Below are 56,579 nucleotides of genomic sequence, written 5' to 3'. Positions count from 1 at the left end.
ACGTGATCGAGGCGGCCATCGACTGCGGCATCCAGAAGGTCGTGGCGCTGTCGACCGACAAGGCGTCCAGCCCCATCAACCTGTACGGCGCGACGAAGCTGTGCGCGGACCGGCTGTTCATCTCCGGCAACCACTACGCGGCGGGTCACCCGACCCGGTTCTCGGTGGTCAGGTACGGCAACGTGATGGGCTCACGCGGGTCGGTCATCCCGTTCTTCAAGTCGCTGGCCGACCGCGGTGAGGCGCTGCCGATCACCGACCTGCGCATGACCCGCTTCTGGATCACGCTGCCGCAGGCCGTGGAGTTCGTGGTCAACTCGTTCGACTCGATGCACGGCGGCGAGCTGTACGTGCCGAGGATCCCCAGCATGCGGCTGGTGGACCTGGCCCGCGTGATCGCGCCGAACAGCCCCATGAAGGAGGTCGGCATCCGGCCTGGCGAGAAGCTCCACGAGGAGATGATCGCCCCGGACGACTCGCGCAGGACGCTCCTGCTCGACGACCGGTACGTCGTGATGCCGCACATCGCGGGCTGGGGTTACGAGCCGCCCGCCGAGGGCCAGGCGGTGCCGGAGGGCTTCGCGTACCGGTCGGACACCAACGACCTGTGGCTCTCGGACGATGACCTGCGGGCGTTGGTGGCGCAGTATGGGTGAGGAGCGGAGCGACGGAGCGGGCGTCGTCTGGACTGACGAGCAGCGCAGGGAGCCCGGCCACGGGCGAGCGAGCAGCGTAGGAGGGAAGACGGCGTCTGAGCGGAGGAGCGCAGCGACCAGTGATGCGGACGTGCTCCCGTATGGACGGCAGTCGATCGTCGAGGAGGACATCGCCGCGGTCGCGGAGGTCCTGCGCGGTGACTGGCTGACCACCGGACCGGCCGTGCGCCGGTTCGAGGCGGACCTGTCCGCGCTGGTCGGCGGCGTGCCGACGGTGTCGGTGACCTCGGGGACCGCGGCTCTGCACGTCGCGTACGCGGCGGCGGGCATCGGCCAGGGCGACGAGGTCGTGTGCGCGCCGATGACGTTCGTCGCGACCGCCGCGACCGCGATCCAGCAGGGCGCGACGGTCGTGTTCGCGGACGTGTCGCCGGAGACCGGGAACCTCCTGCCGGAGGCCGCCGCGGCGGCGATGACCGCGAAGACACGCGTGGTGTCCTCGGTCGACTACGCCGGGCACCCGGTGCAGGTCGACGAGCTGCTCAAGGTCGCGCACGACGGCGGCGCGCTGCTCCTGGAGGACGCGGCGCACTCGATCGGCGGCACGTGGCAACGCCGCCCGGTCGGCGCTCTGGCGGACCTGACGACGTTCTCCTTCTTCCCCACCAAGAACCTGACGACCGCCGAGGGCGGCGCGGTCGCGACGCCGAACCCGGACCTCGCGCGGCGGGCGGCGCAGTTCCGCAACCACGGGCTGGTGCGCGACAAGGCGCGGATGCGGTACCCGGACGAGGGCGGCTGGCACCAGGAGGTGCACGAGTTCGGCCTGAACTACCGGCTGCCGGACGTGTTGTGCGCCTTGGGTTCCAGCCAGCTGCGGCGGCTCGCGTGGTTCAAGGAGCGGCGCGCGGAGATCCACGCCCGCTACACCGCCGGGCTGTCCGATGTGGACGGCGTTCGGACGCCGGTGACGCTGCCGGGCGCGGACCCGATGTGGCACCTGTACCCGTTGCGGGTGCTGGACGGGCGCCGCCGCGACCTGTTCGACCACCTGCGTGCGGGTGGGATCGGGGTGCAGGTGAACTACATCCCGGTGTACTGGCACCCGGTGTTCGCCGACCTCGGCTACCAGCGCGGGATGTGCCCGAACGCGGAGCGGTTCTACGCGGAGGAGCTGTCGCTGCCGCTGTTCCCGGACCTGTCGGACGACTACGTGGACCGGGTGATCGAGCTGGTGAGGAAGTTCTTCTCTCCTGAGCGGAGCTTGCGGAGCGAACAGTGATGCCGAGCGGAGCTTGCGGAGCGAACAGTGATGCCGAGCAAGGGTTGCGAGCGAACATGACCCTGGACCTCGCCCCGTGGGGCTCTCCCACGGTGCTGGAGCGGCTCGGTGGGCACCGCAACGAGGTGTTCCGTCTCGAAGGCGGCCTCGTGGCACGCCGATCCCGCCGATCCGTCGCGTCCCTCGACTGGGAGCTGGACCTGCTGGACCACCTGTCGCGCCACGGTTTCCTCGTGCCCGAGGTGGTGCGTGCGGACGGGCGGGCGCAGGTGGACGGTGTGGTCGTGCAGCGCTGGCTCCCCGGCCGTGAGCCGACCGACTGGGCGCCGGTGGTGGCCGAGCTGCGGCGCCTCCACGAGCTGACCGCGGGCTGGCCGCCGCGCCCGGACTTCCCCGGCACCCGCGACCTGTTGACCACCGACCGCGGCGGCGACGTCGACCTGACCGCGATGCCACCCGAGGCCGTCGAGACCTGCCGAGCCGCGTGGCGGGCCCTCGACGGCCCGTCGACGGTCGTCCACGGCGATCCGTGCGCCGCGAACATCCGCGTCGACGGCGACCGCGTCGGCTTCCTCGACTGGGACGAGGCCCGCGTCGACCACCCGTGGCTCGACCTCGCGGACATCCCGGGCCTGGACCTCCCACCGGCCGCCCACGCCGCCGTCAACGCGTGGGAAGCCGCCAACGGCTGGCTGGTCGAGCCGCACTACGCCCGCGAACGGCTCGCACAGCTGGCCTGTGGACAACCCTGTGGACAACATCCCGGCCTGTGGACAACGTGTGTGTCAGCAAGCGCTTGCGGGATTCAAACCTGTGGATAACCTGGCTCAATCGGACGGCGTGACCGGGGACCACACGCCGAACCACTGCTCGGCGCCGAACTCCTCGAACCGCTCCACCTCGGTGAACCCCAGCTTCGCCGCGAGGCGCACCGCGCGGTCGTTGGCGGTCTGGGTGCAGAGCACCACCGGTTCGCCCGGACGCTCGCAGGCGAACCACCCGAGTGCCGCGGCGCACGCCTCGGCGGCGTACCCGCGTCCCCACACCTCCGGCAGGAACAGGTAGCCGAGCTCGGTCTCCCCGGCGTCCGGGTGGACGTGGCCCGGACGCTCCGCGGCGCGCCGGTCGAGCGTGATGATGCCGATCATCGCGCCGTCGAGGTCGGCGACGAAAACGCCGGGACGCCGGCCGGGCACCTCGGGCACCGCGCGTTCGAGCTCGGCACGCGGTCGAGGACCACCGAGGTAGGTGCGCACCTCCGGCGAGGCGAACAGCTCGATGAACGCCGCACGGTCCCGGGCCTCCGACTCGCGGAGCACGAGCCGTTCGGTCCGCAACGGGGCAGGTGGCCAGAGCACGGGAAGAGAACGCCTAGACCAGGTCCCAGGTGAGCGGGGTCCCCTTCGGCGCGGCCTGGCGGAACCGGCGGCCCAGCACGGTCCCCAGGTCGGCGGGGGCGAGCCCACCTGACGGCCGGATCGACCGGACGTTCGCGGCCGTCACCTCGTCACCCTCGGCGACGTCCTCGACCACCCACAGCGACCGCCGCAGCCTGCTGACCTCGCGCTCGCTGTCCTTCGGGCCGATGCGGGTCGTGCCGAGTGCCTGCCAGGCCCGCTCGGTCTCCGTGACCAGCGCGGCCAGCTCCAGGGGCTCCAGCGAGAACTCGCTGTCCACGCCGCCGTCGGCGCGCTTGAGCGTCACGTGCTTCTCGATCACGCACGCCCCGAGCGCCACCGCGGCGACCGGCACGCCGATGCCCATGGTGTGGTCGGACAGGCCCGGGACCACGTCGAACGTGTCGCGGATGAGCGGGATGCCCCGCAGGTTGCTGTCGGCCGGATCGGCCGGGTAGGACGCGGTGCAGCCCAGGACGACCAGCTGGTCGTTGCCCGCGCGGCGGGCGGTCTCGACGGCGGCGTGGATCTCGGCGACGTTCGCCATGCCGGTGGAGATGACCAGCGGTTTCCCGGTCCGGGCGGCCAGCTCGACGAGCGGCAGGTCCACGATCTCGGCGGAGGCGATCTTGTAGGCGGGCGCGTCGAGCGACTCGAGCAGGTCGATGGCGGTCGGGTCGAACGGGCTGGAGAAGACGGTGAGGCCCTGCTGGGCGGCGCGCTCGAAGATCGGCGCGTGCCACTCCCACGGCGTGTGGGCCTTCTCGTACAGCGAGTAGAGGTTCTCCCCGCCCCACAGCGAGTGGTCGTCGGAGATGCGGAAGGCGGGCGCGTCGACGTCGATGGTGATCGTGTCGGCGCGGTAGGTCTGCAGCTTCAGCGCCTGCGCACCGGACCTGGCGACCTCGTCGACGATCGCCAGCGCACGGTCCAGGTCACCGTTGTGGTTCCCGGACATCTCGGCGATGACGAACGGCCGGTGGTCCGCGCCGATCGTGTGCTTGCCGATCCTGACTTCACGCATGGGCCCAACGTACCGGGCCTAGGACGCGCGCCAGTTGGCCTCTCCCAAGGTGTCCGCGAGCAGGTCACCGAAGATCAGCAAGCACGCGAGACATCGTTCGCCGTCGTCGGTGCAGGAGATCTTGTTGTTCGGTACGCAGTGCTCACACAGTGCTTCCCCGAAATCGCGGCCGGCTTCCTCGTTGCCGAACGCGTGCACCCGGTTGTCGTACGCAGATAACCACCACTGGACGTCCACCATGACCCCGACCTCCGCGCCTGTGCCCACTCATCAGGGTCCACGAATGGAGTAACAGGCAACAGAGTTGACCGATGGAGACAACCAGTCAACAATTCCCACTTGAACGTTAAACTGTGAATGGCAACGGAACGTGATGTCCGGGCCCTGACGGCTACTCCGCGCGATCTTCGAGCTTGCGGAGGCGGTCCTCGTACTGGGCCACCGCGGTGAGGCGCACCCGGATCTGGCTGTGCTCCCGGCGGATCTCGTCGATCAGCGTGCGGGACTCGTCGATCTGCGGCTGGTCGCCGACCGGCACCGCGGCGATCTTCTCGCGCAGCGACTCGAGCTGGGACTCCTGCGACGCGACCTGCGGGATGATGCGCTCGAGCTCGTTGTGCGTCCAGCGCTGGATCTTGTCGACCTCGTTGAAGCGGCGCTCGAGGTCGTTGATCCGTCTGCGCATGTCCTCCACGACCTCGGTGTGGTCGTGCGCGAGCCGGTCTACGGTCCGGTAGTACTCCTCGAGGCGCTCGGCCGGGATGCGCTCGTTGATCCGGAAGTCGATCAGCCGCTTGATCCGGTCCGACACGACCGGACGGGCCCCGAACAGCGTGCGGAGACCCTCAAAACCGTTGTTGCGCAATGTGTTTCCCTCAGCGAAGCAGCCTGGTGCGGCCGGTCTTGGTCCACGAGTCGAGCAGCCGCCCCTCGGCGGCGATCTGGTGCTCGGGCCCGACGATGCAGGAGTCACCGGCGGCGTGCATCCAGTGCGTCTGGTTCGGGTCGTCGATGAACGAGTACCCGGTCAGCAGGAGTTCAGCCTCCGGATAGCAGGTCCGTGCGATCCAGGCGGCCATCGTGCCGGTCGTCGACCACGTGCCCTCGGTGCGGCTCGGCAGGCCGAGCGCGTCCGACAGCGGCAGCGTCACCTCGGCGTTGTTGACCGGCACGAGCCCCAGGTCCGCCGGCCACCAGCCGGGCAGGTTGTCCGGTTCCCAGTGCAGACGGCCCGGCTCGACCATGAGGTACAGCCGCCTGCGGTAGTTCTCGAACACGTACTTGGTGGCGCGCAGCGCACGGTTGAACACCACCACGTGTGTGCGACTGCCCACAGTCGGGGCGGCACCAGGGTCGTCCGTGACGAACCCGTTGACCCGGAACACCAGGTCGCATGCGTCGATGGCCTTGGCCCGCTCCTCGTCCGCGGGCAGCGGCATGTTGCCGACGACCGCGACGGTCCGTGGTTCCGGGTGTTCGGCATAGACGTCAATGAGCGTGCGCATGACGCTCTGCACAGGGGCGACGTCGACCATGAGCGCAGAAGTTACCAGGACGCGAACGATCTTCTTTCGCGCGCGGGGTCTCGGTGTGACAACACTGTGCGAAGCGCGGCCCCTGCGGCACGCGCAGTGCCCGCCGGTAGTCTCGACAGCCGTGTCAGTAATGAGCGCTGCCGAGCAGGAGCAGGCACCCCCACCTCCCCCCTCGACCCGTAGCTGGTCGCGTGCGCGGGAGGACATCGTCGAGGGCTTCAAACAGCGTGAGCTGTGGGGGCATCTCGGGTGGCAGGACATCAAACAGCGCTACCGCAGGTCGGTCATCGGACCACTGTGGATCACGCTGTCGATGGCCATCACCGCGATCGGGCTCGGTCTGCTCTACTCCCAGCTGTTCCAGGCGACGATCCCGACCTTCCTGCCGTACATCACGGTCGGCTTCATCGTGTGGAACTTCATCAACGGGTGCATCACCGAGGGCACGGACACCTTCATCCGCAACGAAGGTCTCATCAAGCACCTTCCCGCGCCGCTGACCGTGTACGCACTGCGCACGGTGTGGCGGCTCACGCTGATGTTCGCCCACAACCTCCTCGTGTACGTGGTCATCCTCGTCATCTTCTGGGGCTCGCTGACCACGTCGGACTACACGATCACCGACGGCGGCAACCCGCAGCCGGGCATCGGTTTCGGCATCCTGCTCGCCATTCCCGCGTTCGTGCTGCTCGCGGTCAACGGCGGGTGGGTCGCGATCCTCTTCGGCATCATCTCCACGCGCTACCGCGACATCCCCCAGGTCATCAACAGCCTGATCTCGTTGCTGTTCTTCATGACGCCGATCGTGTGGACCACCGACATCCTCACGCAGCGCCTGCCCGGCTCGGGTGACAGCGACTGGAAGGTGCTGATCGCCGAGCTGAACCCGCTCTACCACTACGTGCAGCTGCTGCGCGCGCCGCTGATCGGCAACGAGCAGAGTTGGCACCACTGGGCGGTCGTCGGCGGGTTTACCGTTGTGGGGTGGGGCCTGGCCTTCGTGGCCATGCGCAACTACCGTTCGCGCGTTTCCTACTGGGTCTGAGTGAGGCGATAACGGCATGGTCAGCATCAACGTCTGGGACGCCTCGGTCGACTTCCCGATCTTCGACGCGAAGACCCGCTCCCTGAAGAAGGCCGTCCTCGGCAAGGTCGGCGGCAAGATCGGCACCGAGCAGAAGGTGCCGATCATCGAGGCACTGCACGACATCACGCTGTCGCTGAAGGAAGGCGACCGCGTGGGGCTCGTCGGCCACAACGGCGCGGGCAAGTCGACGCTGCTGCGGCTGCTGGCGGGCATCTACGAGCCGACCAGGGGCTCGTCGCGGATCGTCGGCAAGGTCGCGCCGGTGTTCGACCTCGGCGTCGGCATGGATCCGGAGATCTCCGGCCTCGAGAACATCATGATCCGCGGCCTGTTCCTCGGCATGACCCGCAAGCAGATGGAGAAGCGGGTCGACGACATCACCGAGTTCACCGAGCTCGGCGACTACCTGCAGATGCCGCTGCGGACGTACTCCACGGGCATGCGCGTCCGCCTCGCGCTGGGCGTGGTCACGTCGATCGACCCGGAGATCCTGCTGCTGGACGAGGGCATCGGCGCGGTCGACGCGGCGTTCCTCGCGAAGGCACGCACCCGCCTGGTGGATCTCGTGAAGCGCTCCGGCATGTTGGTGTTCGCCTCGCACCAGGACGACCTATTGTTCGAGCTGTGTAACACGGCCATCTGGATGGACGAGGGTCACATGAAACAGCACGGCTCCCTGCGCGAGGTCATCACCGCGTACAAGGGCAAGGACCCGTTCGCGAACATGAGCTCGGAGACGCTCCAGCGCCTGGGCATCGAGCCGGCACTGACGACAAAGAGCGGCGAGGCCTGATGGGTGCCGATGAGCAGTTGCCCGCGAACGCGGTGGTGGCCGTGGTGGTCACCCGCCACCGCCGGGAGCTGCTCGCCGACTCCCTGAAGATGATCGGCGCGCAGACCAGGCCCCCGGACCACCTCGTGGTGGTCGACAACGGCCCGGACGACCCGGTCCGGGACATCGTCGAGAGCTGCCCGGTGCCGTCGACCTACCTGGCGTCGCACCGGAACCTCGGCGGCGCGGGCGGGTTCGCGCTGGGCATGCTGCACGCCCTGTCCATGGGTGCCGAGTGGGTCTGGTGCGCCGACGACGACGGCCGCCCGGCCGACGAGAACGTGCTGGAAGTGCTGCTCGCGGAGGCCGAGAAGCGGAACCTGGCGGAGATCAGCCCGGTGGTGTCGAACATCGAGACCCCGGACCGCCTCGCCTTCCCCCTGCGCCGCGGCCTGACGTGGAAGCGGAGCGCCGCGGAGCTGGGCACGGACTTCCTGCCCGGCATCGCGTCGCTGTTCAACGGCGCCCTGTTCCGCGCGTCCGCCCTGGACGTCATCGGCGTCCCGGACTACCGCCTGTTCTTCCGCGGCGACGAGGTGGAGATCCACCGCCGCCTGACGAGGTCGGGACTGCGGTTCGGCACGAGCCTGAAGGTGGCGTACCTGCACCCGGACGGTTCCGACGAGTTCAAGCCCATGCTCGGCGGCAGGCTGCACGCACAGGACCCGGAGAACGAGGTCAAGCGGTACTACACGTACCGCAACCGCGGCTACCTGCTGTCACAGCCGGGCCTGCGCAAGATCGGCATGCTGGAGCTCGTGCGGTTCGGCCTGTACTTCATCGGCACCAAGCGCGACCCGAAGGCGTTCTTCCAGTGGCTCAAACTGGTTCGCCAGGGGCGCAAGGAACGCTTCTTCCGCTTCTAGCGGATTTGCTGTCGGTGAACCCAGGTTGCCCGCTGACCGGCGGTGATGCTCATGTTGACGCATGGCTGACTCGAAACGCGCACTGGTACTGCACCTCTCGGGCGGTGGCGAACCACTGGTGTTCGCCCTGTCCGAGGAGGGCGCCAACGAACTGAACCCGAGGCTGCCCGACCTGCTGGGCGCCGGTCAGGTGGGCCGCCCGAAACTGGCGGACGGCTCGACGGTGGTGGTGAACTTCGCCCACGTGGTGACGGCCCACCTGGACGAACTGCCGCCACTCACGCGGGTCTACGGCAGCGACCTCCCGAAGAAGCACGGTTTCGCGACCTGAGCCCGGCAGCAGGGGTCGGGCTGCGCACTTTGCCGTGAAAGGCGCGTTCGCGGCGTGACCAGTGCCGTGAAAGGCGCGTTTGGGGCGTTGAGTGCCGTGAAGGCGCCTTTCACGGCACCACCAGCACCGAGGACCCCGAAGCGTCAGCGGACCCGGAACACCACGGTCCGCAACATCACGAAGTTGATCACCGTGGCAACCCCCTGGGCCACCACCCAGGCGACCGTGATCCGCCACGAGAACGACGGCAACAGGTGCAACATCAACGCGTTGACACCGACGTTCACGAAGAACGTCACCGTGTAGAGCAGGGCGAACCCGCCGACCTGCCCGACCCCGCCCCGTCCGGCGGCGAAGGTGAACCGCCGGTTCAGGAAGAACGCGGTGGTGGTCCCGGCAACGAAGCTGACCGCCTTGGCGAGGTGGACCCACAGGTCCAGGGCGAGCAACCCCTGGTAGACCCCGAAGTCGACCAGCGCGCAGAACCCGCCGATCAGCACGAACCGCGCGAGCTGGCTCACCAGTCGCGGCGGGGCGTCCACGGCAGTCACGGAGCCAGTGTAGGAGCCCCCGGGCACCCGGTTACCCTCGGTGCGGTGAAGCCACAAAAGCTCACAGGCTGGGGCCGCACCGCCCCCACGACCGCGCAGGTGGTCCACACCGCCGACGTCCGGGCCATCGCCGAGGCCGTGAAACACGCCGGTCCGCGCGGCGTCATCGCCCGCGGGCTGGGCCGCAGCTACGGCGACCCGGCGCAGAACGCGGGCGGCACGGTCATCGACATGACCGCGTTGAACCGCATCCACCGGGTCGATGCCGAAGCCGGCACGGTGGACGTCGACGCCGGGGTCTCGCTCGACACCCTGATGCGTGCGCTGCTGCCGTTCGGGCTGTGGCTCCCGGTGCTGCCTGGCACCCGGCAGGTCACGGTCGGCGGCGCGATCGGGAGTGACATCCACGGCAAGGCGCACCACGTCGAGGGCAGCTTCGGCGACCACATCAGCGAACTCGACCTGCTCACCGCCGACGGGGAGGTCGCCACCCTCACCCCGGCCGACGACCTCTTCTGGGCCACCGTCGGCGGCATGGGGCTGACCGGTGTCGTCCTCAGGGCGACCCTGCACCTCAACCACGTCGAGACCGCGTACTTCCTCGTCGACACCGAGCAGCTCGGCAGCCTCGACGAGCTGATGGCGCGCCAGAGCGTGGACGACGAGAAGTACGTCGAGTCCGTCTCGTGGTTCGACGCCGTCACCACCGGGCCGCACCTCGGCCGCGGCCTGCTCACCCGCGCCAACCACGCCACGCTCGACGACCTCCCGGCGAAACGCCGCAGGCACCCGCTCAGGTTCGAGGCGCCGCAGCTGCTGGTCGTCCCCGACCTGTTCCCGCCCGGGCTGCTCAACAAGGTGACCGGCCGGGTGTTCAGCGAGCTCTGGTACCGCAAGTCGCCGACGAAGATGGGCGCGGTCCAGAACATCACGCAGTTCCTGCACCCGCTGGACATGTTCGGCGAGTGGAACCGCGGGTACGGGCCGCACGGCTTCCTGCAGTACCAGTACGTGGTCCCGTTCGGCGCCGAGGACGTCATCCGGCACACGGTCCGGCGCATGACCGAGACCGGCAAGGTCTCCGCGCTGAACGTGCTCAAGCGCTTCGGCGACGGCAACCGCGCGCCGCTGTCCTTCCCCATGAAGGGCTGGACGTTGTGCGTCGACCTGCCGGTCGGCGCGGGCGTGCACGAGCTGTGCGAGGAGCTGGACGAGCTGGTGCTCGCCGCGGGCGGACGGCACTACCTGGCGAAGGAGTCCCGCGCGACGCCCGAGGTCATCGCGCGCGGGTACCCGCGCCTCGACGAGTGGCGCAAGGTCCGCGCTTCCGTTGACCCAGAAGGAAAGTTCGCTTCGGACATGTCGAGAAGGTTGGAGTTGTCGTGATCGACGCGGTCGGGAACCCCCAGTCGCTGCTGCTGTTGGGCGGCACGTCGGAGATCGGCCTGGCGGTCGCCGCGAAGTACGCGAAGCGCCGCCCGCTGCGGGTCGTGCTCGCCGCGCGGCCCTCCGAGCGCCTCGACAAGGCCGCCGACGACCTGCGCGCCGCGGGCGCCACGGTGTCCACCGTGGAGTTCGACGCGCTGGACTTCGACTCGCACGCCGCCGTGCTGGACAAGGCGTTCGGCGACGGCGACATCGACATCACGGTGCTCGCGTTCGGCCTGCTCGGCGACGCGGAGCAGGCGTGGCAGGACCACGGCCGCGCGGTCGAGCTGGCGCAGGTCAACTACACGGCTCCGGTGTCGGTCGGTGTGCTGCTCGCGGAGCGCCTCCGCAGGCAGGGGCACGGCCGCGTGGTCGCGCTGTCCTCGGTCGCCGGGGAGCGGGTCCGCCGCTCGAACTTCGTGTACGGGTCGACGAAGGCCGGCATGGACGGCTTCTACCTCGGTCTCGGCGAGGCGCTGCGGGGTGACGGCATCTCGGTCACCGTGGTCCGGCCCGGGTTCGTGAAGACGAAGATGACCGAGGGCATGAAGCCCGCGCCGCTGTCCGCGACGGCCGACCAGGTCGCGGACGTGGTCGTCAGTGCCGTGGCCAAGCGCAAGGAACTGGTGTGGGCACCCGCGCCGCTGCGCGTGCTGTTCTCGATCCTGCGGCACGTCCCGCGGCCGATCTTCCGCCGCCTGCCGATCTGACGCGCACGGGGCCGTCCACCGGCAGTTCGCCGCGCTCCGGTGGACGGCCCGTTCCGCAACTTGCTGTTCGCAAGCAACCACTCAGCGTACTCGCGAAGTCGCGTCTGCGAAACCTCTCCATTGACCGGCCCGCACGCTCTACGTTCTGGGACACCGACCGGACGGCCTTCGAGATCTACCTGTCACCGGGCGACGACATTCACGCGCGGGGCAACCCGCACATCGCGGTGGAATCCGCGGGCGGCCGCGGCGACCTGAGCAACCCCGAGGCGTTGCCCCAGGAACAAGCCGACCGGGGAACCGAGGCCATGACACAGGTCGTCGAGACGTACTTCCACTGAGCCACGTCGGGTCGTAACGCCGTAACGCGTGACGAATAACGCGCTCTGACCTGCGTTGATGAGCGGCCGCCCGATTCAGCGTCTTCATTGGCACACGATCCGAAGGAGACGGACATGACGAAGAACGCGGTGATCTACGGCGGCGGCGGCGCGATCGGCACGGCGGTGGCGACGATCCTGGCGAAGCAGGGCGTGCGGGTCCACCTGGTCGGCCGGACGCTCGAACGGCTCCAGCAGGCCGCTGGTGGGATCGAGAGCGTCGAGGTCGCGGTGGTCGACGCGCTCGACGAGGCGGCCGTGGTCGCGCACGCCGAGTCGGTGGTGGAGCGGTTCGGCAGCCTGGATATCTCGCTTAACCTGGTCGCGCGCGGCGACGTCCAGGGGACACCGCTCATCGAGATGGCCGCCGAGGACTTCCTCGCCCCCGTCGCGAACGCCGCACGCGCCCACTTCAACACCGCCCGCGCGGCGGCGCGGATCATGACCACGCGGGGCAGCGGCGTGATCGTCGTGCTGAACAGCGGTTCCGGTCACGCGGGCAGCCCGATGATGGGTGGCACGGGCCCCGCCGACGCGGCACTGGACTCGCTGTGCCGCAACCTGGCGTACGAGACCGGTCCGAGTGGGGTGCGCGTGGTCGGCGTGTGGGTGGCCGGCATCCCGGAGACGCTGACGCCGGAGAAGCTGGGTGCCGTCAACCCCGCGATGGGCACGCCGGAGGCACACCAGGGCGTGCTGAACCACCTGGCCTCGCTGCGCATGACGAAGCGTTCGCCCCGGCTCGCGGAGGTGGCGGAGACGGTCGCGTTCCTGGCCTCCGACCACGCCCGCGGCATCACGGGCACGTTCGTCAACGCCACGGGCGGCATGTTCACCTGAGCTGTTCGGCCCTGTCGGAGGGCTCGTCGAACCAGTCGATGTGCATCTCACCGAGGCTCGCGAAGCGCTGCGCGACGCGCTCCGCGGAGACGGTGTGGTGCGTGACCGAGTCCTCCGGCAGGTAGAACAGGACGTCGTCCTGGCCCTCGAACTCCATGCCCCAGCCGATGATCGGCGGGGCGTCGGGGTGGTGGCGCAGTCCGTAGACGGCGAAGAGGCGCGGCCTGGCGAGCCGGGCCAGTTCGGCCAGCGTGGCGATGGATGTCATGACGATGACGTTGGCACTGTGCCAGCCTGGCCAGCAATCCGACCGATCGTGTGATTGCCACTCACCCGGTGCGGATCGAAGGATGGCCGCATGACCGAGAACCCCAACCCCAGCGTCCGATCCCGGCAGGTCTCGGCGTTGCTCAGGACCCTACGTGAGGACCTCGGACTGTCCGGCTCGGAGGTCGCGAAGTCGCTGGGCATGTCCCCCAGCAAGATCAGCCGCATCGAGACGGGCAGCCGCGGTCTGCGCGTGGACGACGTCGCGGCGTTGCTCGGGCACTACAAGGTGCCGGAGCAGAAACGGGCCCAGATCCTGGACCAGGTAAGGAAAGCCGAGGAACGCGGCTGGTGGGAGAGCCAGGGCCTCGGGCTGCCGCAGCTCTGGCAGGCACTCATCAACTTCGAGTCGAGGGCCACGAGAATCCAGAACTTCGAGGCGCTTGTCGTCCCCGGCCTCCTCCAGACCGACGAGTACACGGAAGCGATCATCAGCAGCATCAACAAGACGCTGAGCAAGGTCGAACTGACGAACCTCGTCGCGTCCCGAAGGGCTCGGCAGGCAGTGCTGAGCCGCCGAGAACTTCAGTTCCTCGCGGTGATCGACGAAGGCGCCCTTCGGCGACCCATCACGGAAAGTGGCGTGATGCGACGACAACTCCGCCATCTGGCTGACACCTCTGACCGCCCGAACATCACTATCCGTGTGGTGCCCTTGCAGGCAGGGCAATACGCAGGTCTTCGCGGGTCGTTCGCGGTCCTGGAGTTCGAGGACGAACCGAGTCTCGTCTACACCGAGAACCAAGTCACGAGCATGTTCCTCGACGAGAAGGACGACGTGGCCGCCTATCGTGTCGCCCTTGGCAATATCCTGAACGAGGCACTGGAACCGGCCGAGTCCGCGCAATTGATGGCGAGAGTGGCCGAGGAGCACGAGTGACTGGAGGCAGCATGGACCTGAGGGACGCGCAGTGGCGTAAGAGCAGCCGCAGCACTGACCAGGCCAACTGCGTCGAGGTCGCGTTTTCCGGTCCTGCCGTGGCCGTCCGGGACTCCAAGAACACCGACGGCCCCGTCCTCACGTTCCCCGCGACGAACTGGGCCGCCTTCCTCCGATGAGTCCCGGCCGCTGACGCGGTCTACCTGCCATGGACATGTACAGCGTCATGTGCGTGCGCGACACGGCAGCGGCGATCACGTGGTACGAGGTGTTCTTCGGGCGTCCCGCCGACGAGGTCATCGGCGATGAGCACCTGTGGCAGGTCGGTGAGAACGCGTGGCTCGTCGTCGACGACCGGTCCATGCGCGCCGACCGGGTGGGCGGGTCGATGGTCACGTTCGGTGTGACCGACTTCGACGAGATCCTGGCCCGTCTCGCCGCCAACGGCATCGAGCACGCCCCGGTGGAGACGTACGGCAACGGCGTGCGCCACGTCGACATCCTCGACCCGGACGGGAACAGCCTGTCGCTCGCCCAGGCACCGTGACCACTCTGGTACATGGTTGTGTACACTTCTGCCATGACCGTCGATGACGATTTAGCACGGGTCGGCATTCGGGAACTGCGCGACAACCTCAAGGACGTACTGGACAAGGTCGAACTCGGCGCCACGGTCGAGGTCACGAAGAACGGAAGGACGATCGCGATGATCGTGCCCAGGCCGAGCGGCGATCCGGTGGACCGGCTCGTCGCGGAAGGCAGACTGCTCCCGTCCCGCAGCGGCAACAGCACCGTGCGGCTGCCACGGCGCATACAGGCGTCGCCGTCAGGTCCGTCGAGCGGCGAGGTCCTCGACGACCTGCGCGCGGAGCGGCAGTGATCTATCTCGACACGTCCGCGCTCGTCAAACTCGTCTTCGAGGAGGCTGAATCCGGCGCACTGGAACACTGGCTGCTGCTCCAGGAGGACACGGTCGCGACCAGCGTGGTCGGCAAGATAGAGCTGCACCGTGCCTGCCGCCGCATCGACCCGGCGGGCGTGGCGGGCGCCGAGTTGCTGCTCGCCGACCTGCCGATCATCCCGCTGGCGGGGTGGATCGTGGAGACCGCGGAGAACATCGGCCCGCCCACCCTGCGCACCCTCGACGCGCTGCACCTCGCCTCAGCTTTCGCGATGGGCGACCTGCTGACGGCGTTCGTCGTGTACGACAAGCGCCTCCGGGACGCGGCCGTGCAGATCGGCTTACCCGTGATGACCCCGGGCACGGACTAGCTCCTGGCAGTCGGCGAGGCCTGCTCGAACGCCTCGCGGACGGCGTTCAGCGCTTCCGCTGCCGTGATCTCCAGGCGGGTCTGGCCGGAGAGTTCCTGGCGCCACCGGGTCTCGTCCGGGGCGGTGGTGAACAGGGCGCCCGTGGGTGGCCTGCCGGTCTGGCCGTACCTCGCGAAAAGCCCGGCGTCGTCGAACGGGCCACGTTGGGTGAGGAGCCACAGGTCGTACAGGTCGCGTGGGGTGGCGCGGTCGACCCACGCCATGATCTTCGCCGCCACGAAAGCCGGGAGGGTGAGCACGGTGAGGGTCGCCGGTGGGGCGTCGGAGTAGCGCTGGACGAGCTGCCGCTGCTCGGTCGGCCACGGCGGGTAGCCCGTCGCGCTCAGGAGTTGCACTCGGACGGTGAGGCCGTCCTGGGAGATCAGCACCGCCGGTTCGGTGTCGCGGACCGTCGTGAGCAACGGCTCCCACCGCAGACCCGGGTACTCGCGGCGCACGCCGCGCACCAGGCAGTCCGTCACCGCCTCCGCCGCCGAGCGGCGGTCGTTGACGGCGATCAGGTCGATGTCCTCGGACAGCCTGCCGTCCGGGAGGAACGTGCGGGACAGGGCCGTGCCGCCGAAGAACACCACCTGGTCCGCCGCTCGTGCGGACAGGGCCGCGAGCAGGTGCGAGATGAGGTGGTCGCGGCGGACCTGCGGGCGGGCCACGCCGAACTTGTCGGCGACCGCCGTCTCCTCGGCCGGGTCCAGCATCACGCACCCGCCAGGAGCCGGTCGAGCATGGCGCGGCGGCGTTGCGCGATGGCCAGTTCGCGCAGGGTCTCGCGGTCCGCGCGCGGGATCAGTGCCCGCACGGCCGCCTCCGCCTCGTCGGTCAGGCCGCCCAGCGACGGGCGCGCGGCCAGGTCCAGCAGCGTCTGCTCCACCGTGGTGACCAGGCCGCGGCCCAGCTCGTTCGGTCGTTGCTCGCAGTCGAGCCTGCCCACGTCGCGGCGCACGAACACCACCGTCGCGTCCCGGTCGGTCAGGCGCAGCGTTCTCCGGTGGCCTGCCGCGGCGACCACGGCGACGCCGAGGGCCCGTGGGATCGCACCGTGCACGCGGGCCGCCGACAGGCCCATCAACGCCACCCCGTCCGCGCCCTGGTCGGCGGCGGCGATCCCGAGGGCGGCCGCCTCCAGCTCCGGGAGCCAGTCGCGGTCGGTCTGGTCGTCCGGCACGACGGCGTAGTAGCCGCCCGCCAGGCGGTGCAACGTGCCCGCCTTCGCCAGCCGCGCGAGCTCCGGGCGGGGGAAGGCGTACAGGTCCGCCGCGTCCTGCGGGCGGATGACACGCATGGGGCGGCGCAGCAGCGCGGCGGGGACCTTGCCCGCGGCCCGTGTCCTCATCAGTGTCACCTCCGTAGGGTTCAAGCCTACGTTGGTGACAGTGACGGGGCTAGAGGAACGCGGACAGGGCCACGCAGACGACCCACGACGCACCGAGGACCTGCAGCACACGGTCGCGCAGCGCGATCTCCTCCGGCTCCCCCGCGTTGCCGCCGTCCACGTCGACCGCGTACCGCAGCACCGCGACCACCATCGGGACGATCGAGATGACCGCCCACACCGAGTTGGTGCCGGTGCGCTGACGGATCTCGAACGCCCACAGCGCGTAGGTCATGATCATGATCGCCGCGGAGGTGGCCCACACGAACCGCAGGTAGCTCGCGGAGTACTTCGACAGGGACGCGCGGATCTTGGCGCCGGTCCGCTCGTACAACACGATCTCCGCGTACCGCTTGCCCGCCACCATGAACAGCGAACCGAACGCGGTGACCAGCAGGAACCACTGCGACAGCGGCAGCCCGGCGGCGGCACCGCCTGCGATCGCGCGCAGCAGGAAGCCCGACGCGACGATGCACAGGTCGATCACCGGCTGGTGCTTGAGCCCCAGGCAGTAGCCGACCTGCACGGCCGCGTACACGCCGACGACGACCAAGAGCCGCCAGCTCGACACCAGCGACACCGCGAACGACGCCAGGAACAGGAACACCGACAGCCCGTACGCCAGCCGCACCGGCACGATCCCGGCCGCGATGGGCCGGTTGCGCTTGGTCGGGTGCGCCCGGTCGGCCTCGACGTCGATCGCGTCGTTGATCAGGTACACCGCGGACGCGACCAGGCAGAACGCGACGAACGCGATGGCGGCGTCGACGACCACGTCCGACCGGAACACCGGGTTGGCGGCGAACGCGGCGAACGGCGCCGCCAGCACCAGCACGTTCTTCACCCACTGGCGCGGCCGGGCCGTGCGGATCACGCCCCGCACGAGCCCACCGCGCGGGGCGTCGGCGGAGGACACCGAAGTGCCGCTCTCCGCCGTGCTACTCACGACTCCCCCTCGCAGGCTCCGTGGAGCCGCTCGCGGTCGCCCTGCGTCTGCCGATTCGCTCCGCAAGCTCCGCTCATGAGACGCGCTTCCGGACGAGTCGGCGGACCAGTCCGCCGACGACCGCGCCCAGCGTCGCGCCCGCGAGCACGTCGCTCGGGTAGTGCACGCCAAGCACCAGCCGCGACACCAGCATCGGCGGCACCAGCGCGGGCACCAGGTTGCGGCCGGTCAGGCCGGAGTACACGACCGCGGCGGCCGTCGTGGACGTCGCGTGCGACGACGGGAACGACAGCGACGACGGCGTCTTGACCAGCACCTCGACCGACTCGTCGATCGGCCGCTGCCTGCGCACGACCCGCTTCACCGCGATCGACGCGGCGTGCGCGGCGACGACACCGGCGGCGCTCACGAGCCAGTCCTTGCGGCGGTCGCGGTCGACCGCCGCGCCGACCAGGCCGAGCGCGAACCAGCCGGCCGAGTGCTCACCGAACAGCGACAGCCCGCGCGCGGCCCGCACGACCGGGGGCTTCCCGATCGTGCGCTGGACCGCGGCGAGGGCCCTGATCTCGGCCGACCGCTCCGGCTCGGGAGGCGGGGTGCCGGGTTCGACTACACGCAGGCGAGCCGGAGCGGTGGTGGTCATCAGCCTTCCAGGGACCCGTCGAGCGGCGCGCCGTCGGTGAGGTGCGGCGCCACCTTGTTGTCGAACACCGACAGCGCCGACCCGATGGCCATGTGCATGTCGAGGTACTTGTACGTGCCGAGACGGCCGCCGAAGATCACGTTCCGCTCCTTGGCCTCGTTCTTGGCCAGGTCGCGGTACTGCTCGAGCTTCTCGCGGTTCTCGGGGGTGTTGATCGGGTAGTACGGCTCATCGTCGTCCTTCGCGAAGCGCGAGAACTCCCGGAACACGACCGTCTTGTCCGCCGGGTAGTGCTTGCGCTCCGGGTGGAAGTGCCGGAACTCGATGATCCGGGTGTAGGGGACCTCTTCGTCGTTGTAGTTGACGACGGAGGTGCCCTGGAAGTCACCGGTCTGCACGACCTCGGACTCGAAGTCGACGGTGCGCCAGGTGAACTTGCCTGCCGAGTAGTCGAAGTACCGGTCGAGCGGTCCGGTGTAGACGGTCGGGGTGCCTGCCGGGATGTGCTCGCGCACATCGAAGTAGTCGACGTTCAGCCGGACCTCGATGTTCTCGTGCTCGGCCATCTTCTCCAGCCACGCGGTGTAGCCGTTGACCGGCAGGCCCTCGTAGTCGTCGTTGAAGTACCGGTTGTCGAACGTGTACCGGACGGGCAGGCGCGTGATGATGTTGGCGCCGAGGTCCTTGGGGTCGTTCTCCCACTGCTTGGCCGTGTAGCCCTTGATGAACGCCTCGTAGAGCGGGCGGCCGACCAGCGAGATCGCCTTTTCCTCGAGGTTCTGGGCGTCCTCGGTGCGGTACTCGGACGCCTGCTTCGCGATGAGCTCGCGTGCCTCGTCGGGGGTGTGCGACTTGCCGAAGAACTGGTTGATGAGGCCCAGGTTCATCGGGAACGAGTAGACCTGGTCCTTGACGCGCGCGAACACGCGGTGCTGGTAGTTCGTGAACTCGGTGAACTGGTTCACGTAGTCCCACACGCGCTTGTTCGAGGTGTGGAAGAGGTGCGCACCGTACTTGTGCACCTCGATGCCCGTCTCGGGCTCGGGCTCGGAGTACGCGTTGCCGCCGATGTGCGACCTGCGCTCCAGCACGAGGACGCGCTTGTTCAGCTGCGTCGCCACCCGCTCGGCGATGGTGAGTCCGAAGAAGCCGGAGCCGACGATGACGAGGTCGTAGCCGGAGTAGTTGTCAGAGTTGTCTGCTGGGGCGCTCACGGCGACTCAGGCTACCTGCGTGTCGGGACATGCTTGATATCGCCTCACCCCGTCACGCAGTGCGCACGGCGTCCGCGAGCTTGCGGTCGAGCGACACCCGGACCAGCGCGGCGGCGAGCCTCGGCAGGTCCTTCTTGGCGGTCAGTCCCGCCAGCCGGTCCGGCTCGGCGGGCAGGCCGATCTTCTTCGCGCCGTCGAGGGTCTTCTTGTCCAGGTAGGGCCGCAGCTCCGGCCACACGGCCTGCGCCTCACGGCAGAAGATGTCCGCCCCGACCGGCCCCATCCTGGGGAACTTCCGCAGCTCGGCGCGCACGTCGCCGCCCCGGATCTTCCGCAGGTCGCCGCCGTGCTCGTCGAGCAGGAGCTGTGCGCCGTCACCGAGCGCGGTCGCGGTCGACTCGTCGTAGCGGACGTAGTGGGCGCGGCCCAGCGCGTCGACCCGGTCCTGCCAGGACGCGTCGAGCATCTTCTTCGGCGTGCCGTACCGCTTCAGCTCCTTGGCCGCCTCGACGGCAATGTCCGCCTTGATGCGGGTGGAGAGCAGCGTGCTCAGTACGAGCAGCCGGTACAGCGGGGCCGGTTTGTCAGCGAGGGTGATGCCGGCCTGTTCCGCGTAGGTCGTGCCGGCCTTGTCGAGCAGTGCGCGCACGGTGTCCATGCAGGTCGGGTACCCGAAACGGCCCCCGAAAACGCCGAAGACCCCCGTACCTCCCCCGGTACGAGGGTCCTCACCCCTGGCGTTCCCCTGCTTCCTCCGGCAGTTGCCTCGGTAATAGGGACGCGGCGGGGACCCCCGGCGTTCCCGTGCCGTAGGTCACTTTCCCCGTTGATCTTCAGGCGGTTGGTCTTCAGGCGGTTGATCGCGCGAGCAGAACCGTGGCAGCGACTTCCTCCAGCACGGCCTCGCGTCCCGCATAGACGCCGTCCGCGCGGGGCCAGTGCGTGACGACGTCCGTGAAGCCGAGTTCGGCCGCGCGCCCGAAGGCCTCGCGGAAGTACTCCACGCTCGACAGGGAGAACACCGGCGCCGCGTCCATGCTCAGGAAGCGGTCCTTGCCCGCGCTGCCCGGGACGTCGGTGAACCGCTTCGCCAGCTCGGCGACGCCGGCCCACCACTCGTCGACCGTGTCGCCGCCCTTGCCGGTGGTGAGCCAGGCCTGGCCGAACCGCGCGGCGACGCGCATCGAGCGGGGACCGTTCGCGGCCACCACGAACGGGGCCCGGGGCTGCTGCACGCAGCCGGGCGCGGAGCGGGCGTCGACCGACGTGTAGTACTCGCCGCTGATCGACGTGCGTTCGGCGGTCAGCAGCGAGTCGAGCTGCTCGACGAACTCGCGGTACCGGTCGACGCGGGCCCTGAGCGGAAGCGCTTCGCCGCCCGTGACGATGTTGTCGTACCCGGCAAGGGCACCCGCGCCGAGCCCGACGAGCAGGCGGCCGCCGGACACGTCGTCGAGCGAGAGCAGGCTCCGCGCGAACGGCACCGGGTGCCGGAAGTTGGGTGACGCGACGAGCGTGCCGAGGCGGATGCGGCTGGTCACCATGGCCGCCGCCGTCAGGGTCGAGACCGCGTCGAACCACGGTCCGTCGGCCAGCGACCGCCAGCCGATGTGGTCGTAGGTCCAGACGTGGTCGAAGCCGTAGGACTCGGCCGCCCGCCACCTGGGTTCGGCGGCGGACCACCGGTACTCGGGGAGGATCACGATGCCGGCACGCACGTCTGCACCGTAACCGGTCTGGATCAGTACTGCTGCGGGTAGCCGGCCTGCGGTGGCCCCTGGGGCGGATACGGTGCGGGGCCACGTTCGCGCATCGCGCGGCCCGTCGCCGGGAGTGCGGCGAGCACGGTCGCGGCGAGCCACAGGACCCACGACACCAGGGCCATGCCGATGACCTCGCCGCCGTCGTTGGAGAGGATCCAGACGATCGCGTACAGGTAGTACACGGTCACGAGGCCGCCAAGGACCGCGAGGATCCAGCGCAGGAACTCCAGGCGGGCGAACATGGCCAGGCCGAACAGGACGGCCGTGCACGCGACCGACATGGTCGCGGAGATCGCGAAGTCGACGTTGCCGGTGAGGTCCTCGGTGAACGCGACCCCGATCAGCGCGGCCATCAGCGTGCCGTTGTCGCTGGTGCCGTCCCAGCCGTTGATCGCGAACATGAGCGACAGCAGGCCGAGCACGACGAACGCGATCGCGGTGACGTAACCCAGTGCGGGGCTCGGTGGCCGGTAGCCGTACGGACCGTAACCGGGTGGCGGCGGGCCGTACGGCTGGTAGCCCTGTGGTCCATAACCCTGTGGTGGGTAGCTCACGAAACGCACCGTAGCCCATTCGGCCTCATGGAAGATGGGAGTTGTGCACCGACCCGATCTCGTGGCCTCCGACGTGGATGGCACCCTGCTGGACCCGACCGAACGCGTCACCGACCGCACCGCTGGCGTGATCTCCCGCGTCCTCGCGGACGGCATACCGTTCGTGCTGGTCAGCGGCAGGCCGCCACGCTGGATCCCGAGGGTCGCACAGGCCGCCGGGCTGACCGGGTACGCGGTCTGCGCGAACGGCGCGTCCGTCTACGACATCGGCGCCGACGAGGTGCTGCACGTGCGGGACCTGACGTCGTTGCAGCTGCAGGACGTGGTCCGGGCGGTGGAACACGTGCTGCCGGACATCAAGGTCGCCGCCGAGCGGACCGTGGTCGGCAGCCACCAGCCCGAGCCGTTCGCGACCGAGCCCGGGTTCCGCAACCCGTGGGGCAACCCGAACGGCGAGACCGACTCACCGGACCTCGCCCCGAGGGCCGAGGTGGTCGGCAAGCCGGCCACGAAGCTGCTGGTGCGCAACCCCGGCATGACCAGCGCCCAGATGGCCGACGTGATGGAGAACGTGCTCGGGGACATGGACCTCGAGATCACCTACTCGTCCAACAGCGGGCTGATCGAGATCTCCGCGAGCGGCGTGACCAAGGCGTCCGGTCTCGAGTGGGTGTGCCGGGAGCTGGGGGTGGACGCCGAGCGGGTGGTCGCGTTCGGCGACATGCCCAACGACGTGCCGATGCTCGGCTGGGCGGGACACGGGGTGGCGATGGCCAACGCGCACGAGGCCCTCCTGGCCATCGCGGACGAGGTGACCGCCCCGAACTCGGAAGATGGCGTCGCGCAGGTTCTGGAGCGGTGGTTCTAGCGCTGGACCGCTGCGATGAAGGGGTCCTTCGTAACACCAGGCGTCATGAAGGGGTCCTTCGTAACACCAGGCGTCATGAAGGGGTCCTTCGTAACACCAGGCGTCATGAAGGGGTCCTTCGTAACACCAGGTGCCCTGAAGGGGTCCTTCATCACGCTGGGTGCACGGCCTGCCGTTCGCGGACGCGGCATTAGCATCGGGGGATGGCTCGCACTCTCGTCGTCATCCGGCACGCCAAGTCCGACTGGACCCACGACCTGCCCGATGACCAGCGGCCACTCAACCCGCGCGGGCAGCGGGAAGCTCCCCTGATCGGGCGATGGGTCGCCGAGCACGTCGGGCCCGTCGACCTCGTGCTCTGCTCGACGGCGGCTCGTGCGCGGGAGACCCTCCAGCGGTCCGGGCTGACCGCGGGCGAGGTCCGGCACGACGAACGCGTGTACGCGGCCGCGCCGCAGGACCTGATGTCGGTGCTGGACGAGGTGTCCGACGACCTGGACACGGTGGCCATCGTCGGGCACAACCCGGGGGTGTCCGAGCTGGTCGGGGTGCTGACCGGGGAGCCAGTGGAGCTGAAGACCTCGGCCATCGCCGTCGTCACCTGGCAGGGTGGGTGGCCCGACGTGTGGGCCCGCGGCGCGAGCCTGGTCAGCCACGCGACACCACGCGGCTGACCAGGGGGGACACGGGTCTCAGTCGGTGTTCTTGGCGGCACGCAGCGCGATCGGCGCGCCTGCCAGATCCTCCTCGTTGCACAGGAGCTTCACGTCGTAGTACGGGGAGTCCCCGCCGTCGTCGTAATCCAGGTGGATCGCGATGACGTCTACCGGTTCACCCAGCCATTCCTGTGTTCGCCGAAGCCATGCCGCGGAACGTTCGAGGGCGGTGGGCAGGTCGTCGTCGCGGAACTCGACGGGTCGATATGGGACGCCGTAGACCTGATCCTCCTGGTGGGAGGGCTTGGGGAGGTCTACGGAGACGCCTGCGTCGTCCAGGTTCAGTGCGATGGATCGGGGCTGGTCACTAGCGAGCTCGCTCACCTTACGAGCGTCTCCCAGCACGTGAATGCCCGCAACCCTTCTAGTGCGTTCGCTCCGCTCTTTGTGGTTCACTGTCCATGGTCGTCAATGAGTTCGTGTTCGATCACCGCTCGCGAACGAATGCGGGCGCGCGGGTTACCTCTCCAGGTTGAGTCGCCGTCTGAACCGACCAAGGGTTGTCGCGACCGCGGCGGCTTGCACAGCAGTATCAGGAGATATGTAGTGGCACAGGGAACTGTGAAGTGGTTCAACTCCGAGAAGGGCTTCGGCTTCATCGCACCGGACGACGGTAGCGCTGACGTCTTCGTCCACTACTCGGAGATTCAGGGCAGCGGCTTCCGCAGCCTGGACGAGAACCAGCGCGTGGAGTTCGAGATCGGCCAGGGCCAGAAGGGCCCCCAGGCTACCGGCGTGCGCGCCGTCTGATCTCGCCAAGTTGCGAATGATCGAGGCCGCCAGGGTCCAGGCCCTGGCGGCCTCTTTCGTGTCCACGACCGGTCACGCGAGTTCGGCGTAGACGATCACGTTCTCCCGGTAGCTGTGCGCGGACCTGTCGAAGGTGCCACCGCAGGTGATGAGCCGCAGCTCCGGCTTCTGGGTGTCGCCGTAGACCTCCTCGGTCGGGAAGTCCGCCTTCGGCACCTGCTCGACGCGGGTCACGGTGAACCGCACCCCGGTGCCGTCGCTGCGCCGGACCAGCACCTCGTCACCTTCTTCCAGCTCGTGCAGCCGGGCGAAGACGCCCGCCTGGCCGCCGCCGTCGACGTGCCCGAGGACCACCGAGGGACCCGGCTCACCGGGCTTCGGGGCTCCCGTGAACCAGCCGGCCTGCATCGGCGCCTCGACCGGCGGCACCTCGACGGTCCCGTCGGCGGCGAGCCCCAGCCCGACCAGCGACGACGTCGCCCCGATCCGCGGGATGTCGATCTCGGCGGGCACCACTACCGCCGAGGTGGTGGTCGAACCGGTGGTCGGGTCCGTGCTCAGCGGCGGTGCCGAGATGTTCGGTACCGCGCAGCCGGTCAGCAGTGCGGTGGCGGCGAGCACGACCGCCACCACCGCGGCGCCGATCCGCGCCATCAGAACTGCCCGCGCTTGCGGTACGCCTGCACACCCACGCCACCGGCGACGAGCAGGGCCGCCGCGCCCGCGCCGACCACGATGCCGAGGTTGCCGTCCTCGGCGGGCGCCGCCTGGTCGAGCGAGCCGGTCTCGGGCGCGCCCTTCGGCTTCACCGGCACCTGGGCCGCGGGCCTGGCCCTCGGCTCCGGCTCCTCGTCCGCGACGACGGTGAACTGACCGGTCACCTCGCGGTCGGCACAGGTGAAGGAAATCGGATAGATTCCTGCCGGCACCTCGGCGTGAATTCGACCCATCGACATGAGCACACTGTTCGCGGGCGCGCCCTTTTCCCGAACCAGATCGGGTGCGATCAACGCAGGCGAAATGATTTTCGAGCTGACGAATTCCTCGGTCTGGCAGCTCGCGGCCACCCGGACCTCCTGCCCGGCCTTGATGACGTCGTCGTCGATGCCGATCGCCGTGTACGGCTCCTCGGCCTGCCCATAGGTCTGGAACCGTGCGACCGCGCCCTCCCCCAGCGCCGTGTCACCCTCCGCCGACGCGCTGCCCGCGCCGAACGCCGTCAGCGCGAGACCGGCGACAGCGCACGCCAAAACAAACCGAACCTTCATTGTTTTCCCCCAGGAATGCAATCGCGGGCTGTCAGCTCCGCGTGCTCATCGTTCTACGCCTTGGAAGACGCCCCGGGGTCGGCTGGGTTGCACCGGTTCGGAAAAAAGAACGGGGCCGCCGAAGCGACCCCGTTTCCCTCGACTGTGAGCTAGTCCTGGAACACCTTGCGCCACGACTCCGCGGAGGTCAGCTCCGGCAGCGCACCCTTGTACTGCTCGACGAGCGCGGGCCACTCGGCGATGAGGCGCTTGTAGGTCTGCGTGGTCCGCATCGCCAGCTCGCGGAACACCTTCGGGTCGCGGCGGCGGAACGCCACCCCGCTGCCGTCCGGGTTGGAGACGGTCGCGCTGTCCAGGTTGCCGAGCAGGAACCACGGCGCGCCGTTGGCGGACAGGTTGACCTGCGGCCGGTCATGAGAGTCCGGGTTCGGCGAGCGCAGGTTGTGCACCAGCGCCTTGCCTGCCCGCAGCGCGATCTTCGCCGGGTGCACCGGCGGGTGCATCATCTGCTCGGCCTTCGCCATGTCGAAGCTCGGCGTCGGGAACTCCCTGGCCGACGGCTCGAACTGCGCGTCCGTGTACTGCTTGCGGATGGCCTGGATCTCGGGCAGCGCGGTGCCGAGCTTCTCGAACAGCTTGTCCGGCCCGGCCATGAAGTCGTCGAGCGCCTTCAGCTCCAGCGCGACGGTCGAGTACTCCATCGACAGCAGCCGCCGGACCGTGGACCGCGCACCCTGCTTGAGCAGCGTCTTGCGCATGTCGTACGGGCTGTGCAGCGCCGCCATCACCAGGCGGTTGCGCAGGTGGAAGTAGACCGTCCAGTCCTTGGTGTCGTTCTTGTCGGTCCACGGCTCGTGCCACACCGCGGAACCCGGCAGCGTCACCGTCGGGATGTCCTGCGCCAGCGCCCGCAGCGAGTACTCGGCGTCGTCGCACTTGATGAACAGCGGCAGCGGCAGGCCGACCTTCTCCACGACCTCACGCGGGAACAGGCACATCCACCAGCCGTTGTAGGTGGAGTCGATACGCCGGTGCAGCTCGCGGGTGTCACGCAGCGAGCGGGCGCCGAAGTCGTGGTCGGTGATCGCGCCGGGCGCGGGCCGCCACACGAACGAGGTGAGGTCGACGATCTCGCCCATGGTGTGCAGGCGCGACTTGGCCTGCAGGTTCAGCATGTGGCTGCCGACGATCACCGGCTTGGCCGCCGCGCGGGCGAACGCGTTGGAGCGCAGGATCGAGTCCGCCTCCAGCGCGATGTCGTCGTCCATCAGCAGGATCTGGTCGACGGTGCCCGGCTTCGTGTGCTCGATCGACTCGAACAGCGCGCGGGTGAAGCCGCCGGAGCCACCGAGGTTGCCCTGCGCGATGACGTTGAGGCGCTCGCCGAGCGCCGCCCTGACCTCGCCGTACCGCTCGTGGTCGACGATCTTCTTCGGCCCCTGGTCGGCCACGTAGACCTTGGCGATCACGTCGAGCACCTGCGGGTCCTCGCCGAGCGCGAGCAGCGACTCGACGCAGTCGTCGAGGCGGTTGAACGTGGTGGTGCCGACGGCGACCTTCTTCGCCGGCAGCGGCTCGTCGGACAGCCACTCCGCCGCGCCGATGGTCAGCTCGACGTTCTCGGTGTACACGTCGAACCACAGCCAGCCGCCGTCCTCGAACGGCTTCAGCGTCGTGCGGAACTCGAAGGTCTCCCAGTCCGACTCCGCGTGCACCGGCGCGCCCGTCAGGTGGACGACGTCGCCGTTCGGCTTCGAGCGGTACACCTCGATCCGGCCTGCGCCCTTCACCCGCAGCCGCAGGGTGACGTCCTCGATGACCGTCCAGCGCTTCCAGTAGCTCGCCGGGAAGGCGTTGAAGTAGGAGGCGAACGAGACCCTGGCCGACGGCGGGATGACGACCTCACGACGGGAGGCGACGTGGCTGTGCACGTTCTCTGGCTCGTCGAGGTACAGCGGACGGACGTCGAGCGGATCGCGATCCCTCGGCAGGATCACCCGCTGCAGCACGCGATCGGCGTCGGGTGTGCTGTCGGTCGCCTGCTCGGCCACGGTTTCTGCTCCTCCGGTGTGGGGGTGGCTCACGCCGTGCGGTCGGCGACCAGCACGAACTCGTTGTAGGTGAACGCCTTGCCCGCGAAACGAGGCAGGGGGAAGGACTGCCGGTTGGTCTTGGTGAAGCCCAGCTGGTAGGCCACGTCGGTGAGCGCGTCGAAGTCCGAGAACGCGACGTGCGTGCTGTCGCTCGCGTAACCGCGCTCCTGCGGGCAGATCAGCACGAGGCGCGCGTCGTCCGCCAGGTAGTCGACGTAGCCGGAGAGGATCTTGATCGCGTCCTCCCTCGGCATGTGCTCGACGAGGTGGGCGGCGAGCATGCCACCGAAACGACCCGGCTTCGCGTACTCGGTCTCGGCGAACTCGTCCGTGGTGAACGCGGTCAGCCCGCGCTCGCGGCACGCGTCGATCGAGGTCTTGTTGTGGTCGACGCCGACGCCGCGCGGGGCGAGGTGCGCCAGGCAGCGGCCGATGCCGCAGCCGACGTCGAGCACCTCGCGGTCACCGAACAGGCGGCGGATGTTCCACCGGTAGGGCGCCTGTACGTCCAGAACCCGCTTCCACAGCGGCAGTTCGAGCCGCTTGAGCCGGTCGGTGTACTCCTCGCCCTCGGTCGATTCCAGGGAGGCCATGGCGAAATTCCTATTCACAGAGGGTTGCGCGGAACGAGGAAGCCGGACGCACCGCATGGTAGCCAGGTGCGTCCGGCAACCATCAGTCGCGGTTGTAGAGGCGGGTCCAGTTCTCGCGGCTGGTCAGGTCCCCGGCGGCGGCGCGGTACTCCTCGCGCAGGCGGGGCATCTCGTTGATCAGGCGGCGGGTGAGCCTGCCGCACTCCTTGGCGAGCCGGACCGTCACCTCCTTGTCGCGGCGGCGGATGCGCACACCACCCTGCGAGCCGTCGGTGACGACGACCGTGTTGAACTGCGACAGGTGCCACCAGGTGGCGTCCTTCTGGGTGACCGCGCCGATCTCGTGCACCGTCTTGCCCATCGCGAAGTGGATGAGCCGCTTCAGCAGCACCAGCCGCGCCTTGCTCGGCGCGGGACCGGCCTGGACCATCGGCACGTCGCCGGGCTTGTAGCCGGGCACGTCGCTGGCCGGGTACATGATCGTGTCCGGGTAGTCGGCGCGGACGACGTGGATCTCCTTGGCGGCGGCCGCCCCGCCGTCGTGCAGGAAGTCAGGCCCCTTCAGGAAGTCCTCGACCGCCTTGATCAGCGTGGCCGCGAGGCCGTACTGCATCGACATCAGGTAGCGGCTGACACGGGACACGAACACCCGCGCGGTCTGCTTCGGGTCGATCTCGGCGTGCAGCGAGGCCACGATCATCGAGTTGCGGACCGCGAAGTACTCGTTCCACTTGTCCGCGTCCTTCCAGTCGAAGTCCGCGTGCCACAGCCCGGCGCCGGGCAGGGTGACGGTCGCGAACCCGGCGTGGCGGGCGCGGTAGCCGTACTCGACGTCGTCCCACTGGAAGAACAGCGGCAGCGGCAGCCCGATCTTCGCGATCACCTCGGCCGGGATCAGGCAGGACCACCACGCGTTGTAGTCGGCGTCGACGCGGCGGTCGCCCCGGTTGGGCTTGCCGGTCGGCACGCCGTAGTCGTCCTCCGCCTCCTCGGTGAGGTCGACGTCGTCGAGGGCGCCCTTCACGACCTTGCCCGGCACGAGCTGCGCGAAGTCCGCGTACTCGGCGCCGGCCAGCAGGATCGTCGGGTGCAGCAGCCGCAGCATCTGGCCGCCGACGATGGTCGGCTCCGCCGTGCGGTTGGCGAACGCGGTCAGCCGCACCGCGATCTCCGGCTCGCACAGCACGTCGTCGTCCATCAGCAGCACGTTCGCGTGCTCCGAGCCGCGCTCGGTGACCTCGTACATGCCGCGGCCGAAGCCGCCCGCGCCGCCGAGGTTGGGCTGGCGGAGGTACCGCAGCCTGCCGCCGAGGTCCTTCTCGACCTGCGGGAACGCGTCCCGCGACTCGACCGTGTCGGTGCCCTGGTCCACCACGTACACGGCGTCGAGCACGTCGAGCGCCTCGTCGTCGGCGGCGAGTGCCTGCAGCGTCTTCGTGCAGTCGTCGGCCCGGTTGAACGTGCAGATGACGACGGCGGTCGGGCGCAGCAGCTCCGGCGCCTCGACGGTCCAGCGGAGGCGTTCGACGACCAGGTCGGACTCCGGCGCGGCGAACTCCAGCCAGAGGAAGCCGCCGTCGAGGTACTGGTTGAGCGCGGCACGCAGGGTGACCTGGCCGCCGCGCTGGTCGGTGACCTCCTCGGCCGCGACCGTGCGGGTCTCACCCTTGGGGTCGGACGCGACGAGCGCCACCCGGCCGGAGCCGGAGATCGTCACCTCCGCGTGCACCTCGGACACGACGGTCCAGCGCTGCCAGTAGCTCGCCGGGAAGCGGCCGAAGTAGGTGTCCATGGACACCTCGGAGCCGCTGTGCACCACCAGGCGCTGCCGCTCGCGCGCCGCGTTGCCGATGGTGATCTGTGCGTACAGGTCGTCAGGGCACACCGGGTCGGGACCGCGGAACAGCCCGCGCTGGGCGACCAGACGCCCGCTGGGCGCGTGCTCCACCAGCCGCTCGTCCGGAGCCGACGCCTCGCTCGTGGTCGGGGTGCTGCCGAGCATTCGAGTTCAGTCCTCCAGGGTCGTCAGGCCGACCAGGGTACCTGTGCAGCCGCACATGGTTACCGTTAGGTCACGGTGCCGCGCTGACACTCGTCGACGTCCGCCGACCTGCACAGATGGCCATCGCACGACCATCGCTTAGGGGTTCGTTCCGAGGGTAGCGCGAGCGGGGGCGCGCGGCCCGGGAGCGGTTCTCCTCGCTCCCGGGGCCGCGCGCCGCCTACTTGACGAGGTACGAGGTCGTGCCGCCGCTGCCGACGGTGCGCACGCCGGTCTCCTGGCCGACCAGCTCCGGCTCCGCGGTCACCGAGGGGTGGCCCGCCTGGCCCATCGGCGACCAGCCCCAGCCGTAGGCCAGGCCGTCCGACCGCAGGGCGAGGGCGTAGCCGTTGCCGCCGACCAGCTCGGTGACGTTCGTGAGCGTGCTGACCGCGACCGGGCTGGGCGCGACGCAGTCCGGCGTGCCCGGGTCCTCGCACTGACCGCCGGCGGTGCCGTTGCCCAGCTGCGCCTCGCCGTTCCAGCCCCAGGCCAGTGCGGTGCCGTCGGTCCTGATCGCGTAGGTCGTCGAGACGCTGCCGGACGCCACCTCCGCGACGCCGGTGAGGCCCGGGATCTGGACGGGCGACAGGGCGACGCAGTCCTGGCCCCGCGGGTCGTCGAAGCAGGCCGGGCCGCCGGCGGTGCCGATGCCCAGCTCGCCGTGCGCGTTGAAGCCCCACGCCCAGACCGTGCCGTCGCCCTTGACCGCGAACGCGGCGTTGCGGGTGGCGGCGATCGAGGTCACGCCGGTCAGGCCCGGCACCTGGATCGGGGTGACCGCGCGGCAGCCGGCGCCGACCGGGGTGGTGTCGCAGCCGGTGCCGTAGAAGCCGTTGCCGAGCGAGCTGCCGTTGGACCCCCACGCCCACACGGTGCCGTCGTTCCGCAGCGCGTACGCGGTGGTGTAGCCCGCCGCGACCTGCGTGATGCCGCTCGGGGTGTTGACCCGCACCGGCGCGGACTGCGTGCTGACGTTGCCGTTGCCGAGCGAGCCGTCGCCGTTGTAGCCCCAGGCCCACACCTCGCCGTTGCCCTTCAGCGCGTAGCCGTTGTAGACGCCTGCGGCGATCTGGGTGACCCCGGTCAGCGAGCCGACACGGCCGGGCACGGGGTTCGTGCCGTAGGTCTTGCCGTTGCCGAGGCCGCTCCAGCTGTTGTCGCCCCACGCCCACACGGTGCCGTCGCTCTGCAGCGCGTAGCCGTTGGGGAAGCTGCCGGTCACCGCGGTCACGCCGGTCAGGCCGTCGACCCGGCCGGGCGTGCGGGAGAAGCCGCCGACGGTGCCGACGCCCAGCTGGCCGAGCTCGTTGTCGGCCCAGCTGTACACGCAGTCCGTGGTGCACGCGGCGGGCACCGGGGCGAAGTAGCCGGCTAGGTCCATCACGAAGTCGGTGCGGCCCGCGAGGTTGTAGACGCTGACCGAGCGGTTGCCGCCGACCGCCACCGTCGCCAGGTTCGCGGCCGTCTGGCCGGCCACCAGGTTGACGTTCGACGCGGTCGGGCGGGTGGCGCCAGCCGGGAACGCGGTCAGGAACGTCGACGCGGTCGGCCCGGTGCCGGTCAGGTTGAACACGACCGCCGAGGCCGCGGCCGGGAGGTCGGTGTCGAGCGCGACCGTGCCGGTGGCGCCCGCGCCGAGCGGCTCGCCGAAGCGCGAGTCGAACAGGCGGACCGGTGACAGCTGGTAGAACGCGTCGCCTCGGTCGGTGGCGTAGTAACCGGCCAGGTCGGCGATCAGGTGCGTGTTGCCGGAGTTGTTGTACAGCGCGACCTTCTTGTCGGCGCTGAGCGCGACGGTCACCTGGTTGGGCGTGACCTGCCCGGGTGCCAGGTTGAGCGACGACGCGGTCGGCCGGGCCGCACCCGACGGCCACGCGGTGACGAACGTGTTCGCGGTCGCCGACGCGCCGGTCAGGTTGAACGTCACCGCGGTGGCGGAGGCGGGCACCCGGGACGACAGGTCCAGCACCCGCGTGGCACCGGTGGCCAGCGCGCCGCCCGCGTCGCGGGTGTCGAGCACGCGGGCGGGCGACTGCGCGGTGAACCTCGAACCGGTGCCCTGCGCGTAGTAGCCGACGAGGTCGACGACCACGTGCGTGCTGCCGGAGTTGTTGTAGACGTTCAGGTCCCGGATCCCGTCCAGCGCCACCGTCGCCGCGTTGGCCCGGATCTCCCCGGCACGCAGGTTGAGGTTCGACACCTCGGGCCGGTCGGAGCTCGCGGGCCACACGGTCAGGAACGTGGCCTGTGTCGGGGACACGCCGGTGATGTTCAACGCCACCGCGGTCGTGCCCTCCGGCACCCGCTCGACCAGCGACAGCGGCGAGACCTTGCCCGGCCCCAGCGGCTGGGACGCGCGCGAGTCGAGGACGCGGAGCGGGGTGACCGGCACGTACACCGAGCCCGTGCTGTCGGTCGCCGCCGCTTCCGCCGCGGCTGTCGCCGCCCTGGCCTGCCGCTGCGCGACCGCCGCACCGCCGGCCACCGGGGTCCTCCTGGCATCCTCGAAACCGACGGGCTGCTCAGCCCGCACGGCGGAGCCGTCCGGTTCCACAGTGGCCGGTGCGGCCGCGGCGGCGCCCTGCGTGCCGAGCAGCGCGGCCGCGGTCACCCCGACCAGTAACAGACTTCCCTTGCGCCTCAACGTGTGTGCCCCCTTCAGTACGGCCGGTCGGTGACCCGGCCCGTAGCCGATTCGTAGAAGATGTAGCCGCCCTGGAAGTCCGAGCGGCGGCCGCCGGTCACGCCGTACTCGCCGCTCTTCGGGAAGCCGAGGTAGGACCGCTCCCAGCCGAGCGCGAAGTAGCGGGTGCGGATGGCCCCGAGGACCTCCCACGCGCCGGTGGCGCCCGACCACAGGACCGTGCCGCGCTCGAAGTGCTGGTACCGGCCGGTGTTGCCCTGGGTGCTGGTCTCGCCGCCGGTCGGGAAGCCGAGGCCGGTCGCGCCGCCGAGCGCGTTCCAGCGGCCGAGGATCGCGCCGAACAGCTCCCACGCGCCGTACTTGGGCGTCCAGTAGACGGAGCCGCGCTGGAAGTGGTTGAACCGGCCTGCCGGGGCGCCGCCCTCGTCGGTGGTCGGGTAGCCGAGCGCCGAGCCCTCCGCGCCGATCGCGCGGTAGCGGGTGTGGATCGCGCCGACCACCAGGTGCGCGCCAGTGGCCGGGAGCCAGTAGAGGCCCTGGTTGCGGTCCAGCAGCTGGTAGCGGCCGCCGCCCGCGCCCGCCAGCTCGTCGGTGGTGGGCAGGCCGAGCGAGACGTGCCCGCCCATCGCCAGGTACTTCGCCAGCACGGCGCCGGCCATCACGTGCACGCCCGTGGTCGGCGACCAGTACAGGCGGCCGCGCTGGTAGTTGCGCCAGCGGACCTTCGTGTCACCCTGCTCGACGTCGGTCGGCGTGCCGAGCGCGGTGCGCAGCGCGGCGTCCGAGTCGTACCGCTGGTCGATCGGGGTGGCGTAGAGGACCTCGTACACCTGGTCGGCGTCGGGCAGGACGACCTCGCGGACGCGGTTCGTGCTGCCCTCCGCCCACTGGCCGAAGGTGGCGATGCCGTCGAGCGACCGCTCCGGCGCGATGATCGTGAGCGGCGTGCCGACCGTGAACAGCCCGGACGACAGGTTCTCCTGACCGATCGTGAAGTCGGCAGCGGCCGTGCTGTTGATCGTGACGCGGCGCTGCTTCGGGCGGACCGTGAACGTGCTCGTCGTGGCCGCGCCCTTCGAGTCGACCGCGACCGCGGTGACCTCGAGCCTGCTGTCGCCGGGGTGCCCGTCGAACGTGAGCCGGAACCGCGGACCGTCCTGCCGCGCGCCCGGGTGCAGGTGGCAGTCGGCGGGCGCGGCGCAGTGGACGATCTGGGTCTCCCAGCCGACGGCGAGCTCACCGTCCTCCGCGTCGGTCGCGGTCGCGTCGGCGGCGATCTGGTCGCCGACCTCGAACGTCACGTCCGGGTCCGGTGCCTGCAGCGACAGGACCGGCGGGTGGTTGCTCGGGTGGACGGTGGCGCTCTTCGTCGCGGTCGCGCCGCCCGGGTCGCGTGCGGTGAGCGTGACCTCGAAGCTCTCCTGGCCCGCCGCGTAGGTGTGGCTCGCCGTCTCACCGGTGCCGGTCTGGCCGTCGCCGAAGTCCCACGTGTACGTCAGCGGGTCGCCGTTGGGGTCGGTGGACTCGCGGGCGTCGAACGCGACAGTGCGGGTCGCCGGGTCCACCGTGGACCTGATCACCGGGTCCGGCGGCACGTTGCCAGGGGCGTAGACGATCCGGCGCAGCTTCCCGGACGCGATGTCGGCGTAGATGATGTCGCCGCCGGTGGGCACGGTGCCGAACTTGACCGGCGCGCCGATCTCGCCGCCGAAGCCGCCTGTCTCGGGCGCCGTGGTGAGCTCGCCGCGCTCGTCCCACTTCATCGTCCACATGACGCGGTCGGCGTAGTCACCGAAGAAGTACTTGCCGTGGTAGGCGTCCGGGTAGGTGTGTCCCGTGTAGACCACGCCGCCGGTGACGCTGCTGCCACCGACGTGCGGGTAGGAGTAGACCGGCTGCGCCGACGAGACGTTCGCGCACTCCGCGTACGTGTTGCTCCACGCGGTCTTCACGTTGCCTTCCCAGCACGGCCAGCCGTAGTTGTTGCCCGCCGCGACGATGTTGATCTCCTCGATGGCGCCGTTGCCGACGTCACCGAGGAGCGGGCGGCCGGTGCCCGGTTCGAGGCTGATCCGGAACGGGCTGCGGAAGCCGCTCGCGAAGATCTGGCTGCGCGGCGAACGCGGGTTCGCCGGGTCGTAGTACGGGTTGGTCGGCACGCCCGTGCCGTCCGGGTTGACGTGGATCAGCTTGCCGTGCAGGTCGTTCGGGTCGATCGCGCGCAGCGCCTCACGCGGGACGCCGACGTAGTTCGCGTTGTCGCCGATGGACGCCCACACGGTGCCGTCGGGTGCGGCGACGATGCCGGAGAGACCGTGGATGTAGAAGTCGGCGAAGGTCTGGATGACCGTCTGCTCGTTCGTCAGGCCTGCCGGGTTGCCCGCCGCGTCGGTGGTGACGGTCCAGCGGCTGACCCGCAGCACGCCGTTCGCGCCGGTGCCCGTGCCGGTCGCGTTGACCGCGCGGGCGGTGTAGATCGCCTTGCTGGTCGCGTAGTCGGGTGCCACCGCGAGCCCGTTGAGGCCGAGGTCGCCCGACCCGTTGGTCGGGATGTCCGCGATCTGCTTCGGCGCCCCGGTGCGCGGCAGCCACATGACCTTGCCGTACTTGCCGGCGACCAGGATGGACTCGTCGGGCAGGTAGGCGAAGTCGGTGAGGCCGTCGCCGAGTTTGCCGCCGGAGATGCCCGCGAGGCCGGTCTCGATGTCGCGGAGGACGAACCCGTCCTCGAGCCTGGGCGCGGCCGCGGCGGGCGCGGCGGCAGGCAGGACGGTGAGCGTCGCGGCGACCACGGCGAGCGCCGGCAGCAACACGGCACGACGTAACGCAGGTCGGATTCTTCTGGCCATGGCCGTCCCCCGGGTGTTCGACGGCCTGTGCGACCGACGGATGCTATTCGTGCGGCCTATCGCCCATACGGGTGATGACGTTTCATCCATACAGGTTCGTTATGCGGAATTAGCGGGACGTTTCGTGCGGAGAGTGACCACGTGGGAGCGTGCCCTCCGAGCGACGCAATGGGTGACCGACGCCACATTCGTCCGGCTTCCTAGAATCAGCCCGCCCCAACGCTGGGATCCCCGCGAGTAGACGAGGTTGCGCCCGCGATGAACTGGTTCGAAGCCGTGCCCGCCCTGCTGGTCACCGCGGCATGGCTGCTCGTACCCGGTGTGGCGATCAGCTACCTGGTCGGCCTCCGCGGCATCGCCGCATGGGGGCTCGCACCGATGACGAGCCTCGCGATCATCGCGTCGACGGCCGTCGTCCTCGAGATGGCGGGCATCGACTGGAGTGCGCTCGCTGTGCTCGTCGTGTGCGTCGTGGTCGTGGCGGTCGCCGGCGTGGTCGGATTCCTGCTGCGACGGCGCCGGATCTTCGCCGCCGAGCCGGACCCGAGGGCGGTGTCCGTCGCCGGATTCGTCGGCCTGCTGCCCGGCATGGTGCTCGGGATGATCACGATCGTCATGGCGATCCACGCGCCGGACGTGCTCAACCAGACCTACGACGCGCTGTTCCACTACAACGCGCTCGCCTACATCCAGGACTCGCACCAGGCGTCGTCGCTGACGCTCTCGACGCTCGGCAACCCCGAGGTCCCCGGCGTGTTCTACCCGGCGGCGTGGCACGACCTCGGCTCGCTCGTGATGCTGTCGACCGGCAGCTCGATCCCGGTGGCCGCGAACCTCGTGACCGTGGTCGCCACGATCATCGTGTGGCCGCTGTCCTGCCTGCTGCTGGCCCGCCAGCTGTTCGGCCGCCACGTCGGCGCGCTCGCCATCACCGGCACGCTGAGCCTCGGCTTCGCCGCGTTCCCGTGGGACCTGCTCGGATTCGGCGTGCTGTGGCCGAACCTGCTCGGCATGGCGTTCGCACCCGCGGCGCTCGCGATCGTGTTCACGGTGACCCGCTGGGTCGCCGACGACGCGATCGGTGTGGGCCGCGGCTGGCTCGCCGCGGTGGTCGCGGTCGTCGCGGCGGGGCTCACGCACCCGAACGTGCTGTTCTCCGTCGGCGTGCTGGCACTGTTCCCGATCGGCGCCCGGCTCGGTGCCCGCGCGTGGGAGCTGCACAAGGCGGGCAAGACGGTCCGCGGGATCGTCGAGGTGGTCGCCGCGGTCCTGTTCGCCGGCCTGGTGTGGTGGTACACGGCCACGACGCCCGCGTTCGCCAACACGCGTGACCAGTACTGGCCGCCGTTCGAGACCCCCGCGAACGCGGTCGGCGACGTGCTGCTGAACGCCACGCACCGGCACGAGGCGCTGTGGATCCTGTCGATCGTGGTGATCGTCGGCGTGTTCGCCGCGCGCCGCGAGTGGCCGATCCTGCGGCTGATCGTGGCCGGGCACGTCGCCACCACGTTCCTGTACGTGCTGACCGCCGCCATCAACCGGCCGGACACCAAGAAGTTCACCGGCTACTGGTACAACGACTCGCACCGCCTCGCGGCCATGCTGCCGATCACGGCCGTCCCGCTCGCGGTCGGCGGCATCCTGTTCATCGCCGCGAAGCTGCTGGCCCGCAGCGCCGAGGGCGCGGAAGCCCCCACCGGCTGGCGCGCCAGGATCGCGACGACGTCGTCGACCACGCTGATCGTCACGCTCGCCGCCGCGCTCGTCGTGGTGACCGGTGGCCTGTACCCGAAGGACCGCGAGGTCCGCGTCACCGCCGGGTACGCCGTGCCCTACCCGGCGCAGCTCGTGAACTCGGAGACGCAGGAGTTCTTCCAGCGGATCAAGGACGAGATCCCGGACGACGCCCTGGTCGCGGGCAACCCGTTCAACGGAAGCGCCATGCTGTGGACCCTCGCGGACCGGCAGGTGCTGTTCCCGCACTTCCGCAGCACGCAGAGCCCCGAGCAGGACCTCGTCGCCGGCCACCTGGACGAGGTGGCCAGCGACCCGGAGGTCTGCGACGCGGTCGAGGACCTCGGCATCGAGTTCCTGCTGGTCGGCGGCGGCGAGTTCCGCACGTCCGACATCAAGTGGGAGTACTACAGCGGCCTGGACGACCCGGGCTCGGCGCCGGGCTTCGAACTGGTCGACACGGACGGCGACAGCAAGCTGTACCGCATCACCGCCTGCGACATCCCGAGCAGCGACTCGGACGGCTGAATGCCGTGACGGACGCTTTCGGGGCATTCAACGCCCCCGAAAGCGTCTTTCAGGGCATCGGTGTCAGGCTCGGCCGAAAGCGTGCCTGACCAGTGGCTGCACGCCGTTGCGTGCCTTGACCGCCTGCGGCAGCTTGGTGAGCGCGAAGATCCGCGACGACAGGTGCAGCCGCGCCACGCGCGCGGCCCGGTGCCAGCCGTGGGCGGCCATCCTGTCGGCCACGTCGTTGAAGAACTCGCCCGCCTCGGTGAAGCGGGAGCCGTCGAACGCCGTCGCCGACGACTCCGACGCGTCGTGGCGGCGGTACTCGAAGGCCACGGTGCGGTCGGCGACGAGCTTCGCGCCGCGCTGGACCACCTCGATCAGCAGTGCCAGGTCCTGGATGACCTTCAGCTCCGGCCGGAACCGCAGCCCCTTGACCACCTCGGTGCGCCAGCAGATCGACGGGAAGTACAGCCAGTCCCCACGCAGCAGGCTGACCGCCAGCGCCTCGCCGGTCAGCGCGACGCGGCGGTCGAACTTCGGCGCGTAGATCCGGCGCTTGGCCTCGTCGACCAGGGTCTTCGACTCGTTCCCGTCGCCATCGATCACCCGCACGCCGGGCTGGATGATGCCCACGTCGGGGTGGTCGGCGTACACGCCCTGCACGGTGCCGACGTAGTTCGGCAGCATCAGGTCGTCGCAGCCGATGAGGGTCCACAACTCGTGCTCGACCAGCTCGAGGCAGCGGTTGAAGTTGCCGGTCAGGCCCAGGTTCTCCGGGTTCTTGACGTACCGCACCCGCTCGTCGTCGATGGTCGCGAACCACTCCGGCACGGCGGGGTTGCTGTCGTCGTCGACGACCGTGAGCCGCCAGCGCGGGTCGTCCTGCGCCATGACGCTGCGGACGGCCGCCTGCATCATCGGGACGTCGCCGTAGAACGGCATCATGATGTCGACGTCTGCCATCAGTCGGTCACGTTCTCCTGCTTGTCGCGCTGCAGCTGCTCGACCTCGAGCCGCAGGATGGCCTGGTCCTCGGCGAGCTTGCGGGTCTCGTTCTCGAGCCTGGACACCTCCCACGACAGGTGCAGCACCACGCCGACGAGGAACAGGATCCCCACGAAGAACATGAGGTTGGTCGGCACCGCGACGCCGAGACCGCTCGCGATCCCGGTCAGCAGGCCGGGGAACACCGTGAAGATCAGCAGCAGGATGCCGACGACGAGCCACAGCACCGCGTACTTCTCGCCGAGCTGACGGCGGCGGAGCAGCTCCACGATGCCCGCGAGCACCAGGATGCTGCCGACCAGGGCGACCAGGTAGGTGTTGCTCATCGCGTGACGCCTTCCTTCACCGCGGGACGCGCCTGCTTCTGGTCGACCTCGGCCGCCGTGTCGTACCGGCGGATGAGGGCGAGCAGCAGGGCGAAGCCCGCGCGGAAGAGGTAGATCATGGACTTGATCGGCCGGTGGCTGGGGGTGCCGCCGCGCCGGGGGCGCATGTGCGCGGACACCTGCGTGACCTTGCAGCCGGCACGCAGCGCGATCACCAGCGATTCGACGGTGTCACCCAGGTACTCCACCGGGTAGTGCTCGGCGAACACCGGCAGCGCACGGCCACCGGTCGCCTTGAACCCGGACGTGGCGTCCGTGAGCTTGGTCTTCGCGAGCTTGGACAGCACCTTCGACAGCACGACCATGGCCCACTTGCGGGGGCCCTTGACCTTGTAGGTGTCGTCGCCGTCGGAGAACCGGGCACCGATCACGATGTCGTACTCGGCGAGCTTCTCCAGCAGCACCGGTACTTCCTTCGGGTCGTGCTGCCCGTCCGCGTCCACCTGGACGGCGGCGTCGTAGCCGTGGCGGACGGCGTAGCGGAACCCGGCCCGCATCGCCCCGCCGACACCGAGGTTGAAGGGAAGTTCCAGCACGAGGGCGCCCGCGTCGCGGGCCACGTCGGCGGTCCGGTCGGTCGACCCGTCGCTCACGACCAGCACCGGGAGGTCGGGCGTCGCGGCGCGGATCTCCCGCACCGTCTCACCCACCGTCAGCTGCTCGTTCCAGGCGGGAACAACGATGATCGCGCGGGCCGCAGGCACCTTGCTTGACACGGGTGACAAGACTAGCCGGGTGTCGTGGCGACTCCGGTACCGGCTGTCGCCGCCGCGGGTTGGGCCCCGCCGCGCAGCGCCGTCGACAGCGCGCGGAGCATGATCACCACCACGAGTGCGGCACCGGCGAGCTGCGCCGCCACCCCGGCCCGGATGGGGTCACCGGGCAGCGCGAGCAGCGCGACCAGCACCACCGTGCCCGCGAGCCACGCGATGGTCACCGACTTGTGCGCACCCAGCGCGATGAGCCCCGGCTGCAGCACCATCGCGGTCATCAGCCCGACCGTGCTGACCCCGAGCAGGCCGACGACCACGGCCGACAGGCGCACCTCGGCGCCGAACAGCACCTGCACGGCCCACGGCCCGATCGTGAACGACGCGAGCACGCCGAGCAGCCCGATGGCGAGCACCGCCATGATGATCACCCGGAGCCTGGCCCGCACCGTCGCGAAGTCGTGCGCGGCGGCCGCCCTGGTCAGCGACGGCAGCAGCATCGCCTGGACCGGCGCGAACAGGAACAGCGGGATGCGGGCGAGCACGAAGGCCGACGCGAACGCGGCGGCCGTGACCGCGTCGTCGGTCAGCCGCCCGGTCACCACGATCGGCGCCACGTTCGACACGACCAGCATCAGCACGGTGCCGCCCACCAGCAGCGACAGCGCCCGCGCCATGTTCTTCACGGTCGGCGGCGCCGCGGTCACCGGCCCGGTGGGCTCGGCAGGCTCGACCGGCTCGCGCACGCCGCGCCGCAGCCAGAACAGCCCGGCGACCGCGCCGAACCCGGAGCCCGCGGCGAAGATCAGCGCGTAGCCGGTGGAGTCCGGCATGCCCAGCGCCGCGATCACGACGCACGGCAGGATCCTGGCGATGCCCTCGGCGGCGAGCGTGGCCGAGTAGCCGGTGAACCGCTGGACGCCGCCGAGCAGGCCACGCACCACGTACACGGCGGCCGAGGTGACCACGCTCAGCAGCACGGCCACGAACAGCCCCCACTGCCCGGCGAACGCCCGGTCGGTGAGGACCGGCGACACGATCAGCAGCACCAGGAGCACCGCGGCCAGCAGCGCGGACGCGAGGAGCCACGCGTGCCGCAGCACCACCCCCGTCGGGCGGCCCGCGGCGACCTCGGTGCTCACCGACCGGCTGGTCTCCTGCTCGAGCGCGGAGAACACACCGGGGCCGATGATGTTGACCATGAGGTAGAGGCTGGCGAGGGCGGCCGCGTGGGCCGGGTCGAGCGTGTGCCCGGCGAGCGCCACGAACCCGTAGCCCGCCGCGCCGACGAGCGCCAGCCCCCCGCCCATGTAGATGGCGGGGCCGAGACGTGCACGCAGGCTGACCACGCGGACAACCGTACGGAACGTCCCGGCCCCGGCCGGTCACGGGTGCCGGTCGCAGGCGGTGATCCGGTACAGCCGCGTGGCCCCCGCACGGTCCACCAGCTCGAAGCCCTCGGCGTCCGTGACACCGAGGATTCCGCCGTAGCGGCCCTGGACCGTGTCGGCCTCGTCCTTGCCGATCAGGACGTACCCGACGTCGTAGCGGTCCAGCTCGCGGCAGACCCTCGGATCGGTCGCCGCGTCCTCGAGGTGCCTGCCGAGGTAGGCCTGCCCGGAGCTGCTCGCGGTGAGGAAGTGCGGGAAGAGCACCTCGCGGTCCGCGAGCGCCCACAGCAGCACGCTGCCGTCGAACGGGTTGCCGATCACGCGGCCGTCCTCGGGGATCTCGTCGGCGACCCGCGCGTAGAAGTCCCGCATGTCGTCGGTGACCAGCTTGTGTTCCTCGGTGCGCGGGTAGGTGACCTGGATCCGGAGCTCCCGGTCGGCGGGGTACAGGCCACCGGTCGCGACGACCAGCAGCGCGGTGAGCACGATGGCGGGCTGCCTGACCTTCGGCAGCTTGGTGGCGAGGAAGAGGATCCCGGCGATCGCGAGCGGCACGGCGGTGATCGGCAGCATGGCCGCGAGCCGGTGCGAGTCGTTGTACCAGTAGCCGGTGAACAGGCGGGTGTCCGGCCGGTTGAGGCCCGCGGCGAGCACGTACAGCAGGGCGGTCACCGCGTGAGCGGCCAGCACCCAGCGCATGACGGGGAACCGCGGCACCGTGCACATGCCCACGACCACCACCGCCGACAGCAGCCACAGCGCCTCGCGCTGGTTGGTCGCGTTGAGCAGCACCTCACCGACCGCGTTCGCCGGCGTCTCGATCGCCTTCCAGTTCCAGTTCCTGGCGTTGGCGAACACGGGCGAGGTCGCCGACCACAGCCAGCCGCCGATCACCACGACCGCGAACACCACGCACTCGACCACCCCGCGCCTGCCCTGCCTGGCCCGCAGGAACAGCCGTGCGCCGACCGGGAACAGCGACAGCGCGACCAGTGAGAACAACACGTTCGGGTGCGCGAACCCGGCCGCCACCACGGCGAAGACGAGCAGCACCCACGCCCGACGGGTGCCGATCGCGTCGTCCTTCACCCATCCGGTGACGGTCAGCACGAGCGCGAACGCCGCCGGTGCGAGCGCCATCCCGAACAGGTTGGGCCACAGCACGCCCCACCCGAACAGGTCCCACGGGAACCCGGGGAACGCGACGCTCAGCACGCCCGCGATCGCCAGCGCGGCGATGTTGCGGCCGAACAGCTGACGCGCCAGCAGCAGGCACGACAGCGGCCACAGCAGCACGGTGACGACCGCGCACACCACGTTGGCGGCGATGGGGATCGACGTGCCGGTCGACATCATCACGAGCGAGCCGAAGTCGTGCCAGGCCGCCGGGTAGAACACGCCCGGCAGGTCCGGGTTGCCCAGCGAGCCGATCGTCAGCGACGACGCCTGGTGCGTGTCGCGGATGTAGGCGAGCGCGTTGTAGTGGAACGGCGTGTCGAACACCTGCGAGAGGCTGTCCGGCGGGCCGACCGCACGCATGACGCTGAACGTCGCCAGCAGTGCCGCGGGCAGCATCCCCACCGCGGCGACGATGGTCAGTCGCCGCGGATCAGGCGCGAAAGCCTTGCGTCGCAGGAAGAACGCTGTTGCCGCGAGTACCGCGGAGACGGCGAGCGGTACCAGCACCGACCACCCCACTCCGGCCAGTTCGGCGGCCACCGCGGTGCCCGCCACGACCGCGATGCTCACCAGCGGTGCGGTCGCGGCCGCCGCGATTCCCCGCAACCCCAACGAATACGTCACCGGCAGCCCCGGCAACCACAACCACGCGACCGTGACGAGCACGATCGGCGCGACTTCCACCCAGTTCACGCGATCCCCCAGGAGCGCAGGACGAACACCCGTGCCACGCGGGCACGGGTCATCGCCGAATCGACATTGGTACGGGCCCGCGAAACGAGTTCTGTGCCGTCCCCCGACGCCATGTGGCGCGGGCCGTACCTATAAGTCGTGTGAGATCGCTCCGGGTTGCCTGGGCCGTCAGGTATTCCCGCGGCTGTTCCCGCGGCGGACGGCCAGCAGCAGCCCGCCGCCGAGGAGGACGAGCACGCCGCCCGCGAGCAGCGGTACCGCCGAGGACGCACCGGTGTCGGCGAGCTTCGGTTGCGGGGCGGGCTTCGGCGGTGCTGGTGCCGTTGCCTTCGCCACCACGACGTCGCGGGCCACGGTGTCGTTGTCCGGGTTCACGTCCGGCCACAGACCACCGAACACCCGGAACGTGACCGGGCCGCTGGTCTCCGCGTCCGCGCGGAACGTCACCGTCACGGTGGCGGTCGCGCCGGGATCGAGCTTGTCCTCGCCGAAGCCCTTGAGCGTGCCCTTGCCGGTCTCGACGGCGGCCAGGCCCGTACTGCCGGTGACCGTGAGCCCTGCCGGGAAGGTCCCGGCGATGCCCCACCCATCGCGGAGAGCGCCGCCTCGGGCCGTCATGGTGGCGGTGAAGGTGTCGCCGGGCCGGTAGGTCTTCTTGTCCGGGGCGAACGTCAGGCCGGTGAGGCTCAGGTCGTTGGGGCCGAGGATTTCCTCGGTCGTCGACGTGGTGGTCGTGGTTGTGGTTGGCGTGGTTGTGGCGGTGGGCGTTGTCGTCGGTGTCGTTGTCGTCGGTGTCGTTGTCGTCGGTGTCGTTGTCGTCGGTGTCGTTGTCGTCGGTGTCGTTGTCGTCGGTGTCGTTGTCGTGGGCGTCGTAGTGGTGGTCGTGGTCTCGTCGGCCGTCGCGATGGGCGCCGCCGCGAGCAGCAGACCGGTCGCGGCGAGCGCGCTGATGAGCGTTCTCATGCTTCCCCCAGGTGTCGTGGTTGCTCCGGACACCGCGGGGCGGCCACCGCCGGTTGCCGCCGTGATCGGTCCGTTACCTACGGACGTGTGCACGCCGTACGCTTACTTTCCGTGCGAAACGTAGTGGTGGTCGGCGGTGGCATCCTCGGCCTGGCGACCGCGCGGGAGCTGACCTCGCGCGGCGACCGGGTGACCGTCCTGGAGAAGGAGGACCACTGGGCCGGGCACCAGACCGGGCACAACTCCAACGTCGTGCACGCCGGGCTGTACTACGCGCCGGGGTCGTTCAAGGCACGCATGTCGGTGGCGGGGAACCGGTCGATCGTGGAGTTCGCCCGCGAGCACGGTGTGCCGGTCGAGGTATGCGGCAAGCTCGTCGTCGCCACCCGCGAGGAGGAGCTGCCCGGCCTGCACGCGCTGGCGGCCCGCGCCGAGGCCAACAACGTGCCCGCGAAGCTGATCGAGCCCGCGGAAGCGCACGAACGTGAACCCGAGGTCGCCTGCCTGTCGGCCCTGCGGGTGGAGAGCACCGGCATCATCGACTTCCCGGCCGTGTGCGCCGCGCTGGTCCGGCTGCTGGCGGAAGCGGGCGCCGACCTGCGCCTGTCGACGCCTGCGCTGGGCATCCGCGCGGGCCGGAGCGGCGGCGTGGAGATCGCGACGGGCAGCGAGGTGCTGCGGGCGGACGTGCTGGTCAACTGCGCTGGCCTGCACGCCGACCGGGTCGCACGCCTGGCCGGGCTGAACCCGAAGGTGCGGATCGTGCCGTTCCGCGGCGAGTACTTCACGCTGCGACCCGAGTCCGCGCACCTGGTCCGGGGCCTGATCTACCCGGTGCCGGACCCGACGCTGCCGTTCCTTGGCGTGCACCTGACGCGCATGCTCGACGGCAGCGTGCACGCTGGCCCGAACGCGGTGCTCGCGCTGCGCCGCGAGGGCTACCGCTGGCGGGACGTCTCGGCCGCGGACCTGGCGGAGGTCGCGCGGTTCCCCGGCATCTGGCGGCTGGCGCGCAAGTACCCGCGCACGGCCGTCGACGAGGTGGTCCGCTCGCTGTCGCGGCGCCGGTTCGCCAACAGCCTGGCGCGGCTGGTGCCCGCGGTGGGACGGGAGGACCTGGTGCGGGCCGGCTCCGGGGTGCGGGCCCAGGCGTTGCTGCCGGACGGGACGCTCGTGCAGGACTTCATCATCGAATCCGCGCCCCACCAGGTCCACGTGCTGAACGCACCCTCACCTGGCGCGACGTGTGCGCTGGAGATCGCGAAACACGTCGCCGATCAGGCGTCCTGAAGCAACCTAACGCGCCCCTGGCGCGTGAGAAGAGTCGGTTACGCTACCCCGCTGGGGATCTTTGAGCACCGACTGCTTTGGGGGATCGGACGAGAGTGGACACCGTCATCGAGCAGCGCCGGAGCGGTGGCGCCCCGCCGTCTGACGCGGCCCGCGCGACCGGTTTCCGGACCGACATCCAGGCGCTGCGCGCGGTCGCCGTGCTGGCGGTGGTGCTCAACCACCTGTCCGCCGACTGGCTGACCGGCGGTTATGTCGGCGTGGACGTGTTCTTCGTGATCTCGGGCTTCCTGATCAGCTCCCACCTCGACAAAGAGATCATTCGGACAGGCCGGGTCAAACTGGGCCAGTTCTACGCACGCCGGATCCGCAGGCTGCTGCCCGCGGCCTTGCTGGTGCTGGCCCTGTCGGTGGCGGCGGCGTATTTCCTGCTCCCGTACTCCCGCTGGGAAGCGACGGCCCACGAGGCCGCCGCGAGCGCCATGTACTGGGAGAACTGGCTGCTGGCAGCCAAGTCGGTGGACTACATGGCGGCGAACACCGCCGCCAGCCTGGTGCAGCACTACTGGTCACTGTCGGTGGAGGAGCAGTTCTACCTGGTGTGGCCGCTGCTGTTGCTGCTGCTGTTCAAGGTCCGTCGCCGCCGCGCTCAGGTCGTCGGCATCGCGCTGGTGGGCGCGGCGTCGTTCGCGTTCAGCGTGTACTACACGCAGGCGTCCCCGAACGAGGCGTACTTCATCACCCCGGTGCGCGTGTGGGAGTTCGCACTGGGCGCCCTGGTGGCGCTGGCAGCGCACCGCCTGGCCCTCCCCCGCGCGGCGGCGGGCGCGGCGTCCCTGGCGGGCTTCGCGATGATCATCGGCTCGGCGGTCCTGTACGACCACCACACCCCGTTCCCGGGCTACCTGGCGGCGGTCCCGACGGTGGGCACCGCACTGGTCATCATGTCCGGCCTGCGGCCGGTCAGGCAGTGGCACACGGCGGTGACGGCGTCGTCGCCGGTCCAGCTGATAGGCAACATCAGCTACTCCCTGTACCTGTGGCACTGGCCCCTGATCCTCCTGACCCCGTTCGTGCTGGGCGACGTCCTCGACGCGGGCCGCATGACGTGGCCGTACCTGCTGGCGGTGCTGGGCGCGTCGCTGCTGCTGGCGTACCTGTCGAAGGCGCTGGTGGAAGACAAGGGCATCACGTTCGCCCCGCTAAAGCGCAGCACCAAACTGACGTTCACGGCGATGATCGCGGGCGTGCTGGTGGTCGCCCTGGCATCAGCCGCCCTGGCCTGGACGTACGACCGCCATGTGGAACAGGCGACACAAGAGGTCGGCGCCTACAAAGAAGCCCCATGTCACGGCGCCCCCGCGATGGTGAACAAGTGCGCAGACCGCCTCGGCCCGGCGAAGATCGTGACGATGGGCCCGGCAAACCAGTACTACAACACCCCCAAGCAATGTCGCCAGATCGACCAGCACAAAGCAGGCGACATCAAGACGGTCTCCATCTGCGACTACAGCAAAGGCAACCCCAAGCCGAAGACGGTGTGGCTGGTAGGCGACTCACACGCCCAGCAGTGGCAGGCCCCACTGTTCGAACTGGCCAAGGAACAACGCTGGGTCCTGAAACTGGCGCTGCTGGGCGCCTGCCCCTTCGCGAAGATCGACTTCACCGGCTACCGGACAGTCGCATCGGAAGAGAAACGCCGAACCTGCACCGACTGGACCTCCCACATGACGGAGGTAGTCGCTTCGGACAAGCCGGCCATGGTGTTCGTGTCGTTCTTCGCCCGAGAAGAACACGCGGACGACGGCTCGGACCGCTCCCAGACAGCCCAGTACAAGGACGGCCTGGAGCCGTACTGGCGCCGATGGTCAGACACCGGCGCGAAGGTCGTGGTCCTGGCAGATCCCCCGCTCAACCGAGAGGTGAGAGCGCAGGACTGCGTGGAACTGAACCCCACGAACCCCCTCACGTGCGCAGTGGACCGCAAGGTAGCCCACCCGGCAGACCCACTGACCGAAGTAGCGAAGTCCACCGAAGTCCCAGGCGTGACGGCGGTAGACCTCACCAAGTATTTCTGCGACGACCATAAGTGCTACGCAGTCGTAGGAAACGTGGCCGTTTACTTCGACAACGACCACATGAACCTGGAATTCAGCCGCAGCCTGAAACCCATGATCGCCGAGGCAACGGGCCTGCGCTGAACAACGCCCACACCAACGAAGCCAAGGTCGCGCACCTCAGCGTCACCCAGCCGGGCCCCGCGCACCCGGCGCTACACCCCCCGATCGCGCCCAGCCCGATCCTGGGCACCCGGCGCCACACCAGCCAACCCCTGCACAACCGGCGCCGCGCACCCCAAATCCGCCCAGCCCAGCTGCGGGAACCGGTCCCGCGCACCCCCGATCCTGCTGAGCCCGATCCAGCGGAACCCAGCCATGCCCAGCCCGATCCCGCACAGCCTGATTCGCGCCTCCCAGTCCCGCGCGTCCCAGGCCGCCCCTGCCCAACCTCGCTTAGCCCGACCCCCGCGCAACCCGATCCCCGCACAGCCCGGCCCCGCGCAGCCCAGTCCGCGCAGCCCGATCAATCCCCCGCAAGCCTCCCCTGCCCGCCTCGCCCAGCCCCGGATCACACCGGCCGCAGAACCTCCACCCCGAGGAACGGGCGCAACGCCTCAGGAACCAGCACCGAGCCATCCGCCTGCTGGTGGTTCTCCAGCAGCGCCACGATCCACCGGGTGGTCGCCAACGTGCCGTTCAACGTCGCCGCCGCCTGGGGCCGGCCGTTCTCGTCGCGGTAGCGCACCGAGAGGCGGCGGGCCTGGAACGTCGTGCAGTTGGACGCCGACGTCAGCTCGCGGTAGCGGGCCTGTGTCGGCACCCACGCCTCGCAGTCGAACTTGCGTGCCGCGCTCATGCCGAGATCGCCGCCTGCCACGTCGATCACGCGGTACGGCACCTCGATCTTCGCGAGCATCTCCTCCTCCCACGCGAGCAGCCGCGCGTGTTCCGCCTCCGCGTCCTCCGGCCTGCAGTAGACGAACATCTCGACCTTGTCGAACTGGTGCACGCGGATGATGCCCCGCGTGTCCTTGCCGTACGACCCCGCTTCCCGCCGGAAGCACGACGACCACCCCGCGTACCGCCTCGGCCCCGCCGACAGGTCAAGGATCTCGTCGGAGTGGTACCCCGCCAGCGGCACCTCCGACGTCCCCACCAGGTAAAGGTCGTCGTCGGCAAGCCGGTAGACCTCGCTCGCGTGCGCGCCGAGGAAGCCCGTTCCCGCCATGATCTCCGGCCGCACCAGCACGGGCGGGATCATCAGCGTGAACCCGTTCGCGGTCGCCTGCGCAGCCGCCAGGTTCAGCAGCGCGAGCTGCAGCTGCGCGCCGACCCCGGTCAGGAAGTAGAACCGCGACCCGGACACCTTCGCGCCGCGCTCGATGTCCAGCGCCCCGAGCCGGACCCCGAGGTCGAGGTGGTCGACGGGCTCGAAGTCGAACTCCGGCGGCGTGCCGACCTCCTTAAGCACCACGTAGTCGTCCTCGCCGCCCGCCGGCGCGTCCGGGTGCACCACGTTCGGCACCGCCACGTGCAGCTTCGCCAGCTCGTCCTCGGCCGCCGACTGCGCCGCCTCCGCCGCACGCACGTCGGCCGCCAGCTGCTTGCCCTTGGTGAGAAGCGCGTCACGCTCCTCACCCCGAGCCAGGCCTACCTGCTTGCCCAGCTGCTTCTGCTCAGCGCGCAACGTGTCCGCGGCGGCGACCGCGGAGCGTCGCCGTTCGTCCGCGGACAACAGCGCGTCCACCAGCGCCTCGTCCTCGCCGCGGGCGCGCTGAGAAGCACGCACCGCCTCCGGGTCCTCACGCAACGTCCTCAGGTCGATCACAGCCCGGAGCGTATCCGCCGCCTACTTTTGACCCGCAAGTCGATTCGGTCCCTACCACCGTGCGTAACGCTGGCATCATGGACGCGATGTCTGCACGCGTCGGGTTGTCGCGCTCCCGGAGGAGCACGCTCAAAACACGGTTGGTGATGGCGGGCGCCTTCGTCGGGGCGCTGGCCGTACTCAGCATGAGCATGCTGTTCTCATGGCCGGTGTCGGTGAAGGGCGCGGCGGACACCGCCGCCGAGGAGGCAGCCGCGGCGTTCGACTCGCCCAGCGGCACCTGCCTGGACTGGCCGAACGACGCACCGCAGAACATGCGCCGCGTCCCGTGCTCGAAACCACACACCTTCGAGGTGACGGAGAACGTCGACATCGGCAAGGACTACCCCGGCAGCGCGCCGCCGCCGAACGCCGAGGGCTGGCAGCAGATCGTGACGGAGAAGTGCACGGCCGTGGGGGCCAAGTACCTGGGCGGCAAGCTCGACCCGTTCGGCAAGTACACGGTCGGTGCGCTGAAGCCCAACGCCGACCAGTGGCGTGACGGCGACCGCAAGCTGCGCTGTGGCCTGCAGCGGGTGACCCCGTCCGGCAAGCGTCTCCTGCCCACCACGGGGAGCGCCGCCGAGCAGGACCAGTCCAATGTGCACGACCCCGGCACCTGCTTCGCCCTCGTGAACAAGAAAGAGGTCGGCGATCCGGTGGACTGCTCGAAGGAGCACTCCTACGAGGTCGTCGGCAGCATCGACCTGTCGAAGACGTTCCCCGCCGAGTACCCGACCGAGGCGCTGCAGCTCGAGAAGACCGTGGACCTGTGCCCGCCGGTGGCGAACCAGTACACGGGTGACAAGGACCTGGCCGCGCTCGGCCTGTCCCTCTACTCGGACACGCTGAAGAAGGAGAGCTGGGACGCGGGTTCCAGGAAGATCGACTGCAAGGTCGGCGCGCTCGAGCCGGACCAGACGCTGCGGCCGGTGCGCGGCAGCGTGAAGGCCCAGCCCGTGAGCTCGGCGCCGCCGAGCAGCCCGAAGCCGGGCGGCTGACGTGGCGTTCGCCATGACCCGCCAGCGCTTCGAGGAGCTGGTCGGCGACGCGCTCGACCTCATCCCCGAAGAGTTCGCGCGGGCCATGGACAACGTGGTGATCCTCGTCGAGGACCGCAACCCCGAGAACCCCACGCTCCTCGGCCTCTACCACGGCGTGGCGCTGACCGAGCGCACGTCGCAGTACGGGGGCGTGCTGCCGGACACGATCACCATCTACCGCGAGGCCATCCTCGACATCTGCCGGGACGAGGATGACGTGGTCGAGGAAGTCGCCATCACGGTCGTTCACGAGATTGCCCACCATTTCGGTATCGACGATGCCCGGTTGCACGAGCTCGGCTGGGGTTGACGTTTTCTGACACTGACAGCTTGACACTGTCACCCAACACTGTCAAGATAGCTGTCATGAGCGACGAGCTGTACACCCTCGAACAGCTTTCGGAACGTGTCGCCGACCTGCTGGCCGAGGACTACGACGGGCAGCGGAGCGGCCGGGTCCGCGAGCTGCCGAACGGGCGGACCATCCGGTGGTACACGACCATCGGACTCGTCGACCGTCCGCTGGCGACCCGGGGCCGGGTCGCGCTGTACGGCCAGCGTCATGCACTGCAGCTGGCCGCCATCAAGAAACTGCAGGCAAACGGCCTGGCGCTGGCCGAGGTACAGGAGCGGCTGGTCGGCGCGAGCGACGACGAACTCGCCGAGCTCGCCGAGCTGCCCAAGGTCTCCCGCCCCGTGGTGGACATCGTCTACCCGTCGGCGGCCATCCAGGCGGAGGTCAGCCCGTCGCTGCTGGCCGGTGTCGCGGCCGACACCGCCATCCACGCTGTCAGGAACCTGGTCCCGGCCTTCCGCGTCGGTGACAGTGTCACCGTTCTGTTGAACGGTGTCACCCGCACTCTCGACGACGCCGAGATCGAGGAGCTGACAGCGGCCGCCACGCCGTTGCTGGACGCTCTCGAGCGGCTCGGCCTGACCCCACGAAAGGAACGCCGATGAGCACCGACATCGAGTTGATCGACCAGGCGGAGGTGACCGCCCGGCCGACCGACGACGACGGGCTCGGCTGCCTGCGGACGAAGCACGGCAACCTGCCGCTGGAGTCGATCGACGTCCGCGCGAGGATCACTGGTCTCGCGTCGCACACCGAGCTGACGCAGGGCTTTCGCAACACGTACGACGAACCGCTCGAGGCCACGTACGTCTTCCCGCTGCCACCGCGCGCGGCGGTCACGGCGATGCGCATGGAAGCCGACGGCCGGGTGGTCGAAGGCGTGCTGAAGGAGCGCGGCGAGGCACGCGCCACCTACGACCAGGCCATCCAGGAGGGCAAACGCGCCTCGATCGCGGAGGAGGAGCGACCGGGTGTCTTCACCATGCGCGTCGGCAACATCCTGTCCGGCGAGCGGGTGACCGTGCACCTGACCCTGGCCGGTGCCCTGTCCTACGAGGACGGCGAGGCCACGTACCGGTTCCCGCTGGTGGTGGCGCCGAAGTACATCCCGGGACAGCCCGTCGACGGCGAGCAGGTGGGTGACGGCACCGCGCTGGACACCAACGAGGTGCCCGACGCGTCCCGCATCTCGCCGCCGGTGCTGCTCCCCGGCTTTCCGAACCCGGTCGACCTGTCGCTGGAGGTGGACGTCGACTCCGCGGGCCTTCCGCTGGCCGGAGTGCGGTCGAGCCTGCACGCCACGGCTATCGAGGACGCGGGCACTGGGCTGCGGATCCGGCTGAACCCGGGCGAGCGCGCCGACCGTGACTTCCTGCTGCGGCTGCAGGTGGGTGACGAGTCGGCGGTGACCACGGCACTCGCGGTGCTGCCGGACGAGGACGAGCAGGGTGGCACCTTCGCGCTGACCGTCCTGCCACCTACCGGCGAGGCACCGAAGCGCGGCCGTGACGTGGTGCTGGTCCTGGACCGCTCCGGGTCGATGGGTGGCTGGAAGATGGTGGCCGCCCGGCGAGCCGCGGCCAGGATCATCGACACGCTCGGCGGCGACGACCGGTTCGCCGTACTGGCCTTCGACCACCTCATCGACACCCCGCCCACGCTGCCGGAACAGCTGGTGGAGGCGACCGACCGCAACCGATTCCGCGCCGTGGAGTTCCTGTCGAACCTGGACGCGCGAGGCGGCACCGAGATGCTGGCGCCACTGCGCCGCGGCGCGGAACTCCTCCGGGAGGTCGCGGTCCGCGAGCGCGTGCTGGTCCTGGTCACGGACGGCCAGATCGGCAACGAGGACCAGCTCCTGTACGAGCTGTCGTCGAAGCTGTCCGGTGTCCGCGTGCACACGGTGGGCATCGACCGGGCCGTGAACGAAGGCTTCCTGCAGCGACTCGCGGGCTCACAGGGCCGGTGCGAACTGGTGGAGTCGGAGGACCGCCTCGACGAGGCGATGCACAACATCCACCGCAGGATCGGCACGCCGCTGTTGACGGACCTGCAGGTCACACCGGACGGGCTGGCGGTGGACATGACGACGCTGGCACCAGCGCCGATCCCGGATGTCTTCCCGGGCGCACCGGTGGTGGTGATGGGCCGCTACACCGGCTCGCCGGACGGAGCGGTGACAGTGAGCGGTCAGCCGGGCTTGCAGGCAAGGCTGTCGGCCACGAAGAGCGACAACCCGGCACTCGCGGCACTGTGGGCGCGGGCGAACCTCCGCGACCTCGAGGACAAGTACGTCACCGGGCAGACATCGCTGGAAGAGCAGATCGTCGAGACGTCCTTGAAGTTCGGCGTGCTGTCGAGGTTCACGGCGTTCGTGGCGGTCGACCAGCGCGTGGTGAACGAAGGCGGCAACACCCGCCGCGTCACACAACCAGTGGACCTTCCGAGCGGCTGGGAAGTTCCGGGAGCAGCCCCCGCGGGCGCGGCGGCGATGCCGGCAAGCATGCCGACCTTCGGCGCGGCAGCCCGCTTCAGCGCGGCGGAGGCGACCCGAGGCGCTCCGGCGCCGAACTACGGGATGCAGGGCGGCTACGGCAGCGCACCTGACAGCTTCGGCGGCTACGACCAAGGCAGCTACGGTGGCCCCCCGCCGAGCGGCCCAGTACCCGGCGGTTTCCCGTCTCCGGCGGCGGGAGTGCCGGGACGCCCGCTGGTCCCCCCGGCAGGAAAGCGACGCACGCGAGGCGGCAAGCCGACTCCGCCACCACCAGCACCGGGTGACGGCGCTTCGCTGACAACGTTCGTCCAGGACGAACTGACCCGCCTGCGCGGCAGCGACGGCCAGGACGTGTGGCTGCGCGCCGGCCTGCTGACGGCACTGTCGGAGCGCATCCGAGTGCTGCTGGACGTCTGGAAGCAGAACAACGAACCGCAGGAGGCACGCACTACGCTGGGCACACTGTCGACCGAGCTGGCATCCCCAACCGCCGACCCGGCCGAGGTGGACCGCCGCTGGCACCAGGCGCTAACCACACTGGAGTCCTTAACAACCGGCGGCACCCCGCGCACCCGCCGCCCCTTCTGGAAACGCTGACCACGACAGACGCCCGTGGTCGCCCCGCCCACCACCCGGAGCGACCACGGCGCCATCGAGGTGGCTCCCCCGCCGCAGGCCCCGCCCGCAATGGTCAGGACGGACCGCCCGACCCAACCAGGCACTGAGCCCAGCCAAGCAGAGCGATCGAGGCGGGCAGGGCATCCGGACGGACAGAGAAACCCGGACAGCAGCCCGCCAGCTCAGCAGAACGCCGAACCCCAGCCAGGCAGAGCGCCCCGGATGGGCAGGAGATCCGAACACAGGGGGCTGGAAGGCCAAGGCGGCCCAGCCCCAGCCGGATGCGGAGCCAGCCAGGCAGAGCGACCGGGACGGACAGGAGATCCGGACGCAGGCGACTCGGGCGACCAGGGCGGCCCAGCCGCTGCGGTTCGGCGGGCACCCCGACCCACCAAGCGTGGCTAACCACTGGTCGGGCAGAGCGGCCCAGCCAAGCCAGCGATCCAGGAGGCACGGCGATCCGGAAAAGGCATCCCAGCCAAGCACGGTGATCCCAGCCAGCACACCGGCCCAGCTGCGGTCCGGGCAGGCACCACGATCGGGGCGACCACCACGAGCCCGACCGAGGCCGAGGCCAGCGATGCACGGCGATCCGGGCAAACAAAGGATCCGCGCGAAGCCCGGCGGCTCAGCTAGATGAACGGCCCAGCAGCTGCGTCTGGGCAGGCACCACGATCGGGGCAAGCACCACGAGCCCGCCAGACCGCGGGTCAGCCACGCGCAGCGATCCGAGCGCGGCGGCGGCGCTGCGGTCTGGGCGAACGTTACGGCCTAGCCAGGCGCTGTGGGCCCTGGTAGCGCGATTGGCCAGCTCGACGGTCCGCGCTGCGGTCCGAGCGCACGACGGCCCAGCGCTGCACCGCGGGTTCGGGCGCTGGGATGCAGCCAGGCGTTGCGATCTGGCGGACACCACAGCCTAACCAGGTGCTGTGGGCCTGATACGGCGATGGGCCAGCTCGGCGGCCCCGCCGCTGCACTGCGCTCCGGCCGGGTGCTGTGATGCGGCCAGACGTTGCGGTCTGGGCGAGCATCGCGGTTCGAGCGAACGTCGTGATCCGGCGTGCGCTGCGGGCCGGATGGGCGCCAGGGTGCGCGCGAGCACTACAAACCAGCCTGGCACCGCATCCAGGCTGGCCGCCGTTGAGCCAGGCACCGCAATCCAGGCCGGTTGCAGTTCAGCCTGGCATCGCAGTCCAGCCAGGGATCCTGACCGGCGGGTGCTGCGGGCTGGGCTGGGTGCTGCGGTTCCAGGGCCTGGGGTGCGGTGGGGCGATTGCGGCTCCACCACGGCAGCGCCCGCGGTGGGCGGAGCAGGCGATGCCTCCTGTGGTGGTCCTGCCTCGGGTGTGGTGCATGAGTTGGCGAGCGAGGGCGTTCGCGGCGGGGTTGCCGTGGCGGGGCGTCAGATCTGGATTACCAGTTTTCCGCGGACGCTCCTTGTTTCCAGGGCTTGGTGGGCTTCCGCGATCTTGGACAGCGAGTACACCGTGTCCACGACCGGGCGGATGGCGCCGTTGTCTGTCAGGCGGGACAGTTCGGCCAGTAGGGCCGATTTTGGGTTGCCGCTGAAGAAGTGGATTTTGCGGCGGATGAAGACCGAGGAGCCGATGAGTACGCGAGGGAGGTGAACGGGTGGTCGGTGTCGAAGGAGATCGCGACCATGCGGCCTGAGCGGGTCAAGCGGTCGCGGTAGGCGGGGAACTCCGTGCCCACTGTGTCCAGGACGACGTCGTATCGGGGTAGGTCGGCTGGGGTCGTGGTTCGGTAGTCGAGTACCTCGTGTGCGCCCAGGTCTTGCAGGGCTTCGCGGTGTTTGGGGTTCGCCAGTGCGGTTACGTGCGCGCCGTACACGCGGCCCAGTTGGACCGCGACGCTGCCTACGCCGCCGCTCGCGCCACGCACCAGTAGGCGTTCGCCCGGTTGTAGGTGGGCCTTGTCTCTCAGCGCGGTTATCGCTGTGGTGCCCGCCGCGGGCAGAGCGGCCGCCTGCACCAGGTCGACGGTTGCCGGGGCCGGGGCCAGTTGGCGAGCATCCACCGCCACGAACTCTGCTGCTGCGCCGAAGCGGCGTGGTAGTAGGCCCCATACTCGGTCGCCTGGGCGGTAGGTGCTCACGTCCGGGCCCGTTGCTGCTACCTCGCCGGTGAAGTCGACGCCCATGGGTTTCGGGAAGCCTCGGTCTATCGTCCCGGTGAGCAGGCGGACCTTGCCTGCTCGGACGTGTAGTTCGCCGCCGTTCACGCTTGTTGCGTGTACCCGGACCAGTACCTGGCCTGGGGCGGCCGTCGGCTTTGGTCGCCTGCCCTCGTACAGGACCTCGGGTGGGCCGTACCTGTCGTAGAGGGCTGCTCGCATCTCGTTCATGTCCACACCAACGTCATAAGCGGACGGGGGACTCCAGTTCTGGCTAATGTGAGAGACATGCCTGGTGGTTCGTCTCGCTTGCGTGCCGATGCTCAGCTGAACCGGGACCGGATTCTCGACGCGGCCCGGGACGCGTTCG

General features: G+C 69.8%; 59 protein-coding genes (2 of these 59 running past the window's edge). 27 read left to right on the top strand and 32 right to left on the bottom strand.

Features of this window, described 5'->3' with window-relative positions:
- The 3 genes from pseB to FHR82_RS15550 form a co-directional block, all read left to right on the top strand.
- Positions 1-656: the 3' portion of a UDP-N-acetylglucosamine 4,6-dehydratase (inverting) gene (gene pseB / locus FHR82_RS15560; RefSeq protein WP_184811083.1), read on the top strand. Its footprint begins 328 nt before the window's first position; the window shows 656 of its 984 coding nt (coding positions 329-984); its start codon lies off the left edge, out of view; the stop codon is at positions 654-656.
- Between the two features lie 130 nt (positions 657-786).
- Entirely contained in the window at positions 787-1,938 is a 1,152-nt protein-coding gene (locus tag FHR82_RS15555; protein WP_311771099.1) for a DegT/DnrJ/EryC1/StrS family aminotransferase, read from the top strand.
- 56 nt (positions 1,939-1,994) lie between these two features.
- Positions 1,995-2,759, top strand: coding sequence for a phosphotransferase enzyme family protein (locus tag FHR82_RS15550; RefSeq protein ID WP_184811081.1), 765 nt, complete (start codon positions 1,995-1,997; stop codon positions 2,757-2,759).
- Between the two features lie 6 nt (positions 2,760-2,765).
- Here the strand turns inward: FHR82_RS15550 and FHR82_RS15545 are convergent, their stop codons facing one another.
- The 5 genes from FHR82_RS15545 to FHR82_RS15525 form a co-directional block, all read right to left on the bottom strand.
- Entirely contained in the window at positions 2,766-3,296 is a 531-nt protein-coding gene (locus tag FHR82_RS15545; protein ID WP_184811080.1) for a GNAT family N-acetyltransferase, read from the bottom strand.
- A gap of 13 nt (positions 3,297-3,309) precedes the next feature.
- Positions 3,310-4,359: a pseudaminic acid synthase gene (pseI, locus tag FHR82_RS15540; protein ID WP_184811079.1), complete on the bottom strand. Its 1,050-nt coding sequence runs from the start codon at positions 4,357-4,359 to the stop codon at positions 3,310-3,312.
- 18 nt (positions 4,360-4,377) lie between these two features.
- A complete protein-coding gene (locus tag FHR82_RS15535) occupies positions 4,378-4,599 on the bottom strand; it encodes a hypothetical protein (protein WP_184811078.1) in 222 nt (73 codons plus the stop codon).
- 151 nt (positions 4,600-4,750) lie between these two features.
- Positions 4,751-5,224, bottom strand: a complete 474-nt coding sequence (locus tag FHR82_RS15530) for a hypothetical protein (protein ID WP_225944026.1) — start codon at positions 5,222-5,224, stop codon at positions 4,751-4,753.
- 10 nt (positions 5,225-5,234) lie between these two features.
- Positions 5,235-5,864, bottom strand: coding sequence for a glycosyltransferase family 29 protein (locus tag FHR82_RS15525; RefSeq protein WP_184811077.1), 630 nt, complete (start codon positions 5,862-5,864; stop codon positions 5,235-5,237).
- A 160-nt stretch (positions 5,865-6,024) separates the two neighbouring features.
- Here FHR82_RS15525 and wzm point away from each other — a divergent pair, with 160 nt between their 5' ends.
- The 4 genes from wzm (at position 6,025) to FHR82_RS15505 (ending at position 9,010) form a co-directional block, all read left to right on the top strand.
- Positions 6,025-6,939, top strand: a complete 915-nt coding sequence (wzm, locus tag FHR82_RS15520) for a galactan export ABC transporter permease subunit Wzm/RfbD (protein ID WP_184811552.1) — start codon at positions 6,025-6,027, stop codon at positions 6,937-6,939.
- Positions 6,940-6,955: 16 nt separating this feature from the next.
- Positions 6,956-7,774, top strand: coding sequence for a galactan export ABC transporter ATP-binding subunit Wzt/RfbE (gene wzt, locus FHR82_RS15515; protein ID WP_184811076.1), 819 nt, complete (start codon positions 6,956-6,958; stop codon positions 7,772-7,774).
- The gene (gene glfT1 / locus FHR82_RS15510; RefSeq protein WP_184811075.1) at positions 7,774-8,679 is read left to right on the top strand and encodes a galactofuranosyltransferase GlfT1; all 906 of its coding nucleotides are present in this window, start codon (positions 7,774-7,776) and stop codon (positions 8,677-8,679) included. The genes wzt and glfT1 overlap by 1 nt, the downstream gene beginning before the upstream one ends.
- 61 nt (positions 8,680-8,740) lie before the next feature.
- Positions 8,741-9,010, top strand: coding sequence for a hypothetical protein (locus tag FHR82_RS15505; RefSeq protein ID WP_184811074.1), 270 nt, complete (start codon positions 8,741-8,743; stop codon positions 9,008-9,010).
- A 143-nt stretch (positions 9,011-9,153) separates the two neighbouring features.
- Here FHR82_RS15505 and FHR82_RS15500 read toward each other — a convergent pair whose 3' ends face one another.
- Entirely contained in the window at positions 9,154-9,561 is a 408-nt protein-coding gene (locus FHR82_RS15500; RefSeq protein ID WP_184811073.1) for a GtrA family protein, read from the bottom strand.
- Between the two features lie 45 nt (positions 9,562-9,606).
- On the opposite strand from FHR82_RS15500, the gene dprE1 reads away from it, so the two are divergent.
- From dprE1 to FHR82_RS15480, 4 genes are all read left to right on the top strand, one after another.
- Positions 9,607-10,947: a decaprenylphosphoryl-beta-D-ribose oxidase gene (dprE1, locus tag FHR82_RS15495; protein ID WP_311771098.1), complete on the top strand. Its 1,341-nt coding sequence runs from the start codon at positions 9,607-9,609 to the stop codon at positions 10,945-10,947.
- On the top strand, positions 10,944-11,699 hold the full coding sequence (gene dprE2 / locus FHR82_RS15490) for a decaprenylphospho-beta-D-erythro-pentofuranosid-2-ulose 2-reductase (RefSeq protein ID WP_184811072.1): 756 nt from the start codon (positions 10,944-10,946) through the stop codon (positions 11,697-11,699). Before dprE1 ends, dprE2 begins: the two co-directional genes overlap by 4 nt.
- Positions 11,618-12,040 (top strand): hypothetical protein, encoded by a 423-nt coding sequence (locus tag FHR82_RS15485; RefSeq protein WP_184811071.1) that lies wholly within the window; start codon positions 11,618-11,620, stop codon positions 12,038-12,040. Before dprE2 ends, FHR82_RS15485 begins: the two co-directional genes overlap by 82 nt.
- A 114-nt stretch (positions 12,041-12,154) precedes the next feature.
- The gene (locus FHR82_RS15480; protein WP_184811070.1) at positions 12,155-12,919 is read left to right on the top strand and encodes an SDR family NAD(P)-dependent oxidoreductase; all 765 of its coding nucleotides are present in this window, start codon (positions 12,155-12,157) and stop codon (positions 12,917-12,919) included.
- On the opposite strand, the gene FHR82_RS15475 is transcribed toward FHR82_RS15480, so the two are convergent.
- Positions 12,912-13,187 (bottom strand): hypothetical protein, encoded by a 276-nt coding sequence (locus FHR82_RS15475; protein ID WP_184811069.1) that lies wholly within the window; start codon positions 13,185-13,187, stop codon positions 12,912-12,914. The genes FHR82_RS15480 and FHR82_RS15475 overlap by 8 nt on opposite strands.
- Before the next feature lie 90 nt (positions 13,188-13,277).
- Between FHR82_RS15475 and FHR82_RS15470 the strand changes: the two genes are divergently transcribed.
- From FHR82_RS15470 to FHR82_RS15450, 5 genes are read left to right on the top strand one after another with little or no spacing between them, the layout of a single operon-like run.
- Positions 13,278-14,126 (top strand): helix-turn-helix domain-containing protein, encoded by an 849-nt coding sequence (locus FHR82_RS15470; RefSeq protein ID WP_184811068.1) that lies wholly within the window; start codon positions 13,278-13,280, stop codon positions 14,124-14,126.
- Between the two features lie 11 nt (positions 14,127-14,137).
- On the top strand, positions 14,138-14,305 hold the full coding sequence (locus FHR82_RS15465; protein ID WP_184811067.1) for a DUF397 domain-containing protein: 168 nt from the start codon (positions 14,138-14,140) through the stop codon (positions 14,303-14,305).
- 47 nt (positions 14,306-14,352) lie between these two features.
- Positions 14,353-14,673: a VOC family protein gene (locus FHR82_RS15460; RefSeq protein WP_225944982.1), complete on the top strand. Its 321-nt coding sequence runs from the start codon at positions 14,353-14,355 to the stop codon at positions 14,671-14,673.
- A gap of 33 nt (positions 14,674-14,706) precedes the next feature.
- Positions 14,707-15,006 (top strand): type II toxin-antitoxin system Phd/YefM family antitoxin, encoded by a 300-nt coding sequence (locus tag FHR82_RS15455; RefSeq protein WP_184811065.1) that lies wholly within the window; start codon positions 14,707-14,709, stop codon positions 15,004-15,006.
- Entirely contained in the window at positions 15,003-15,398 is a 396-nt protein-coding gene (locus tag FHR82_RS15450) for a type II toxin-antitoxin system VapC family toxin (protein ID WP_184811064.1), read from the top strand. The genes FHR82_RS15455 and FHR82_RS15450 overlap by 4 nt, the downstream gene beginning before the upstream one ends.
- On the opposite strand, the gene FHR82_RS15445 is transcribed toward FHR82_RS15450, so the two are convergent.
- From FHR82_RS15445 to FHR82_RS46055, 8 genes are all read right to left on the bottom strand, one after another.
- Positions 15,395-16,153, bottom strand: a complete 759-nt coding sequence (locus FHR82_RS15445) for a nucleotidyl transferase AbiEii/AbiGii toxin family protein (protein WP_184811063.1) — start codon at positions 16,151-16,153, stop codon at positions 15,395-15,397. The two genes, FHR82_RS15450 and FHR82_RS15445, sit on opposite strands and share 4 nt — an antisense overlap.
- On the bottom strand, positions 16,153-16,788 hold the full coding sequence (locus tag FHR82_RS15440) for a type IV toxin-antitoxin system AbiEi family antitoxin (RefSeq protein ID WP_221463793.1): 636 nt from the start codon (positions 16,786-16,788) through the stop codon (positions 16,153-16,155). Before FHR82_RS15440 ends, FHR82_RS15445 begins: the two co-directional genes overlap by 1 nt.
- A 49-nt stretch (positions 16,789-16,837) precedes the next feature.
- Positions 16,838-17,773, bottom strand: coding sequence for a decaprenyl-phosphate phosphoribosyltransferase (locus FHR82_RS15435; RefSeq protein ID WP_184811062.1), 936 nt, complete (start codon positions 17,771-17,773; stop codon positions 16,838-16,840).
- Positions 17,774-17,846: 73 nt separating this feature from the next.
- A complete protein-coding gene (locus FHR82_RS15430) occupies positions 17,847-18,416 on the bottom strand; it encodes a phosphatase PAP2 family protein (RefSeq protein WP_184811061.1) in 570 nt (189 codons plus the stop codon).
- Positions 18,416-19,630 (bottom strand): UDP-galactopyranose mutase, encoded by a 1,215-nt coding sequence (gene glf / locus FHR82_RS15425; RefSeq protein WP_184811060.1) that lies wholly within the window; start codon positions 19,628-19,630, stop codon positions 18,416-18,418. Before glf ends, FHR82_RS15430 begins: the two co-directional genes overlap by 1 nt.
- Positions 19,631-19,682: 52 nt before the next feature.
- Positions 19,683-20,288, bottom strand: coding sequence for an endonuclease (locus tag FHR82_RS15420; protein WP_184811059.1), 606 nt, complete (start codon positions 20,286-20,288; stop codon positions 19,683-19,685).
- A gap of 190 nt (positions 20,289-20,478) precedes the next feature.
- Positions 20,479-21,348 carry an LLM class flavin-dependent oxidoreductase gene (locus tag FHR82_RS46060; RefSeq protein WP_311771097.1) on the bottom strand — a complete coding sequence of 290 codons (870 nt, stop codon included), beginning with the start codon at positions 21,346-21,348 and terminating at the stop codon, positions 20,479-20,481.
- A 23-nt stretch (positions 21,349-21,371) separates the two neighbouring features.
- The gene (locus FHR82_RS46055; RefSeq protein WP_225944025.1) at positions 21,372-21,947 is read right to left on the bottom strand and encodes a hypothetical protein; all 576 of its coding nucleotides are present in this window, start codon (positions 21,945-21,947) and stop codon (positions 21,372-21,374) included.
- A 43-nt stretch (positions 21,948-21,990) separates the two neighbouring features.
- Between FHR82_RS46055 and FHR82_RS15410 the strand changes: the two genes are divergently transcribed.
- The gene (locus tag FHR82_RS15410; protein WP_311771096.1) at positions 21,991-22,815 is read left to right on the top strand and encodes an HAD family hydrolase; all 825 of its coding nucleotides are present in this window, start codon (positions 21,991-21,993) and stop codon (positions 22,813-22,815) included.
- Between the two features lie 203 nt (positions 22,816-23,018).
- Positions 23,019-23,489: a SixA phosphatase family protein gene (locus FHR82_RS15405; RefSeq protein ID WP_184811056.1), complete on the top strand. Its 471-nt coding sequence runs from the start codon at positions 23,019-23,021 to the stop codon at positions 23,487-23,489.
- Positions 23,490-23,507: 18 nt separating this feature from the next.
- On the opposite strand, the gene FHR82_RS15400 is transcribed toward FHR82_RS15405, so the two are convergent.
- Complete coding sequence (locus tag FHR82_RS15400) at positions 23,508-23,855, bottom strand: hypothetical protein (protein ID WP_311771095.1); 348 nt, start codon at positions 23,853-23,855, stop codon at positions 23,508-23,510.
- 222 nt (positions 23,856-24,077) lie between these two features.
- Between FHR82_RS15400 and FHR82_RS15395 the strand changes: the two genes are divergently transcribed.
- Positions 24,078-24,281, top strand: a complete 204-nt coding sequence (locus FHR82_RS15395; RefSeq protein WP_184811055.1) for a cold-shock protein — start codon at positions 24,078-24,080, stop codon at positions 24,279-24,281.
- A gap of 72 nt (positions 24,282-24,353) precedes the next feature.
- Here the strand turns inward: FHR82_RS15395 and FHR82_RS15390 are convergent, their stop codons facing one another.
- The 7 genes from FHR82_RS15390 to FHR82_RS15360 all read right to left on the bottom strand — a co-directional run bounded on the left by FHR82_RS15390 (position 24,354) and on the right by FHR82_RS15360 (position 35,736).
- Complete coding sequence (locus FHR82_RS15390; RefSeq protein ID WP_184811054.1) at positions 24,354-24,935, bottom strand: class F sortase; 582 nt, start codon at positions 24,933-24,935, stop codon at positions 24,354-24,356.
- Positions 24,935-25,570, bottom strand: coding sequence for a hypothetical protein (locus FHR82_RS15385; protein WP_184811053.1), 636 nt, complete (start codon positions 25,568-25,570; stop codon positions 24,935-24,937). Before FHR82_RS15385 ends, FHR82_RS15390 begins: the two co-directional genes overlap by 1 nt.
- Positions 25,571-25,698: 128 nt before the next feature.
- Complete coding sequence (locus tag FHR82_RS15380) at positions 25,699-27,600, bottom strand: glycosyltransferase (RefSeq protein WP_184811052.1); 1,902 nt, start codon at positions 27,598-27,600, stop codon at positions 25,699-25,701.
- Positions 27,601-27,629: 29 nt separating this feature from the next.
- Entirely contained in the window at positions 27,630-28,235 is a 606-nt protein-coding gene (locus FHR82_RS15375) for a class I SAM-dependent methyltransferase (protein ID WP_184811051.1), read from the bottom strand.
- Between the two features lie 82 nt (positions 28,236-28,317).
- Positions 28,318-30,237 (bottom strand): glycosyltransferase, encoded by a 1,920-nt coding sequence (locus FHR82_RS15370; protein ID WP_184811050.1) that lies wholly within the window; start codon positions 30,235-30,237, stop codon positions 28,318-28,320.
- 220 nt (positions 30,238-30,457) lie between these two features.
- Positions 30,458-32,923 (bottom strand): RCC1 domain-containing protein, encoded by a 2,466-nt coding sequence (locus FHR82_RS15365; RefSeq protein WP_184811049.1) that lies wholly within the window; start codon positions 32,921-32,923, stop codon positions 30,458-30,460.
- 14 nt (positions 32,924-32,937) lie between these two features.
- Complete coding sequence (locus tag FHR82_RS15360) at positions 32,938-35,736, bottom strand: PQQ-dependent sugar dehydrogenase (RefSeq protein ID WP_184811048.1); 2,799 nt, start codon at positions 35,734-35,736, stop codon at positions 32,938-32,940.
- Positions 35,737-36,030: 294 nt separating this feature from the next.
- Here FHR82_RS15360 and FHR82_RS15355 point away from each other — a divergent pair, with 294 nt between their 5' ends.
- The gene (locus FHR82_RS15355) at positions 36,031-38,034 is read left to right on the top strand and encodes a DUF6541 family protein (RefSeq protein WP_184811047.1); all 2,004 of its coding nucleotides are present in this window, start codon (positions 36,031-36,033) and stop codon (positions 38,032-38,034) included.
- Positions 38,035-38,097: 63 nt separating this feature from the next.
- Here FHR82_RS15355 and FHR82_RS15350 read toward each other — a convergent pair whose 3' ends face one another.
- The 6 genes from FHR82_RS15350 to FHR82_RS15325 form a co-directional block, all read right to left on the bottom strand.
- Positions 38,098-38,982, bottom strand: coding sequence for a glycosyltransferase family 2 protein (locus FHR82_RS15350; RefSeq protein ID WP_184811046.1), 885 nt, complete (start codon positions 38,980-38,982; stop codon positions 38,098-38,100).
- Entirely contained in the window at positions 38,982-39,350 is a 369-nt protein-coding gene (locus FHR82_RS15345; RefSeq protein ID WP_184811045.1) for a DUF2304 domain-containing protein, read from the bottom strand. Before FHR82_RS15345 ends, FHR82_RS15350 begins: the two co-directional genes overlap by 1 nt.
- Positions 39,347-40,126 (bottom strand): glycosyltransferase family 2 protein, encoded by a 780-nt coding sequence (locus FHR82_RS15340; protein ID WP_311771094.1) that lies wholly within the window; start codon positions 40,124-40,126, stop codon positions 39,347-39,349. The genes FHR82_RS15345 and FHR82_RS15340 overlap by 4 nt, the downstream gene beginning before the upstream one ends.
- An 11-nt stretch (positions 40,127-40,137) precedes the next feature.
- Positions 40,138-41,469, bottom strand: a complete 1,332-nt coding sequence (locus FHR82_RS15335; protein WP_184811044.1) for a polysaccharide biosynthesis protein — start codon at positions 41,467-41,469, stop codon at positions 40,138-40,140.
- Between the two features lie 36 nt (positions 41,470-41,505).
- Complete coding sequence (locus FHR82_RS15330) at positions 41,506-43,383, bottom strand: DUF6541 family protein (protein WP_184811043.1); 1,878 nt, start codon at positions 43,381-43,383, stop codon at positions 41,506-41,508.
- A gap of 168 nt (positions 43,384-43,551) precedes the next feature.
- Positions 43,552-44,346, bottom strand: coding sequence for an LPXTG cell wall anchor domain-containing protein (locus tag FHR82_RS15325; protein ID WP_184811042.1), 795 nt, complete (start codon positions 44,344-44,346; stop codon positions 43,552-43,554).
- A gap of 111 nt (positions 44,347-44,457) precedes the next feature.
- Between FHR82_RS15325 and lhgD the strand changes: the two genes are divergently transcribed.
- Both lhgD and FHR82_RS15315 read left to right on the top strand, forming a co-directional pair.
- Positions 44,458-45,636 carry an L-2-hydroxyglutarate dehydrogenase gene (gene lhgD, locus FHR82_RS15320; protein WP_184811041.1) on the top strand — a complete coding sequence of 393 codons (1,179 nt, stop codon included), beginning with the start codon at positions 44,458-44,460 and terminating at the stop codon, positions 45,634-45,636.
- A 95-nt stretch (positions 45,637-45,731) separates the two neighbouring features.
- Positions 45,732-47,837, top strand: coding sequence for an acyltransferase family protein (locus tag FHR82_RS15315; protein ID WP_184811040.1), 2,106 nt, complete (start codon positions 45,732-45,734; stop codon positions 47,835-47,837).
- A gap of 427 nt (positions 47,838-48,264) precedes the next feature.
- Here FHR82_RS15315 and serS read toward each other — a convergent pair whose 3' ends face one another.
- A complete protein-coding gene (gene serS, locus FHR82_RS15310) occupies positions 48,265-49,524 on the bottom strand; it encodes a serine--tRNA ligase (RefSeq protein ID WP_184811039.1) in 1,260 nt (419 codons plus the stop codon).
- Positions 49,525-49,610: 86 nt separating this feature from the next.
- Here serS and FHR82_RS15305 point away from each other — a divergent pair, with 86 nt between their 5' ends.
- Genes FHR82_RS15305 through FHR82_RS15290 form a run of 4 tightly spaced genes read left to right on the top strand, consistent with a single transcriptional unit; the run spans position 49,611 to position 54,055 of the window.
- Positions 49,611-50,564, top strand: a complete 954-nt coding sequence (locus FHR82_RS15305) for a septum formation family protein (RefSeq protein ID WP_225944023.1) — start codon at positions 49,611-49,613, stop codon at positions 50,562-50,564.
- 1 nt (position 50,565) lies between these two features.
- On the top strand, positions 50,566-50,916 hold the full coding sequence (locus FHR82_RS15300) for a metallopeptidase family protein (RefSeq protein WP_184811037.1): 351 nt from the start codon (positions 50,566-50,568) through the stop codon (positions 50,914-50,916).
- A gap of 56 nt (positions 50,917-50,972) precedes the next feature.
- The gene (locus FHR82_RS15295) at positions 50,973-51,566 is read left to right on the top strand and encodes a helix-turn-helix domain-containing protein (RefSeq protein WP_221463791.1); all 594 of its coding nucleotides are present in this window, start codon (positions 50,973-50,975) and stop codon (positions 51,564-51,566) included.
- Positions 51,563-54,055 carry a VIT domain-containing protein gene (locus FHR82_RS15290; protein WP_184811036.1) on the top strand — a complete coding sequence of 831 codons (2,493 nt, stop codon included), beginning with the start codon at positions 51,563-51,565 and terminating at the stop codon, positions 54,053-54,055. Before FHR82_RS15295 ends, FHR82_RS15290 begins: the two co-directional genes overlap by 4 nt.
- 1,423 nt (positions 54,056-55,478) lie before the next feature.
- Here the strand turns inward: FHR82_RS15290 and FHR82_RS47410 are convergent.
- Both FHR82_RS47410 and FHR82_RS15285 read right to left on the bottom strand, forming a co-directional pair.
- Complete coding sequence (locus FHR82_RS47410; protein WP_311771139.1) at positions 55,479-55,601, bottom strand: zinc-binding dehydrogenase; 123 nt, start codon at positions 55,599-55,601, stop codon at positions 55,479-55,481.
- Positions 55,598-56,440: an NAD(P)-dependent alcohol dehydrogenase gene (locus FHR82_RS15285; RefSeq protein ID WP_311771093.1), complete on the bottom strand. Its 843-nt coding sequence runs from the start codon at positions 56,438-56,440 to the stop codon at positions 55,598-55,600. Before FHR82_RS15285 ends, FHR82_RS47410 begins: the two co-directional genes overlap by 4 nt.
- A gap of 78 nt (positions 56,441-56,518) precedes the next feature.
- Between FHR82_RS15285 and FHR82_RS15280 the strand changes: the two genes are divergently transcribed.
- A protein-coding gene (locus FHR82_RS15280; RefSeq protein WP_225944022.1) for a TetR/AcrR family transcriptional regulator crosses the window boundary here: on the top strand, positions 56,519-56,579 show its 5' end (the start). It continues 542 nt past the right edge of the window; the window shows 61 of its 603 coding nt (coding positions 1-61); it begins with the start codon at positions 56,519-56,521; the stop codon falls past the right edge of the window.

This window comes from Actinophytocola algeriensis (assembly GCF_014203735.1).
GTDB classification, from domain to species: Bacteria; Actinomycetota; Actinomycetes; order Mycobacteriales; family Pseudonocardiaceae; genus Actinophytocola; species Actinophytocola algeriensis.
This window is presented reverse-complemented; position numbering and strand designations above follow the sequence as displayed.

Excerpts from the sequence above, each read along its gene's own strand:
- FHR82_RS15550 (WP_184811081.1), top strand. The coding sequence starts at position 1,995 with ATGACCCTGGACCTCGCCCCGTGGGGCTCTCCCACGGTGCTGGAGCGG.
- pseI (WP_184811079.1), bottom strand. The coding sequence starts at position 4,359 with ATGCGTGAAGTCAGGATCGGCAAGCACACGATCGGCGCGGACCACCGG.
- FHR82_RS15535 (WP_184811078.1), bottom strand. The coding sequence starts at position 4,599 with ATGGTGGACGTCCAGTGGTGGTTATCTGCGTACGACAACCGGGTGCAC.
- FHR82_RS15525 (WP_184811077.1), bottom strand. The coding sequence starts at position 5,864 with ATGCGCACGCTCATTGACGTCTATGCCGAACACCCGGAACCACGGACC.
- wzm (WP_184811552.1), top strand. The coding sequence starts at position 6,025 with ATGAGCGCTGCCGAGCAGGAGCAGGCACCCCCACCTCCCCCCTCGACC.
- wzt (WP_184811076.1), top strand. The coding sequence starts at position 6,956 with ATGGTCAGCATCAACGTCTGGGACGCCTCGGTCGACTTCCCGATCTTC.
- glfT1 (WP_184811075.1), top strand. The coding sequence starts at position 7,774 with ATGGGTGCCGATGAGCAGTTGCCCGCGAACGCGGTGGTGGCCGTGGTG.
- FHR82_RS15505 (WP_184811074.1), top strand. The coding sequence starts at position 8,741 with ATGGCTGACTCGAAACGCGCACTGGTACTGCACCTCTCGGGCGGTGGC.
- FHR82_RS15480 (WP_184811070.1), top strand. The coding sequence starts at position 12,155 with ATGACGAAGAACGCGGTGATCTACGGCGGCGGCGGCGCGATCGGCACG.
- FHR82_RS15475 (WP_184811069.1), bottom strand. The coding sequence starts at position 13,187 with ATGACATCCATCGCCACGCTGGCCGAACTGGCCCGGCTCGCCAGGCCG.
- FHR82_RS15470 (WP_184811068.1), top strand. The coding sequence starts at position 13,278 with ATGACCGAGAACCCCAACCCCAGCGTCCGATCCCGGCAGGTCTCGGCG.
- FHR82_RS15465 (WP_184811067.1), top strand. The coding sequence starts at position 14,138 with ATGGACCTGAGGGACGCGCAGTGGCGTAAGAGCAGCCGCAGCACTGAC.
- FHR82_RS15460 (WP_225944982.1), top strand. The coding sequence starts at position 14,353 with ATGTGCGTGCGCGACACGGCAGCGGCGATCACGTGGTACGAGGTGTTC.
- FHR82_RS15455 (WP_184811065.1), top strand. The coding sequence starts at position 14,707 with ATGACCGTCGATGACGATTTAGCACGGGTCGGCATTCGGGAACTGCGC.
- FHR82_RS15445 (WP_184811063.1), bottom strand. The coding sequence starts at position 16,153 with ATGCTGGACCCGGCCGAGGAGACGGCGGTCGCCGACAAGTTCGGCGTG.
- FHR82_RS15440 (WP_221463793.1), bottom strand. The coding sequence starts at position 16,788 with ATGAGGACACGGGCCGCGGGCAAGGTCCCCGCCGCGCTGCTGCGCCGC.
- FHR82_RS15430 (WP_184811061.1), bottom strand. The coding sequence starts at position 18,416 with ATGACCACCACCGCTCCGGCTCGCCTGCGTGTAGTCGAACCCGGCACC.
- FHR82_RS15420 (WP_184811059.1), bottom strand. The coding sequence starts at position 20,288 with ATGGACACCGTGCGCGCACTGCTCGACAAGGCCGGCACGACCTACGCG.
- FHR82_RS15405 (WP_184811056.1), top strand. The coding sequence starts at position 23,019 with ATGGCTCGCACTCTCGTCGTCATCCGGCACGCCAAGTCCGACTGGACC.
- FHR82_RS15390 (WP_184811054.1), bottom strand. The coding sequence starts at position 24,935 with ATGGCGCGGATCGGCGCCGCGGTGGTGGCGGTCGTGCTCGCCGCCACC.
- FHR82_RS15375 (WP_184811051.1), bottom strand. The coding sequence starts at position 28,235 with ATGGCCTCCCTGGAATCGACCGAGGGCGAGGAGTACACCGACCGGCTC.
- FHR82_RS15370 (WP_184811050.1), bottom strand. The coding sequence starts at position 30,237 with ATGCTCGGCAGCACCCCGACCACGAGCGAGGCGTCGGCTCCGGACGAG.
- FHR82_RS15355 (WP_184811047.1), top strand. The coding sequence starts at position 36,031 with ATGAACTGGTTCGAAGCCGTGCCCGCCCTGCTGGTCACCGCGGCATGG.
- FHR82_RS15350 (WP_184811046.1), bottom strand. The coding sequence starts at position 38,982 with ATGGCAGACGTCGACATCATGATGCCGTTCTACGGCGACGTCCCGATG.
- FHR82_RS15345 (WP_184811045.1), bottom strand. The coding sequence starts at position 39,350 with ATGAGCAACACCTACCTGGTCGCCCTGGTCGGCAGCATCCTGGTGCTC.
- FHR82_RS15325 (WP_184811042.1), bottom strand. The coding sequence starts at position 44,346 with ATGAGAACGCTCATCAGCGCGCTCGCCGCGACCGGTCTGCTGCTCGCG.
- FHR82_RS15305 (WP_225944023.1), top strand. The coding sequence starts at position 49,611 with ATGTCTGCACGCGTCGGGTTGTCGCGCTCCCGGAGGAGCACGCTCAAA.
- FHR82_RS15295 (WP_221463791.1), top strand. The coding sequence starts at position 50,973 with ATGAGCGACGAGCTGTACACCCTCGAACAGCTTTCGGAACGTGTCGCC.
- FHR82_RS15290 (WP_184811036.1), top strand. The coding sequence starts at position 51,563 with ATGAGCACCGACATCGAGTTGATCGACCAGGCGGAGGTGACCGCCCGG.
- FHR82_RS15285 (WP_311771093.1), bottom strand. The coding sequence starts at position 56,440 with ATGAACGAGATGCGAGCAGCCCTCTACGACAGGTACGGCCCACCCGAG.